Genomic DNA, 56302 nt, shown 5'->3' with positions numbered 1-56302 from the left:
GCTTGCCGTCTACAACGCAGCCTTCTGAGCAATAGACCAATGCAAAAAACAAAACCCCGGCGTCTGCCGGGGTTTTCGTTTTATCGATTACTTGGTCGCCTGGAACAGGCGTTCGCGGGATCCGGCAAGGTGGTCATGCATGAGTTGCCTCGCCTTTGCGCCTTCACGCGCGGCAATCGCTTCCGCGATCGCTTCGTGCTCACCGAAAACGCGCGTCAGCCCGGTCGTCTCCCGTTTGACCGAGGCGCCGTGAAACCGCATGCCGACGGCGATGTGGTCCTTGAGCGCTTCCATCGCCGTGAAGAAATAGCTGTTCTGGGCGGCGCGCGCGATCGCAAGATGGAACTGGAAGTCGGCATCCTCCCGGTGCGATTGCCGGTTGGTGGCGTCCCGCATCAGTTCCAGCGCCTGGCGGATGGCGGCCAAGCCGGCCGCGTCGTGACGCTCCGCGGCGGCGGCGGCCGCCGCCGGCTCGACCGTCAGACGGAACTCGTAGCAGTTCAGGAGATCGGCAACGTTCTCAAGCTGGCCGAAGCCCAGCGGCTCACGCATGCCGACGGCACGAACGAAGCTGCCGGCACCGCGGCGCGAATAGATGAAGCCCTGCTCGCGCAGTCGGCGCAGCGCTTCGCGGATGATCGGACGCGAAACCTCGAACTCGCTTGCCAGCTCGTGCTCGGTCGGCAAGCGCTCGTCCGGCTTGTAGGCGCCGGACTTGATCGCGCGGTGCATACGCTCAAAGACGAGATCGCCGAGGCTCTTGCGTGCTGTTCCGTTCTCCAGTCCCATCCGTCATCCCATCTTGCGGAGGACAGCCTCCGCGATTTCCTTAAGCGTGCCCGGCGCACCGAATCCGCCAGACTTGGCGATGATGCAACGTCCGTCGACCTCAGCCAAGCCCAGGCCGGGCAGGCATTCGCCCAGCAGGCGAAAACGCTGGATGCCCATCCTCTTCAATACCGCCTCGGCGGTTGCGCCGCCGGACAGAAGCAGTGTGCCCGCCCGTTCGACAAGGCCCGGACAAACGCTTTCGGCCAGCGCCTCGGAAACGGCCTCCGGCGTCACCTCCCCGTCGCCCGGCACCGCCTGAACAAGCGTGATTGCGCCGCCGGTGTCGCCTGCGACCGAAAGCCGGCCGTTGGGCGCGGGCAAATAGGATAGGGCAAGGCCGTCGCGAAGCGTGTCGATCTGGGCAAGGGTAATCGGATCACGAGACCCGATGACGAACAAGGCCGGGCCGGCCGACACCTCGGCAGCCCGCCCTTGTTGACCGCCACTCATCCGCTCGGCAAGCGCCTCGGCCAGACCACGCGCACCAATCAGCAGATCCGTGCCGCTTCTTTCCGCATCCTGAAGTAGGGCGCGCATTTCCGCCTCGGTGGAGACATCCGGGATCACGGCCTTGGTCGCATGCGAGCCGAGCTTCTCGGCAATCGAAATGGGCGTATCGACCCCGAAGCCTTGTACGCTCCCAGACATGACGACCCGACCGAAGGCTGGAATGGCGGGCGCCACGAGCGCTGACCCGAAAGACATCGCGTCGAGTTCGGCAACGATGTTGCCCTTGAGACGGGAGTCGACCTTCTTGAAGATGCGCGAACCGGAAGGCAGCGCGGCGAGCGTGGCAACGGTTCGTTGCCTGGCCAATGCGGGGCTGAGCTCTCGCGATCCGAGATTGACCGAAACCACGTCCGGCCCCGTTTTCAGGACATCATCAATCGCCTCGGGTGCCAAGGCGACTTCGACATAAAAGCCCCTCGCGGCAAAGGGCGCTGCGGCATCCAGAGCGCCGGTCAGATCATCAGCGACAATGACGAGCATCTCAAAATCCAGACGATTTGTTGTTATCTTTAAATGTCCAGTTTATGTTGAAATGTCAATATTTTTCGAAATTAAATTACAAATCATGCGCGCTTTCCGCGGCGGGAGCGAGACACCTGTTTTCGTCCTCGGGCTCCCGCGTGCCGATCGTCAGGAAGCGCGCCAGCAAGTTTCTCTTCGAAGAGGAAAAGGAACGGTCGAACAGGCGACGCCTGGATGCCCGTTCCTCAGACGTTTTCACCAGTCGCACGGCTAAGCGTGCCACGCAGGATGACCGTCAGGTTCGCCACATCATCGGGTCGAACAATATTGAGCCTCCCTGCGCCGACGCGAGCGCCGTTGGCTGAATGTCGCGCGCACTATCGCTGCGCGACCGGGCGCACCAGTGGCGTGACGCGGCGGATGGTCACCCGGCGGTTCTCTTCCTCAGGCTCCTGCGTGCCGATCTTCAGGAAGCGCTCGCCATAGCCTTGCGTCACCAGGTTTTCCGCCGGGATGCCGTAGACTTCCGTAAGGAGAACCGCGACAGATTCGGCGCGCTCGTCGGAGAGAACGAGGTTCGTCCGGTCAGAACCGACAGCGTCCGTGTGCCCTTCGATGAAGAAGGTTTCGCCGGGATCCTTGCCGAGCACCTTCTGCATGGCGTCCGCGACCGTTCGGAGCGTCTTTGCCTGTGACATCGACACTTCGGCGCTTCCCGTATCGAAATGGATCGTGTCGAGATCGATGCGCCGGACCTTGTCACGGAGGCGGGCCGAATTGCGGACCTCGTCGATCGTATAGACGCGCTCCACGCGCTCGACCGGCGGTTCGGACAGGAACGCGTAGTAGTCCCGATCCGGTTCCTGCGAATAGTCGACGACGTAGTCGTCGACCGGGATCGTCAGGCGCATCGGCGGCAGGTCATAACCGACGTCGACGATCGCCGGGCGCCGTTCGTCCTGGTAATCCGGCGCGTACATCAGCACATACTCGTTGCCGTCGCCGTCGACACGCGAGCGCTGCAAGACGTCACCATAGCGGTCATAGACGGTGACAATCCGGTAGCCTCCCGGGCGCACGATCGTTTCACGCACACGGCCGCGCGGAAGGTCGTCGTAGTACGCTTCCTGCGCATCGTGGCGCAGGCGCGGGCGATCGTCGCCACGCACGAAGATCTGGTCGCCAACGCCAAGGACGACACGATCGTCGAGCCTCTCGACCACGTGCACCTCGTTCACATCCTTGTTCCTGGTGTTGTTGACGGTCCTGTTGTTGATCACCGTATTGTTGATGACGGTGTTGTTGATGATGTTCGTCGTGTCCGGAACCGCAAAGGCAGGCGCCGCTTCGACGCGCCGGCCCTCCTCCTTGATCGCCGCCTCGATCCTCTGCGGGGCCGCCTGCCGAACCTCGGCCGGGATTTCGGCCTGGGCGGCGGCGTCATCCGTCGGCGGCGCTACGGTCTTTTGCTCGGTGCGCAGCTCTTCGCGCTGCTTGCGTCGAGCCTCGCGCGCCCGGTCGCCACCCGACTTGTCGGCATCCTTGTCGCTGTCAAGCACGGCGGCACCGTTATCGACCGGAAGCACGACGGTTTCGTCGGTCGCCGCCGGGTCCTCAGCGATCTTGCCCTTCTCAGCCTTCGTGCGCTTGTCGACGACGACAGGTGCAGGCTTGCCCTGAGGCTCCTCACCCTGACGCTGCTCGGCAGTCGCGGGCTGTTTAGACCCTGGAACCGGCTGCTGCTCACTCTCGCCGGTCTGTGGCGCCGGCTGTTCCGTGGACGGTGCGGCACGCTGTTCGAGCGCCTTCTGCTCGTCCGGCCGCTGACCTTCAGCTTGCTGCTTGCGTTTCTTGGGCACTGGGACCTGCTCCTCCCCAGTGTTCTGCGGAGTGCTCTCCTCCATGGCAGGCTGATGTCCTTCCGCCTGCTGCTTGCGCTTCTTGCGTTCAGGGGCCTGTTGCTCCTCAGCCTGCCGCGGTGCCACTTCCTCGGCGCCAGGCTGCTGCTCTCCGGCCTGTTGCTTGCGCTTCTTGCGCTCAGGTGCCTGTTGTTCCTCGGCCTGCCGCGGAGCGCCTTCCTCGATGGCGGGTTGCTGTTCTTCGGCCTGCTGCTTGCGCTTCTTTCGCTCGGGCGCCCGTTGCTCCTCGGCCTGCCGCGGTGCCACGTCCTCAGCGCCAGGCTGCTGCTCTTCGACCTGTTGCTTTCGCTTCTTGCGTTCAGGCGCCTGTTGCTGGTCCGCCTGTCGCGGTGCGCTTTCCTCGGCGCCGGGCTGCTGTTCTTCAGCCTGCTGTTTGCGCTTCTTGCGAGACGGCTCTTCTGTCTGGCGCTGCGGCTCCTCGGCCTGCGGTTGCTGCTGTTCTGCCTGCCCTTCCTCGGCGGCCTGCTGCTTCTTGCGCTTCTTGAGCAGCAGCAAGTCCTCGGGCGACTGCTGATCGACCCCTTCCTGCGCGACCTGGAACGGCGCCCTCAGGCTCTCGGCCAGCGCCGGCTGAATCACGAGTGATGCGGCGAAGACTGGAAGGGCGACCGTTGCGAAAAGTTTGGAAGGAATCGACATGACTTTCACTCCTCTACTGGGAGGCCCCGGCGCCCGTCGGCGCCGTACGAACGGCGCGCGTTACGTGGCAGCACAAGAGGGCCATCACCCACGCCTTCGACTTTTGTGTTCGTCAAAGGCTAGTCCCAACGCAGCAGCGCGCGAACGGTTCCGCGTGATAGACCCGTTGCGAAACTGCTGACTGCAGGTTCGGACGGTCATTCCCAGGGATCGAAGAGGCAAAAGTGAGGCGTTGTCGGCCAGGTGTGCGGGCGGCTGTCACCGATCATGCAGGCGGAGGTCGTGGCGATCCGCTTGAGCTGCCGCCCACCCAGAATATCATTGGGTCGGCCGTGTTGTCGCGCGCCGTCGTCCGGTGGCCGTTACAGTCGTAGGCATTTGGCGGGTGGCGAAACGTTCGCGCCACCCGCCAAACGAACATGTCTACCCGGCGAGCTTCGCCCGGAGCGCCGACCAGCCGGCTGCAAAGACATGCGTAGAGATGATCTCCACGTACTTTCCGGCATCCTCCGGTGCCTCGTCGAAAACGGCGGTCCATTCGACAAAGGTGCGGTTGCCGTCGGTGATCGGAAGCAGCCTGATCCCCGCAACATAGTTCGTCACCGGAAAGGCCGGTTTCACGAAGCTGTAGGAGAGCGAATGCTCGCTATCGCTGAGGGCAAGGAGCTGCTCGCGAACATGGGCTCCATCCTGAAGATAGAAGGAGCGCACGCAACCGACTTCGGCACTGCCTCGTCCCTCTTCGATTTCACTGCTGGCGATGGCCGGGTGCCAGGTCGCCAGGCCGTTGAAGTCGCGAACGATCTTCCAGACGGTTTCAATCGGCGCATCGATCACTGCGCTTGCATATGCCTTTGCCACATTTCCCTCCTAGTGCTGGATGACAAGTTTCTTGAAGGCCTGCGTCTGGGCGACGAGGGCCTTTTCGACCGGAAGACGCTCCATGCTGGATGCGCCATAAAACCCGTGGCAACCCGGGCACCGCTCGAGGATGTAGCGGGCATCCTCCGGCTCGGCGATCGGGCCGCCATGGCACAGGACGATAATGTCGGGATTGACGCTTCGGGCCGCAGCCGCGATCGCGTTGACCTCATCGACACAGGCCTCAAGCGTCAGCGCGGTGTCAGCGCCAATCGCGCCGCCGGTCGTCAGCCCCATATGGGCGACGACGATGTCTGCCCCCGCCTCCGTCATGGCCCGGGCATCGTTGGCCGAAAACACATAGGGCGTGGTCAGCATGTCTTTGCTGCGCGCCAGGCGAACGAGGTCGACCTCCAGGGCGTAACCCATGCCCGTCTCTTCGAGATTGGCCCGGAAGGTGCCGTCGATGAGACCCACGGTCGGAAAATTCTGAATGCCGGCGAAACCGACGGCCTTCAGCTGGTCCAGGAAGAAATCGAAATTGCAGAACGGATCCGTGCCGTTCACGCCGGCAAGAACCGGCGTGTGCTTGACCACGGGCAACACCTCGCGTGCCATGTCGAGCACGATCTCGTTGGCGTTGCCATAGGCAAGGAGGCCGGCAAGCGACCCTCGTCCGGCCATGCGGTAGCGGCCGGAGTTGTAGATGACGATGAGGTCGATGCCGCCGGCTTCCTCGCATTTGGCCGAAAGGCCGGTGCCAGCGCCGCCGCCGATGATCGGGATCTTCGCTTTGATCTGCTGGCGAAATTTGTCCAGCAACTGGCGTCTTTCAAACTTCATACTAACTGCCTCTACTGATTTCGTTGAAATGACGAAGGATTTCGGAACTGAATTCGGGCGCATTGATCGCGTACGGCACGCGCAGGACGCGACGCTCGTCGGTCTGCTCAACCGTATTTTCGATGGCGGTGAACAGGGCCTCGTCTGCCTCCGGGTCGTGGAAAGGCTGGCCCGGTGCATCGAGCAGCGACACCCCGCCCATCGGCAGAAGGAAGCGAACCGGACCGATGCTGCGGTTCAGGCGCTCGCCGATCCATTTGCCCATCGCGACATTATCGTCGACCGTCGTGCGCATCAGCGTGATCTGCGGGTTGTGCACATAGAGATTGCGGTGGCGATACTTCTCCGGAACCGTCTCGAGGCCGGCGAAGTTCACCATGTCGAGGGCGCCGCAGGATCCGACATAAGGAAGGTCCGATTGGGCAAGGAAGCCGAACCGCTCTTCGGTCGCCGGCAAGATGCCGTCAAACAGCAGATCGCACACCTCAGTGGTGGTGATGTCGAGAACGCCTGCGAGATAGCCGGACGAAGCAAGCTTCTCCATCGACTGCCCGCCGATGCCGGTCGCGTGGAACACCAGGCATTCGTACCGGTCGCGCAGCTGCTCGACGACCTGGGTGACGCAAGGGGTGGTGACGCCGAACATCGTCAGGCCAAGCGCCGGCCGGTCGTCCTGCTCGGCTTCCCGCCGGTTGCGCACCATTCCGGCGATGGAATTGGCGGCATTGGCAAGGACGGTTCGCGAGATCCGGTTGAGGCCGGCGATATCCGTGATCGAATTCACCATCGCGATGTCGTTCGGACCGACATAGGCGCTGACGTTTCCGGCCGCCACCGTCGAGACCATCACCCGCGGCGTTCCGACCGGCAGGGCGCGCATGGCCTGGGTGACGACCGCGGTTCCTCCGGATCCGCCAAGGCCTATGATGCCGCCGACGTCGTCACGCGACAGGATGAACCGTTCGAACGCCACCCCCATGGCGGAAACGGCGCTGCCGCGATCCCCGGTAAAGACGGCTGCGACACCGCCCGGATGGAAACCGGCTACCTCTCTCGCGTCGATATCGGCATCCGCCGAAGGCTTGGCGGTAGAAAGATCCACCAGAACCGCAGGCATCGATTGCGCCCTGATCAGCTCCGCCACGTAGCGCAGCTCGTCACCCTTGGTGTCGAAAGTGCCCGCTACATAAATCGTCTTGGCTATACTCATTCATTCCTCCTCAGGTATTTCTTATCTTTCTCATCGCCCCGCGCAGGCCGAGGCCGATCATCGCCAACAGGGTGATCGCGTAGGGCGCGATATCGGTGATCTGGTTCGGCAAGCCCTGGCCCTGCAGCCGGAGGCCGATCGCGTCTGCGAGACCGAAACCGAAACAGGCGAGCGCGATGCCGAGCGGATGGGCGCGCCCAAGCATGACGGCAACCACCGCGATCCAACCGCGACCGGCCGTCATGTTTTCGGCAAATAGGGCGACCGAGCCGAGCGCCAGCTGCGCACCCGCCAGACCGCACAGAGCGCCCGCGAGAAGCACGATCGCCGTCTGATAACGGTTCACATTCGCGCCCATCGCCGCTGCTGCAGACGGCACTTCACCGATCCCCCGCAAGCGCAGGCCCCATCGCGTGCGAAACAGGTAGACGTTGAGGACGAGCACGAGCAGCCATGAGAGATAGACCAGCAGATTGTGCCCATCGGCGATGGCGCCGAGGACGGGAATCCCGGCAAGAGCACCGATGCCGAAGCGCGGCAAGGCGATCACCGCGGGATCGACCAGTGTGCCGGTAACGCCGAAAAGCGCGCTCAGAAGATAGGTTGTCAGCCCTGCGGCAAGCAGGTTCAGCCCGATGCCGATTACGATCGGATCGCCGCCGAAGCGGGCGCCGCCGAGCGCAAGGGGGAACGCGAAGACCGCGGTGCAGACGACGGCGAACAGAACCGCAACCATCGGCGAGCCGAAGGCAACGCTCGCCGCGACCGCGGCGAAAGCGCCGACCAGCATCTTGCCCTCAAGCGCGATGTTGAAGACGCCTGCGCGCTCGCACAATGTTCCGGCCATCGCCGCCAGAAGCACCGGCGTCATCAGATCGAGGACCTGCGAAAGAAGCATGTTGAGCATGGTCTATCGCCTCTTGAAGAACACGGGACGTGCAGCGAGGCACAGAATGATCAGCGCCTGCAGAACCCATGTGAGGACAGCCGGAAGACCGAGCGCCCGTTCCATGGCGAAGCCCCCCACCTGCAGCGCCGCGAAGAACGCCGCGGTGACGACCGTCGCGATCGGGTTTGCCATCGCAAGAACCGCAGCCATCAGCCCCGACCAGGTATAGCCCGGCGCAAGCAAGGCCCCGTCGGTGAACCGGTACTGCTGCCCGAGGATCAACAGCGCCCCAACCAGACCGGCAAGAGCGCCGCTCAGGAAGGCCACCCGCTGCGTCTGCCGCGGCAGGTTCGTGCCCGAGTACCCGGCGAAACGCGGATTAAGCCCAGTCATTCGCCACTCGAAGCCGTTGACGCCATGTTTGTCGTTGACGATGACGGCAATCGCAACCGCGGCCATGATCAACATTCCGACGCTGACCGGCAGATCGAAAATGCTGCTTGGGAGGCGCGCCGCAGAGGCGACGCGATAGGTTTCCGGCATGCCCGTCGAGGGATCGCGCAACGGGTAGCGTACCAGATAGGATGTGACGCCGCGTGCGATGTAGCTGAGCAGCAGGCTCGTGATCAGAAACGGGATGGCGAGGCCAAGCTGAAGTACTGCCGCGATCCAGGCATAAAGCCCGCCCGCACAAATGGCGGCCGTCAAGGCGAGCACGGCCCGCACGGCCCCTGGTGCCGGAACATAGAGTGCAACGAACGCGGCCGCGAGCCCGCCCACCAGCATCTGCCCGTCGCCGCCAAGATTGATGAGGCCGGCGCGAAAGGCAATTGCGGCTGCAAGACCCATGCCGATCAACGGGACCGAGCGGCTGAGCGTCTCACCCAGGCCGCGCCCCAGAAGCGCACCCTGGACGATTTCCTGATAGACCGAGAGGGGATTGGCGCCGGTCGAAAGCACCACGAGCCCCCCAAGCACGACGGCGACCGCGATGGACAGCAAGATTGCCGTCAATCGAGATTTCGTCTCGAGACCAACTCCTGTCATGCCCCTGCCGCTCCCCCCATCATCCATCTCCCAATGGTGTCTTCGTTCATGTCTTTCCCACTGAGGCTGGCGTCGATACGGCCTTCAAACATCACGAGAATCCGGTCTGAGAGCGCCAGCAGCTCGGTGAGGTCGGACGAGACCACCAGAATGGCCCGGCCCTTGTCCCGTTCGGCGATCAGGGTCTTGTGGATGAATTCGATCGCCCCGACGTCCACGCCCCGTGTCGGCTCTTCGATGACGATCAGCGGCGACCCGTGCTCGATTTCGCGCGCGATGACGACCTTCTGCATGTTGCCGCCCGACAGCGATCCGATCGGCACGTCTTCCGAGGCTGCCTTCACCTTGAATTGTTCGATGAGCTTGCGGGCCTGCGCGCGGATCGCCTGCTTCTTCAAAAACCCGTAGCTCGACACCGCGGCCGTTCTATGCGTGCCGAAGGCAATGTTTTCGGCGATCGAAGCGGCCGGTGCCGTGCCCGTCAGGTGACGATCTTCCGGCACGTATGAAATGCCGACGGCGCGGCGTTCGGCGATCGAAAGCCCCGAAACGTTCCGCCCTGCGATGACGACCTCGCCGGTCGAATCCTCAAGCCCGGTTACGGCCGAAATCAACTGCGGCTGCCCGTTTCCCGAAACGCCGGCGATCCCGACGATTTCGCCCGGCCGCACATCGAATGTGACGTCGTTTACCACGGCTACGCCGCCCTTTCGCACCGACAGGTTCCGGACAGAGAGCATCGGCTGTGCGGTCGGCGTGACCTTGGCGGCGACCGTCGGTGGCACGTTGCGCCCCACCATCGCGCGGATGATCTCCGCCTCGTTGGTCTGCCGGGTCGTCAACGCGCCCGAGACCCTCCCGTCACGCATGACCGTGATCTCGTCGGTGACGGCAATGACCTCGGGGATCTTGTGCGTCACCAGGATGAGAGCCATGCCCTGGCTTGCCAGATGGCGCATCGCCACAAAGAGACTGTCGCGCTCCTGCGGCGTAAGCACCGCCGTCGGCTCGTCGAGTATCAGTACCTTTGCCTGGCGCGAAAGCGCCTTCAGGATCTCGAGACGCTGGCGAATGCCCACCGCCAGATCCCGCACGCGGCTGTCGGGATTAATCTCCAGGCCGTGTTTTTCCCCGAGCTGCCGCACGACATCGCGCGCGGCAGCTGCGGAAACAAACGGCCCCTGTCCCGGTTCGTTCTGGAACACCAGGTTCTCCCAGACGGTCAGGTCGGGAAACTGCCTGAACGTCTGGTGGACCATGCCGACACCGGCAGCGATGGCACCGAGCGGGCTTGCGAAGTCCATCGCCTTGCCATCGATCCGGATCTCGCCGGCATCCGGCTTGAGCAAACCATACAGGATATTCATCAGGGTCGATTTTCCGGCCCCGTTTTCTCCCATCAAGGCATGGATTTCACCGCTTTTGACCGAAAGGTCGATCCCGTCATTGGCAACGAGACTGCCAAATCGCTTCGAGATGCCCTTCATCTGGAGCAAGGTCATTGCTTCAGCTCCCGGACCGCTATTGGGCCATGGGGTCAGGCACGGTGATGGCGCCCGACACGATCTTTGCCTGGATCTCGGTCAGCTTGCCGATGACATCAGGCGCCTTGGCGATCATGCAGCCGGACGCGGCCAGGTCCTCGGACATGGCAACGAGTTCGAGCCCGCCTTCCGCCAGACCGAAGCTCTCGACAGGCTTAGCCGTGCCTTTCAGGATGCCGTCGATGGTTGCGGGAAGAACGACGTCCACGCGTTTGAGCGTGCTGTCGAGTATCGCGCCGGGCGCATCGCCGCATTGGTTGACGTCGAGGCCGATCGCCATCGCTCCCGGCTTTTCCGCCACCGCCTTGAACACGCCGCCGTTGCTGCCGGCCGCGACCGCGTAGATGCGGTCTGCTCCGTTAGAGAGCTGCAGGACCGCCTGGGTCTGTGCCCGCACCGGATCCTGGAAGGGATTGTCTCCGCCGATCCACGCCGTCGGCAGCACGTTGATGTCGGGGTTGGCAGCCTTAGCGCCGAGTTCGTAGGAATCCGTGTAGCGATGCAGGAACGGAATATCGAGCGCACCGATCACGGCCACCGTCTTGCTCTGTGACGTCAGGGCAGCTTCGGCCCCGGCGAGATAGGCGATTTCCTGTTCGCGGAACACCGCGCAATAGACATTCTCCGGTGCTTCCGGAATGCAGGTGTCGATGATTACGAACTTCGTTTCCGGGTTTTCCGGTGCCAGATCGGCAATGATGTCGCCGAACTCGAAGCCCATGACCGTGACGATCGGGGCGCCCATGTCTATGGCGGCCTGAACGTTCTGGCGGCGGGTCGACGGATCCGTGCCCTCGAATATGCGCGCTTTCGCCCCTTGAGCCTCGGCGGCCTTTTCGATCCCCGTCTTGCCGAGGCCGAGGAACTTGTTCACGCCGATGCGGCTCGGTGTCACCAGGACATAGGACGTGTCGTCGGCCCTGGCGGACGCTGTCGTCGCCGCAACGGCGAGCAAGGAACCGAGGCAGATATGCAGGAATTTGCTGGTAGTCGTCATCTTGGACTCCATGAGCAAGTGTGTCGCGATGGTGGAACGCTGCGGACGCCGGTTCGCCGACGCACCGATCAGTACGGCGTGTCGCCACCGTCGGCGTTGATCGCCTGACCGCGAATGATGATCGCGTCGTCGCTGAGCAGGAACGAAATCGTCCGCGCCACTTCCACCGGGTCGATATGACGACGCAACTGCGAGCTGACGAGCTGCTTGAAGACCTCGTCGGGCGCCTGCTTGACCAGGTCGCCATAGGCGACAGCAACCTCACGCAACATGTCCGTCGCCATACCGCCGGGGCAGACGCAGTTGACGTTGATGTCCTGCGGCGCAAGCACTTCGGACAGAACCCGGGTGAAATTGATCATGGCCGCCTTGCTGGCGCTGTAGGCCAGCGACTGCGTATGGCCTTTCTTGCCGGCCTCCGAAGCGACATTGACGATCGCGCCCTTGATGCCCTTGGCAATCATTGCCTTGGAAACGAGCCTGGCTGCCTCGAACGCGCCGTAGACGTTGATGGAGAAGATGCGCTCCCAATCGCTCCACGGCGTTTCGAGCGGATCGACATGGCAAACGATCGCCGCGCAGTTTACCAGCCCGTCGATTGCACCGAGGCGCGCTTCGGCTTCCTTGATCGCAGCTGCGATCGAGCCTGCATCGGCCAGGTCGACGACAACGCCGGACAGTGCCTTGCGGTCATGATCGAGGCTGGCAATCGCCTCTTCCAGCGCTTGCGCACGGACATCGCCGATGACGACCGAGGCACCCTCGGCAACGAGCAATCCTGCAGCCGCCTTGCCGGCGCCGCCGGCGCCGCCAAGCACCAGGTAGCGCTTGTTTGCATGCGAGCGCGTCGGTGCAACCTGCCTCACGGCCAACGGGGCATGCTCGCCCCTCGTGGCAAAGGAACCCATATATCCTCCCTTCGAGCCTCCGCTTGGAAACTCTTCCTCTCTGTTCTCCGGGAACCACGTTGCTCCAGTCACGGGGATCTGACAAAGTCCACTTGTCGAGAAGTGGATCACACATGAACAGGATTTCTCCCGCCCGCATCGGCCGGCTTATCGGCAACTGGCGAACCCCAGACGGCAAGGTCAGCGAGCAGCTCAGCCTTTCGATCGGCAGATTGATTACGGCAAGGGAGTTGCCCGTCGGCGGTGTCTTGCCGTCGGAACGGGCGCTGGCGACGGCGCTTGCGGTCAGCCGCGGGACGGTCGTGGCGGCCTACGGCTCGCTGCGGGACGCCGGGGTGCTGGACAGCCGCCATGGCAGCGGCCACCGCATCGTCGCGGCCGCGGCGCCGTCAGGAGCTGCGCACACGCGCCTGGCCGGCGAGATCCGGGCGCTGCCGCAGGACATCGACATGACGAGCGGCGCCCTGCAGCCGTCACCCATCCTGACCGAAATGCTGGCGGCGTTGAAAGGGGCGGACCTTGCCAGTGTGGCAGCAGGCCTCGGCTACGACGCCTCCGGCCTGCCGGCGCTGCGCTGGGCCATCGCGCGCTATTACGCGGACCTTGGGTTGCCGACGCATCCGGACAACATCCTGATTACCAGCGGCGCGCAGCAGGCCGTCTGGTTGCTCGCCAATGCAATGGTGGATGCGTCGGACGCGGTGGTGGTCGAAGACCCTGTCTATCGCGGTTCGCTCGAAGCCTTCCGCCGCCGCAACGCGCGGATCGTTCCGATCGCGGTGACCGACGAGGGCCTTGATATCGGCAAATTGGAGAAGGCGCTCAAGAACCGCCCGAGGCTGCTTTATCTCTTTCCCGAGGCGCACAATCCGACCGGTCGTTCGCTCAGCGATCAGAGCCGGCGTGAGCTCCTCGACCTCCTCGAGCGCTATCCGACGTTTCTGATCGAGGACGGCGCGCAGAACGAGCTTTCGACCATCGCCGGACGAACACCGCGCCCTGTGGCGGGACAAGCCAACCCGGAGCTTGTCGCAACCATCGGCACGCTTTCGAAGCTGTTCTGGGGCGGCCTGCGCATCGGCTGGATCCGTGCCGCGCCGCCGGTCGTGAAGCGTTTGGCGAGCTTCAAGGCGGTCAACGATCTCGGCTGCTCGATGTTCGATCAGCACCTGGCCGTCGGCCTGCTCGAAAACATTCGCGAGGCGCGGGTCTATCGTCACCGCGAGATTTCCGAGCATCTGGAGGCGGCGGAAAGGATCATCGCCGATCATGCGCCGGGCCACTGGCATTGGTCGCGTCCCTCGGGAGGGACTGCGATGTGGATCCACATGCCCGGCGTCGATGCGGTGGCCTTGTGCCAGGAAGCACAACGCCACCGCCTGTTCCTGTCTGCCGGACCCGGCTATTCCGCGCGGGAAAATTTCGGCGACGTCATACGCCTGCCCTTTGTCCGCCCGCTGCAAACCATGCAGTTCGCAATCGAAACCATCTGCAGCCTGGCAGGCGGAAAATCCGCCGGCTAGGCGCCGCAACGCTTCGTTATTGTTCCAGGTTCACGTAGGAATCCGGGAAAAAGCGCGGCGTGCACAGGCAATAGAACTCCAGGTCGACCGAGCCTGTGTTTTCGATACGTTGCGCCGCACCGGCCGGTATCACCGCCTGATCGCCGACGCGCAGCTTCTGCTTGACCCCATCGACCTCGAGAATGCCCTCGCCCTGGCGAAGAACGTAGCGCTCGATCACACCGGTGAGGCTGTGCAGTTGCGTGGTAACCCCGACCTCCACCCGGGCGACGGCAAGCGACGCCTCGGGCGACGCGTCGCAATTGTGCAGTTCGGTGATGTAGCACCGTTCATCCGTCCAGAATTCTCCCTGACCGTTTGCAAATACGATCCCGCCTTTGTCGACAACCACGGCATTCCTCCTTCTTGTTGCGGACTGAACAGAACGGGGAACACCTGGATCGACAAGGACCACTTTTTATAAAGTGGTCCAGGGGCCATATGGTGTCGCAAATTTCGGCGCAGACGGCCCTGCCGGACCCCTTTGGCCTCATGCGGCCAAAATGCGCTGGCGGACGATCGGTGTTCTTGGCCGATATCGTGTGCTGCGCCAGTTTAGTTCACACCATATCGCCCTGGTATCGGTTGAGCGGGAGATCCATCCCGGTCGCCATGCGATGGATTTGTGCCATGGCGGGTTCGAAGATCGCATTGCGGCGCTCAAGCTCGGCATGTTCGGCAAGATAGGCCGGTACGAGCTCGGAAATCTCATCGAGCACGGCCTGTTCATCCACCGTGGTCAAACGACCGTCCTGCATCACAACCCGTCCGGCAACCATGACCGTCTCGATCGAGGATCCATTTTCCGAATAGACAAGGTGCTTGGCGATATCATTGAGAGGCTGGAAGGGATAGTTGCGCGTGTTCAGGACCAGGAGATCAGCCGATTTGCCGACTTCGAGGGAGCCGGTCACCTGCTCCAGCATCGCCGTTTTCGCGCCGCCGATGGTCGCCATGGCGAGAATCTCGTCCGCCTTCAGCCATCTCTCATAGTCGGGACCGGCAGCACTATGTACGAGACCGGCGACGCGCATGACGTCGAAGATGCGCGATGTATCGTTCGACGAAACGCCATCGGTGCCGAGGCCAACAGTGACGCCGGCATCGAGCAGGCGGCGGATCGGCGCGATGCCGGCGCCAAGCTTCAGGTTCGAGACGGCATTATGAGCGATGGAGACGCCCGCCTGCCCCATGAGCTCGATGTCGTCGTCGCTCACCCATACCGAGTGTGCGATGGTCGTATTGCGCTTTAGAAGCCCAAGGTCGTGCATGTAGGCGATCAGCGACTTGCCGTGTCGAACGAGCCCCGTTACCGCCTGCGTCTTGGTCTCGAGGATATGCGTGTGGAACGGCACGTGTTTGTCCACCGCCAGGTCCATGCAGGCGGCCATGAGATCCGGTGTGCAGCGCTGCGGCGCCGACGGGGCGATCATGAACCGCAGGCGACCAGACATGCCATGCAGGCTGGAAAAGGCCGCTCGGCAATAATCCGCATAGGTTTCAGCCGACATCGGCGGGCCGAAATCAAGCAGCTCCTGCAGCGCCGAGGGCATGACCTCCCGCGCAAATGGCAGCGCATCGAGCGTATGCACATTCATCGCCGCGCTGGAGACATTGGCGCGGATGCCGGCATCGTCATAGGCGCGAAAGACGGTGGCGAGCCGGTCGAGGTCGTGACGCGGCGGATCGAAAAAGTCGTCGCAAAGCGTCGTGACGCCGTTGCGCAGAGATCCCATCGCCAAGAGCAGGCTGCGCAGGTACAGCAAGCGCTCGCCGATCGGGTCATTCATCAATAGGGGATAGGCATAGAGCAGCCAGACTTCGAGCGGCATGCGCTCATAGCGCCCCCGCAGGAATGTCTCGCTGGAATGCGTATGGGCATTGACCAGACCTGGCATTACTAGCCTGCCACGCCCATCGATGATTTGAGCGTCGGGCCTAGCTGCAAGCCCCGACCCGATGGATTTGATCTCGGAGCCTTCGATCAGGATGTCGGCGGCAAACGGGGTGGCGCCGCGAGCACCGTCCATTGCAACAAGTGTCGCATTGCGGATGAGAATTTCGCGCATGACTACGTCCCGGAAATGACTGAACGATCCGATGATGGCGCCCGCCGCCACATCGCGACTATTGATCCCTGAGCTCGGCAAAAGAGCTCGCACCCTTCGCTCCGCCGCGGAGCTTTCCGGACAGCCAGACCCCGAAGACCGTCGCCAGATACGGCAAGGCCTGCAAGAGGTCGTGGGGGATCCGGTCTCCGAACGTCAACTGCGCCCGGATGCCGATGGCGCCGACGATGGCGAAGAACAGGGCGGCGAAGGTGGCGCCAACCGGATGGGCCGCACCGAAGATGACCGCCGCAAACGCCATGAAGCCGCGACCGGCCGTCATGCCCTGGGCAAAGAATTGCAGGCTGCCCGCGGCAAGTTCCGCGCCGCCAATGGCGCACAGGACGCCGCCGATCGAAAGTGCTGCCAACCGCATGCGCGAAGGGTCGGCGCCGACACCGCGCGCAGCAAACGGATGCTCTCCGCAGGCGGCAAGCCGCAGGCCGAAACGCGTTCGCCGCAACAGCACCCACATGGCAAAGACGACGAAGGGCATGGCCGCGACCGCGACCGAAAGCACGCCATAGGAACCAAAGGCCGGCCCCAGTTTCGGAATGCCGAAGGGTGCCGTCACGGTTGCCTGGGTGCCAAAGATCGACTGGACAGCCAACGCCGTACCGCCGATGCCAAGACCCGTCAGCCCCAGACCGGCGATAATGGGATTGGCCTTCAGCCTGTCGATGACGAACCACAGAAGCACCGAGGCCAAGACGCAGGCGAGGATGGCTATCAGGATGGCAGCGCCAACGGACTTGGTGAGCATGATGCCGAGAATTGTTGCGCAGGCACCGATGATCATCAGTCCCTCGAGGCCGAGGTTCCAGACCCCTGCCCGTTGCGCGATAACGCCGGCGAGCGTGACATAGATCAGCGGCGTTCCGGAACGCAGAATGGAGATGATGATCTCGTTCATGTCTTGCGCCCTCCGAGACGCAGCACCCTATCGATGACGGTCGACCTTGCCGTTATGAACAGCGCGATCGCCGCATTGATGATGTCGATCGCCGCCGACGGCAGCCCGGCCATGATCGGCAGATAAAGCGCCGCCGACGCCAGCCCGCCGAAGAACACCGCGGCCACCGCCGTCCCGAGAACGGAGAGGTTGGCGACGAGCGCGATCAGGATCGCCGTAAACCCATGGGCTGGCAGGAAACCAGAGGCGATGCGGCCGTTCGGCCCCATGAACTCGATGGTACCGGCAAGACCCGCTAGCGCACCCGATATCAGGAAACTTGAGAGGCCGAGCTTCCAGAGACGTGCGCCCTGCCACTCCACCATGGTGCCGTTGCGACCGGCAAGGCTTGCCAGAACCCCGAAGGCGGTCCGGTTGACCAGCAGCCACATCAGGATGCCGACAGCGACCGCAATCGCGATGATCGTTGGCGAAAGACCGAGGGAATCCGAGATGCGGTAGGCCGGGTCCAGCGGACGGCTCGATGCCTGCTGACCGGAGCCCGAGGGATCCTTGAGCGGCCCCGAAGTGACATAGACGAGCAGCAGACCGGCCATGAAGTTGCCCATGAGCGTGGTGATGACCTCGTCGGTGCCGGAGCGAAGCCGCAGCAATCCCGGCCAGAGCGCCCAGAGTGCACCGCCGAGCATGCCGGCTAGAAGCAGGGTCGGGATCACGAGGAAGGCGGGCCCGCCTCTTACCGCTTCGGCTGCGAAGGCGGCGCAAATCGCACCGACATAGAACTGCCCCTGGGCACCGATGTTGAAGAATCCCGCGCGGAAGGAGATGCCGACACCGACGGCCGTTATGAACAGCGGCAGTGCCCATCGGAGACTTTGCTCGATCGCCCCGGTTCGGAGAAACGCCCCGTCGAGCACCGCCCAAAGTGTCACCGGCGCATTATAGCCGGCAAGCTGGAACACGAGCGCGCAAAGGATGAGCGCGAACGTCACGAAGATCAGGCTGCGAACGACGGTGATGAGACTGTCTTTCATGCGCTTGCCCCCGCAGCGGCACCGGTCATGGCCGCCCCCACAACGCTTATGTCGAAGGGCGCTTGGAACTCGCCATTCAGGCGTCCCGACAGCATCACCACGACGCGATCCGATATGTCGAAGAGCTCGTCGAGATCCGACGAGATCAAGAGTATGGCCGCGCCACCGTCGCGCGCTTGCCGCAGGGCCTGCCAGACGAAGGCGGTCGCCCCGATGTCGAGGCCGCGTGTCGGCTGGGCCGCAATAATCAGCTTGGCCTCAGGATCGATTTCCCGCGCAAGGATCACCTTTTGCGCGTTGCCGCCCGAAAGCGACCCGGCCCTCTGCCCGGAATTGTTATAGTGGACGCTCCACGCCTTTAGCGACCGATCGCAAGCTTCACGGATTGCAGCGGGCCGAATGCCCTTGAGCAAGCTCCCCTGCAACAGTTCGCGCGCGCTCCAGTTTTGCCAGAGGGAGCTCGTGAGGCTGAGGCCCTCCACATTGCGCTCGAAGGGAATGATCCGAAGGCCGATCTTGCGGCGTGCGGCAAGTGGCTGCCAGGTCACGTCGTGCCCAGTGAGATTGATCGTTCCGCCTTCGAGATCTGCGAGTGCGGAGATCGCCCGCACCAGGGTTTTCTGCCCATTGCCTTCCACCCCGGCGACACCGACGATCTCGCCCGGGCGGATCTCGAGGTCAACGGCATCGAGAGCGATGCCCCCGCTGTCCGGCCTCGTGGAGACGGCTTTCATCGAAAGGATGGCAGGCCCGACCGCATGCGTGTGCGGAACGGAGTTCCCATGCGCGGTTGGCTTCGTTCCGACCAATGCATCGCGGTCTTGGCCACCGAGCGTCTTGGCTATGGCCTCCCCGACGATGAGGTTGGCCAGCCGCTCACTTGAAACTTCCGCCACCGGCAGCGGCCCTTCAACCTTCCGGCCGCCCCGCAACACCGTGACTGTGTCCGCGATGCCCAGCACCTCGCGGATCTTGTGCAGGATAAGGATGACTGTGACCCCACGTTCCTTAAGGCGGCGAACGCGCGCGAACAGCATGTCGATGCCGGCCGGGGACAGGACCGCGGTCGGCTCGTCGAGAATGAGGACGCGCGCATCCGTGACCAGGGCGCGGGCAATCTCTATCCCCTGCTGTGTCTCGATCGGGAGGTCCCTGATCCGCCGGTTCAGATCGACCTGAACGTCGAGACCCGCAAGATGCGACCGCCATTTTTCAACGAGACCCCTGCGGCTGAAGACGCCGCCCCTGCCCGTTGCGCCAAACTCCATGGCTTCGGCAACCGTGAAGGACGGCGGCAAGGCAAAGCTCTGGTGGACGAGTTCCACCCCGGCGGCCCGGCTTTCGCTGACCTGCCCCGTCCGGATGTCGTGTCCCATCACATTGACGGCGCCAGAAGTGGGCTGGACCAGGCCGGCCGCCACGCGGGCAAAGGTGGTCTTGCCGGCGCCGTTCTGACCGACAACCGCATGGATTTGCCCCGGCGTGAACGAAGCTGAAACCGCCGACAACGCCGTCACGTCGCCGAATTTGACGGTGACGTTGCGGCACTCCAGGGCCGATTTCGCAGATTTGGACATTGTGGTTCCCATCGAGAGCAGGCGTTCGCGACCGTCAAAAGGGCTGGAGCCGGTCCGCGAACCCCAGCGACCTCCCCAAGGGGGAGGCCTTACCGACGTCTTTCGAACGATCGGCCTGGCTCGGCAGCCAGCACCTGGAGATCAAAGGGTGGTGTTGAAAGGTACCTTGATGGATCCATCGAGGATGCCGGCACGAACCTTGTCGACCTCGACCAACGCTTCCTTCGCCCTGGCGTTCAGGTCCGCCGGCCCCTGCTCGGCAAAGACCGGCGAGAGAATGAAGTCGATGACGCCCGTGCCAAGACCCGTATGCTCGTGCGCACCACCCTTCCATTCGGGCCCGACCGCCTTGCCGGTTTCGTTGTAGAGCGAAACGCCGAAGTCGAGGCTGACGATCGAGATCAGCGATTTCGGGCCGAGCTCATACTGTCCCGGCGCAAGGCAGCTCACCATGCGGCCTTCCTTCTCGTTCGCCGCAGCAATGATGCCGCCATCGGTGGCCGCCGCGTCGGTCTGAATGTAGTCGATGCCATCATTGTACATTTGGGTGGCGATTTCCTGGCCCTTTGCCGGGTCCTGGAACGAGCCTGCGAAGGCGGCGATAACCGTGGCATCCGGTCGAACGGAATGCACGCCGGCCTTGAACGCGTTGAAGTCTGCGTTGAGCGGAGGGATGGAAACCCCGCCGATGAAGCCGGTCTTGCCGGTCGACGTCATCCTGGCCGCAAAGACGCCCGAGAGATAGCAGCCAAGATAATAGTCGTAGGAGACGGTCACCACATTCGGGATTGCCGGCTCGAAGGGATCGGCGAACAGCTGGATCCACTTGGTATTCGGGTAGGAAGGTGCGAGCGCCTTGAATGGCTCGGCCACTTCGTTGAAGGTCGAGACGATGATCGCCGCTCCGGCGTCGCCGAGCGTGCGGTAGACAGTCTCGTAGGTTGCAGGGTCCTGCGCGTAGATGGCGCGGTACTCAAAACCCTTTTCTTCCGAAAGCTGCTTGAGCTTGGCGATCATCTGGTCCACCGGACCATTGTCGCCTGCAGCCTGCGTGTGCACCAGCGCGACCAGCCCTCCGGACGCGCGGGCGAATTCCGGGACGATGGTCGCCGCAAAGGCCAGCGCTGCGGCACCCGCGCTCGCCTGCAGGAATGCGCGGCGATGCATCATGTGCTGTGCGCCATTTCCAGTCTTGTCCGTCATAATTGTTCCCTCTTTTTGTCTTGTCGTTTCTCATGCGCATGCCAGGGCGCAGGCAATGCCCTGCGCCGCTTCCCGCCTCAAAGGGGCGGGGAATAGGGGGCCGGGTTCATGATCATCACCTCCTGCTTCTGAATTGCGTCCAGCGCCCAGACTTCGGAGATGAACTTCTGCCAGTCCGGGTCGGCATACATGGCCGTCCGGCGCGCTTCTCGGTCCGCGAGACTGTCGTAGGCCCACATCAAAACCGTGGTGTGGAGCGTGCCCAGTTCCGACACATAGAGACCAACGAACTTGTTCAGATGGCGCTTCTGCACAGGCAAGCCGTCCGCCTCGTACTTCTTCATCCACTTGTCGACCGTGCCGGGCTTGAAGGTGTAGGTGCGGTGTTCCAGGATCATCAGGTTACTCCCTATGCGTTCAGGATGAATTCGGCGCATTTCTCGCCGATCATGATGGCTGGCGCGTTGGTGTTGCCGCTTGAGATTACGGGCATGATCGAAGCGTCCGCGACCCGCAGCCCCTCGATGCCGCGCACCTTGAGCCGCGCGTCCACCACAGCCATGCGGTCGTTACCCATCTTGGCGGTCCCGACCGGATGAAACGTCGTCATCGCGGTCGCCCGCAGCCAGCGGGTCAAAGCGGCATCGTCAAGCGCTTCCGGCCCCGGAGCCAGCTCCTTGCCGCGATAGCGGTCGAAAGCCTTCTGGCCGACAATGTCGCGGGTCAGCCGGATGGCATCGATCATCGTGCGCACGTCGAAATCGTCGCGGAGGTAATTGGCCTGGATCTTCGGCTTGTCCGTCGCGTTCGCCGAGCGCAGCGTGATCTCGCCGCGGCTCACCGGATTGACGGGGCCGACGCGGATCGTGAACCCGTGGTTGGCTTCCACCGCCTGCTTCTTTCGGAACGGATTGGGGAAGTGCAGATTGGCTGTCTTTTCCAGCGCCGGCATGAAATGCAGCTGAATGTCGGGCGCAATCAGGCCATCGTTCGAACGGATGAAGGCACCGGCCTCATAAGGGAACGTCGTGGTGACGCCCTCGCCGAACAACATGCCCTGGGCAACAGCGGGGATGAGCTTGTCCGCCCGCAGGTCGCTGAACAGCGTGATCGGCTCGCGGCATTCCCAACTCATGACGCAGTCGACATGGTCCTGGAGGTTCTTGCCGACGCCCGGCAGGTCCAGCACCGGTGCGATGCCAAGCGCCCGAAGCTCGTCCGCCGGCCCGATGCCGGACAGAAGCAACGCCTTTGGCGAATTGACAACGCCGGAAGAGAGGATCACCTCCCGCGCCGCCCGGGCGCGTCCCAGGACGCCGTCCTTCAGATACTCGACGCCGCACGCCCGGTCGCCTTCGATGATCAGACGCGTGAGTTCCGCCCCCGTCAGCACAGTGAGGTTCTTACGGCCGAGCGCCGGGCGCAGGAACGCCCACGAGGTGGACCACCGTTTTCCCTTGCGGATGGTGAAGTCGTAGCGGCCAAAGCCTTCTTGCGTCTCTCCGTTGAAGTCGTCGTTGGCCGGGTAACCCGCCTGGATGCCCGCCTCGCAGAACACGTCCATCAGCGGATTGTTGCCGCGTGCCCGGCAGACGGTGAGCTCTCCGTCGCCGCTGTGGAAAGCGTCCTTGCGCTCGACATGGGTCTCGGAACGTCGGAATGCCGGAAGCACCTCGTCATAGGACCAGCCGGGCAGCCCGAGCTGCGACCACCGATCGTAATCATGGCGATTGCCGCGCACGTAGATCATGCCGTTGATGGTGGACGTCCCGCCCAGCACCTTGCCCCGAGGCCAATAGAGCGAGCGGCCGTTGAGATGGGGCTCGGGCTCTGTGTGATAATGCCAGTTGTAGACGCCCGAATGGAACAGCTTGCCCATCAGCATCGGCAACCGGAACAAGGGGTTGCGATCCTTGCCGCCAGCCTCGATCAAAAGCACGCGGTTTGCCGGATCCTTCGACAGGCGGTTGGCGAGAACACAACCGGCCGAACCCGCACCAACGATGATGAAATCATATTCCGGGTTACGCGCCATGGGTCACCATGCGATGGGCCGGTCGCCCATCGCCTCCAGATGAGAATTGCTGAGAAGGAAAGGATTTTCCCGGCCGAGCACCTTGTCGGCAAAGGCGGGATGCTCGCGCTGTATATAGGCGACATGATCCTTGCGCCCCTTGGCAACGCCGGCTTCTGCAAAGATGTCAGCAGCCGCGCCACCGAAGCCGAGGAAGACGATTGGCTTACCGCGCGCCAAAAGCGCGTCGACCACGCGCAGCATCAACGGCCGCCAGAAGGCAAGGTGACCGCGCGACTGGTGCGGATCGATATCGACACGAAAGCGAGAAAGCGTCAGCGACGCATTGAGCAGGAGTACCCCCTCCCTGACCCAACGATCTGCGATCAGGCTCGGCGGCTCGAACGACCCTGCGGGATCGCAAAGCAGATGCCGCACATCCGGCCACCGGCCGAAATCGCGCGCGAGATCCTCGTCGCCCAGCCGCGCAGCCGCGATCAGCTGCATATAGGCGCGGATGCTCTTTGAGAACATCTTGTCCAGCTCGCCCCACGCCGCCAGGTTGCCCGCCTCGAACGCCCGCCCCGTTGCAAAACCCGGCTCGGGATAAGGATCTTGCCCAAGCACGAGGCAGCGCACGCCATCGGGTGCAATGCCGTCAAACGCCGCGAGCGCATGTGCGCCCCGTGGCTGGCCGGGAAAAACCCGGCCGCGGCGCACCGGGAAGATCGGTTCCCACGGCTCGAGATCAAGGTCCGCATCGATACGGGAGAAATCGTCGCCGACGGCGCCGAGCGCATCGCGCCAAACAGGCGGAAGGTCGTTCTCCCAGCCCGCAAACGTTTCCGCCATTGCCTCCCTCAAGCGCATCGGCATCACGGCTCCTCTTCCGTTCGTTGAAGGTGAGACTAGACAAAAGCTGACCAAAGTGTCAACTTTCAAAAAGATAAAAAATGACGACTCGGTCAAGTTTTTCTGACCATATCGTCAACTTTCTGGCGAAGGTCGATACGCTTGCTTTTCGCTGGAAAACGCGGCAATTGCGATAGCAGTCCCGCCACCACGCACGATTGCCTGGTGCGAAGCGAAATGGAGGCGAAACCATATGGCAAGGGCAGTACGAGATCCCGAAGAGCGCATCCGCGAACGCAACATGCGGCTCATCATCAAGGCCGGGATCGAAATCTTCGCTCGCAAGGGCTTCGACGGCACGCGCATCGCCGAGATTGCCGAGGCTTCGGGGCTGCCCAAGGCAAATGTCTACTACTACTTCTCGTCCAAGGAGGAGATCTATACCGCCATCATCGCACATCTCATCGCCAGCTGGGACGATGCGCTGAAATACATCTCGCCCGAACGGGAGCCGGCCGAAGCGTTCAAGCTCTACATCAAGGCGAAGCTGGAATACACGCGCAAGAACATGGCCGAATCCCGGCTCTTTGCCAGCGAGATGATTCAGGGCGCGCGCTTCCTGTCCCGGAAGGATCGCGAGCATATCCGCCAGGTCACGGATACCCATGTGGCCGTTGTCGAGGGCTGGATCGCCGCCGGCAAGATGCTGCCGGTCGATCCGCGCCATCTTTTCATCATGCTCTGGGCGTCGACGCAGTTTTACTCGGACTTCGAACCGGTCGCCGTCGATGCGCTCAGAAAGCCCCGCTTGAAAGCCGACGATTATGAAAAGGCGGCCGCCACGATCACCGAGACGATCCTGAGAGGCATTCTCCGGCAGCCCTAGCCGACAAGCGAACAGAGCTTCTTCCGCCGGCATAACCTGCCGGTTTTCCACGGCCGGGCGATTACGCGCGTTTCACGGCTCGCGCTTGTGCTGCACTTCGCCTTGTCACGGGATCACCACGATAGAAGAGGCAGCGGTCGTTGCCTTTTTGGCAATCGACATTGCGAATATCTATGCTTCTTCGGCAAGGGAAACTCTGAATAATTGGCCTTGCAAGCAACTCTTCAGAGATCCGCAAGATGGCCTATGTCATTACCGAACCCTGCATCGACATAAAGGATGGCGACTGCACCGCCGCCTGTCCGGTGGACTGCATCTACGAGGGTGGCCGTACCTTCTACATCCACCCGGATGAGTGCATCAATTGCGGCCTCTGTCTTTCGATCTGTCCCGTCGATGCCATTGTCTGGGATCAGGAGATACCTGACAGCCAGCGCCATTTCATCGCTGTGAACAAGGAGTTCTTCGGGTCCGACGTCACGGGGATGGGGTCGCCCGGCGGCTGGAGCAAGGAGAGTTCCACGACGCAGGACCATCCGTTCGTTGCCGCCTTCGAGAAAACAGCCGCGATCGGCTAGCAAGTTCGCCCCTTGGGAGACCAGAGGGCGACGCCTACCGCCTCGTCGCCGCGCTCACCAGTCGGCGTAATAGGCCCTTGTTGCCGCGGCCAGCTTGGTCACGCGTCCGCGCTCGGCGGTCAGCCGCGGAAGGTCCGCGCGCGCCTGCTGCAGAAGCTCGGCCCGGGCAGCCTCGAAATCGACCCGGGTCAACCGTCCATCGCACATGATCTCCTGTCCGCCGACATAGAGCGCCTTTGCATGCGCGGCCGTCATCCGCGTGAGCAGCAGCTCCGCTTCATCCAGGTCGTCCATCAGGCTGTCGGCAATCAGCGCAGCATAATCCACGAGCACCAGGTCTTCGTTCGCCGGTGCATTCACCACCTTGGCGCCGACATGGATCGCGGCATCGAAGACACGTCCCGCCGTAAAGGCTCGCGTCAGGTCGCGGCCGCCATGCAAAAGATGGGCAAGGCGCAATTCGCGCCAGAGATCCTGGTCGTCGTCAAAGCCCGTTCCGTCGAGGCCGAACGCGAAGGCGGGACCGCTCGCCGGAAGCGTGGCGACCGGTGCCACACCTGACCGCAGGCGCAAGTTCGCCGACGGGTTCGAAACGAGCTGTGCGCCGCGCGCAGCCAGAAGTTCCAGCTCGTCCGATCTGAGCTGGACGCCGTGGGCGACGGCAAGGCGGGGCGAGAGGAAGCCGATCTCGTCGAGATATCGGACGATCCCTTGCGGGAAGCGCCGATCCAGCCATTGCCTCTGCCTCGGGCTTTCGAGCAGATGCATGTGAATGCGCCGGCCGGTTGCGTGAGAGGCCTCGGCGATCGCTTCGAGCAGTGCATTGGAACACCATTGCGGCCCGATCGGACCATACTGCACATCGATCAACGGACTTGTATTGGCCGCGGCGACCGCGTCGGCTGCCGAGATCTGCACCGATGGCGACGCATATTTCGGGATCGAGGCGCTGAGATCGTCCCAGTCTGCTGGAGCGAGATACGGCCGCAATCGCTCAGGCCCGCCGTCATAGGCCCACGGATCGTAGTCGAGAAGCGGACAGGAAAGCGCAAGTCTTATGCCGACCTCGCTCGCCGCCCGCATGACCGCACCGGCCTCGTCGACGAGACGGTCGATGTTCAGAGAATTATGGCAATGCATGGTCGCGCCGACGCCCGTTTGCGCCAACCTCGAGAAGGCCACCAGCGCTTCCAGATAGGGGTCGGTTCGCGGCCGGAGCCGCAGTCCCGGGATCCACACTTCCAGGGCATCGTCGACATTGCCAAAATCAAGTGTGCGGATGCCATAGCCATGGTCATGGGCATTGACGGGCGGCGGCATCAGCAGAGCATCGGCCGGGATCGCCGTCCATGAGGCGCCCTCAGGCAAATGGTCCAAGAGATTTTTCGCGCGCCCTGCAGCCTCGTGGCCAGGTTGCAGGAGAAGCCGCCCGGGAACGGATGCTGCACTCACGGATGAATCGCCTCCATGATCTGGTCGCTGAACTTCTGCAGTTCTGCGCCAACGAATTCGATGACGGCCTCGGCCGCGTGCGTGCGCTGCCGACGTCGCTGCACCAGAATCCCGATATGCAGGTTCTGAAGACGCGAGCCGGAAAGCGGTATGGCGACGAGATCGCCCGACCTGATCTCGGCAAGGAATCCGATCGGCGTGAAGAACGCCACACCCTGACCGGACAGGATGAATGGCTTGAGCATCATCTGGCTGTTAGAGAGGACAAACGGCCGCCCGGTCCGCTCGAAGACCGAGAGTTCGATTTCGATGAGCGAGCGGATCGGTTGCGTGTCGAGTTGCAGGAGAAGGTCGTACTGGGCGCATTCGGCAAGCGAGACCTGCCGCTGTTTGGCCAGCGGGTGTTCCCGACCAACGAAAGCCATCAGCGGCATCGGCACGCGAAAGAGCATCTCGGTATCGTCAGGCCGGGCGAGATCGAAGGTCATGCCCATATCGACATCGCCTTCGGCGACCAGGCTGCTGATATTGCCGTGACCGGCGGTATGGATGTGAAAGCTCACGCCGGGGTGGATGCTGTGGAACGCGTTGACCATGTCCGGCAGGAACTGGATGGCCAGGCTGTCGAGACAGGACATTTGCACGCGACCGGTCTTTTTCCCCTGCAGGGCGCCGAGGTCGCTGCGCAGCAGTTCGAAATTTTCCAGCGTCACCCTGGCGTGGCGCAACACGTTTTCCCCGGCAACTGTCAGCCGCAAGCCATTCGAGAGCCGCTCGAAGAGCGCTATCCCAAGCTCGTCCTCCAGTTTCTTGATCTGCCGGCTGACCGCCGAGGACGCGACATGAAGCTCCTCGGAGGCCTTGCGAATGGACCCGGATCGCGCGACCGAGACGAAGTATTTCAGGATGCTGGCGTGCATTCGATTGGACCCCTCCTCCCCTGGGCTCCGACCTATAACACGCTCATCGTCCCCTCCAAACGGGCGCGCGCTTCTCCTGAAAAGCGCTGACGCCTTCCATCGCGTCCTCGCTGTTCAGCGCCTTGACGAGCGCGGGCGTGCGCAGTCCCTGGGCCTCGGCCGGTGACAGATGTCCGGTGCGATTGACCGTCTGCTTGATGGCGCGCAGCGAGAGCGGCGCACAGGCGACGATTTCCTTCACCCAGCGGGCAACGGCCGCGTCAAGCGCACCCGGTTCGACCAGTTCGTTGACGATGCCGAAGGCATGCATCTCGGCTGCGGAGAAACGCCGGCCGGTCAACAGCACGCCCATGGCAAGATTGTGCGGGATCCGGCGCTGGAGAAGTACCATGCCGCCGTCGAGCGGCAGGCGCCCGACGCGGGCTTCGGGCAGGCCGAACGCCGCCTCCGTGGAAGCGATGACGATATCGCAGCCGAGAACCATCTCGAACCCGCCACCGAGTGCGTAGCCATTGACCCTGGCAATGACGGGCACGTCGAGCGAGCGGCGAAACGCCAGTCCCCCGAAGCCGTTCGGGCGGCTTTCGGTCCAGTATTCAAGACCGGTCTTTTCGGCACCCTTCAGATCAGCCCCGGCGCAAAATGCCCGCTCGCCGGCGCCCGTCAGCACGACGCAGCTGATGTCGTCGCGCGCTTCGATCTCTTGCCAGATCGCCTCCAGTTCGCGTTCGGTCGCGGCGTCCACCGCATTCATCCGTTCCGGGCGGTTCAGCGTGACGCTGGCGACGCGATCCTCTACGACGAAGGTGACGCTCATGCCGCATCTCCCCGACGAACGGAAAGTCCCGAAAGGACCTCGTCATTGTGCTCGCCGAGCTTCGGCGGGGCGATGCGCACCGTCACGGTCGCCGCCGACATGTCGATCGGCGAGCCGACCAGCCGGATCGGCCCGGCCTTCGTTTCGCCGGCCTCGAGGATCATGCGGTTGATCGTCGTCTGCTCGTCGTCAAGGGCTTCGGGAAGCGAGCGCACCGGTGCGCAGAGAATGTCCACCTGCTCCAGCCGGCCGAGCCAATGGGCGCTGCTGTTCTTTGCAAACGCCTCGCGGAAGACCTGCTGCAATTCCGGGCGGCGTTGCATCTGCGCGTCGAAGTCGGCAAATTGCGGTTGGAGGGACAGGTCTTCGATCTCGAGCGCAGTGCAGATGTCGCGCAGCGGATTCTGCTTGAAGGCGCCGACCATGACGATGGCGCCATCGGTGGTCTCGAACACGCCGGTCAGCGGGAAGGCGCCCCAGTTCAGGTCCTTTTCCCGCATCATGTGCGTGGTGCCTTCCTGCATCTGCATGGCGAGCATGGAGCTGTAGAGGCTGACCGCCACCTGCTGCCCGTGCCCGGTCTTTTCCCGATGCAGCAAGGCAAGCAGAATGCCCTGCACCAGGTGCATGCCGGCCGAGTAGTCGGCAAGCGGCGTCGCGTAGATCGACAGCGGATGGCTGGCATCGGACTTGCGCCGCATGACGCCCGAAAGCGCCTGCGCCAGGATGTCCTGCCCGCCCTTGTGCCGGTAGGGACCCTCAAGGCCGAAGCCGGTACCGACAGCGTAGATCAGTCGCGGGTTTGTCCGTTTGAGCTCCTCGTAGCCGAAGCCCATGCGCTCCATCACATCAGGGCGGAAATTGTTGACAACCACGTCGGCCGTGTCGATCAGCGCGCGCACGGCCGCCCGCGCCTCGTCCTGCTTGAGGTCAAGTGCAAGGCTCTTCTTGTTGCGGTTGAGCGAGGAGAAAACCGGATTGTTGAGGCCATCCGGGTCCGAACCCAGCGACCAGCGCGAGAGGTCGCCGATCTTGGCCTTTTCGACCTTGATGACCTCGGCGCCGTAGTCGGCCAGCATCTGCGTGCAGCACGGGCCAAGCATGACCTGGGTGAAATCGACGACGCGGATACCGTCGAGGGGAAGAGACGTCATTCTGCGGCCTCCAGATAGGTTGCGTTTTCAGATGGTATGTCGCCGGGATCGGCACCCTGCGCCCGCAGCTGCTTCTGGATCGCCTTGACATCGGCGTCTCGCACCTTGACGCCGGCATTGAGCGCGACAGTGGCGGCAACACCAGCCGCCTCGCCCATCGCCATGCAGGGCGGGATCTCGCGGCTCGACTTCTGCGCCTGAATGGTCGCGGAATAATGCCGGCCTGCGACGATCAACTGATCGACTTCCTTGGGCAGCATGGCCCTATAGGGCGTGTAGTAATCGCGGCCGCGGCACACCGTGTCGGTGAAGTGCTGGCGGTTCATCACGTCGTCCTTGGTGACGACATATTCGCCCTGGAGCAGCCGTGACTGGCGCACGCCCGTCTGCGGCGCGAAATCGATCACATGGGCATTTTCGAAGCCCGGCAGGTTGGCGCGGGCGAAGTCGAGCAGGCGGGCGATGCGGCCACGGCCCTCGAGTTCCGCATAGGTCAGGTCTTCGACACGGAGGCCGGAGAGCTTCGGCATGTGCGGGCAGTTGAGCCAGATGACGCCCGGCAGCGGGGTCTTCAGCCACCAGAACGACCAGCAACCACCGATCAGACGCTTGGCCTCGTGATCGATTGCCTTGAACTTTTCCGGCTCCTCGAACTCGAAGCGCTCGGCGGCTTCAGTGTCGATGCCGCCCCAGCGGGAAACCGTCGTCAGGATGAAATTGCCGTCCGTATGCTGGGCACCGGCATCGGCGGCAACGTCGAGGTCGCCCGAGGCGTCGATGACGACGTCGCCCATGATGGCCTCGCGGCCAGATTTCGTCTGGCAGACCACACCCTTGATCGTGCCGTTCTCGACGATTGCCGAGGAGAACCAGCTGTGCGTCCTGAGCTTCACGCCGGATTCGCGAAGGATATCATAGGAGACGCGCTTGAAGGCGTCCGGATCGAAGGCGGCCGCGTAGCAGATCGGGTGCGGCGCAGACGGCGTGTGGAAGTCGAACAGGCCCCAGCGCGCCCATCTTTGCCAGGCCTCCGGCGTATCGCGAATATCGAGCTGGCGGTCGCCATCGGTCGGCGTGACGCAAAGGCCAAGCGTCTTCATCCGTTCGATCATTTCCATGCAGATGCCGCGCACGGTGATTTCGACGCCGTTGACCATGTCGTCGAGCACCAGAACCATGCCGCCTGCCGCAAGGCCACCGACATAAGGATAGCGTTCGAGCAATGTGACGCTCGCTCCGGTGCGTGCCGCAGAAACCGCGGCGGAGATCCCAGCCGGGCCACCGCCCACGACGACGACGTCCGAGCGGTCGACGATCCGGGCATTGCGCAGGGGTTCTCTGATTGTTTCCATAGTCGTTTCCTCCATAGGGGAAGTGTCCGGCGAAATGTGAGGAGCTCACAGCCAGTAACTTCGTCGTTGACCGGACCTGGGTATCCAGGTCCGGCAGCAAAGGGTTTGAGGGGTCAGTGGTCCGTCGTCGGTTTCCAGCGGACGATCTTCGATTCCGCGTAGGAGACGGCGAAGAAGAGAACCACGGCAAGCGAGGCCGCAATCACCACCGTCGCATAGAGCAGCGGCGAACGGAAATTGTAGGTCGCCTCGATGATGAGCGCACCGAGACCGTAGCTGGAGCCGATCCATTCGGCGACGATGGCGCCCATCACGCTGCTGGTCGCCGCAATCTTAAGGGCCGCGAAAAGGAAAGGCAGCGAGCCCGGCAGGCGAACCTTCCAGAAGATCTCGGAATTGCTGGCAGACAGGATGCGCATCAGATCGAGCATTGCGGGGCTCGCCGACTTCAGTCCCTGCACCATGTTGACCAGCGTCGGGAAGAAGCAGATCAGGCCGGCGATGATGATCTTCGGCGCAATGCCGTTTCCGACGAGCAGCACCAGGATTGGGGCAAGCGCGATGATCGGGATCGACTTGATGATGACGGCGATCGGATAGAAGGCGCGTTCCGCGAGCGGGCTATATACGAACCAGACCGCCAGAAGGACGGCAATCACGTTGCCGAAGATGAAGCCGAGAACCGCCTCCATGAGCGTCGGCCAGAAGTTCGTCCAGAGCACGCCGGCGTTTTCGCCGAAGGCCTTGATGACGTCGACCGGCCCGGGCGCCATGAAGGTCGGCACCGAAAAACCCCAGACGACGAGTTGCCACAAAAGGATGCAGCCAAGGATCGCGAGTGTCGCCGGCAGATGCCGCAGGATCGCAGCGGCAAGACCGTCCAGGATCCGGAACCGGTTGCCGTCGGTCAAAGCGCGGCCTTCCGCCGGTGAAGGAAGGGCATTGGCCATCAGCATTCTCCCAAAAGTTTGCGCAGGTGGGCGGTCACCTGGATGAACTCGACCGTGTCGCGCATCGCCAGGGACCGCGGATAGGGCAGGTCGACTTTCATGAATTCTTTGACGCGGCCAGGATGGGCGGCGAGCATCAGCACATGTTGACCGAGGAAGACCGCCTCGGGGATCGAATGGGTGACGAAGAGGATCGTCGTGCCGGTTTCCTGCCAGAGGCGCAGCAGCTCTTCGTTGAGCTTGTCGCGCGTGATCTCGTCCAGCGCACCGAAGGGCTCGTCCATCAGGAGAATACGCGGGCGGGTCACCAGCGCGCGTGCTATCGCCACGCGCTGGCGCTGGCCGCCCGACAATTCGTGCGGCATCGACTTTTCACGCCCCTTGAGCCCCACGAGGGCGAGAAGCTCCTCCGGATCGGCATAGGTCGCGCCCGCCTCGCGTTTCCCCACCAGCAACGGGAGACGCACATTGTCGATCACATTGCGCCACGGCAGCAGCGTTGCTTCCTGGAAGACGAAGGCAAAATCGCGTCCCTCGCGCGCCTTGCGTGGCGTCTGGCCATGCACCGACACCGAACCGTCGGTGATGTGCACGAGATCCGCGACCGTACGCAGCAAGGTCGACTTGCCGCAGCCGGATGGGCCGAGCATGGTCACGAGCGAGCCGGCCGGTATCTCGACCGAGACATCCGAGAGTGCAGTGAAGCCTGAATCATCCGCGCCAAAGCGGATGTGAAGGTTCTTCACCGACACGGCGGCGTTGCCGACCGAAGCCTGGCCAGGTCTGATGAGCGTTTCCAGCATCGCCTTATCCTACGCTTTTGCGGACATCGGCGGTCGCATCCAGGATCGCCATTGTGTAGACGTCGTCGACGTTGGGAACCGGACCTGTGAACTGGCCGAGATCCGCATAGGTCTTGATCTGCTCCGCCCAGTTTGCCTGGTCCATGCCACCCCAGCCCTCGCTCGCGGTGGTTTCGTTGAACACGAACTTCATCAGCGGCCCGATGGCCTCCAGTTCGCTCGCCTTGTCGAGGTTGGGGTAGGATTCGAGCAGGATGTCGACGGCCTCTTCCTGATGGTCACGGGCATAACCCCAACCGCGGGCCGAACCGGATACGAAAGCTGCGAGCTGGTCCGCGTGATTTTGCAGCTGGTCGTCGGTGGTATAGTAGACGTTGGCATAGAGCCGGATACCGCCATCCCAGAGCGTCAGATCGACTCTGTCATCCCCGAGCACCTTCAGCGCGTTGACGTTCGTCAGCCATCCACAGACCGCATCGGCCTGGCCGGTCACCAGCTGGTTCATGTCCGAGCCCATGTTGACGATCTTGACCTGGTCTTCCGAGATCCCGTTCTTGGCGAGCAGCGCGCGCAGAAGGATGACCGAGGTCGGGATCGCGGCGATCGTCTTGCCGATCATGTCCTGAGGCTTGGCGATCGGATTTGCCTTGCGGGAGAAATAGGCGAAGGGATGTTTCTGGTAGCCGGCGGCGAATGCCTTGATCGGGGCGCCGGCCGAACGCGCCAGCATGACGGACGGGCTGGAGGAAATCTGGCCGATGGTCGACTGGCCAACGGCAACGCCCGCAACGCCATCGACATTCGGTCCGCCGGGCACGATTTCGAGCTCAATGTTCTGTTCGGCGTAGTAGCCCTTCTTGCGGGCCACGAGCTCTCCGAGAAGCCCGTTCGACGGCAGCCAACCGAGCTGCATGCGGATGGTGGCGGAATCGGCCGCAAGGCCGGGTGAAACATTGATGAGGTTATGGGTGGCGGCAATCGCGCCCATTGCGGCCGCACTAGAAAGGAAACCTCGGCGGTTCATCATTAAACGAGACATATCGTTCCCCTTGCTTGTTATGGGAGCGATGATGATGGAATTTGGCATCTCATAAAGCACAATTTTTAGCGGTTGGTATTGCCGATACGGCAACGCTCGGACCGACCTTCAGGTTTGCCGTTTCGGCAATGGCGGGGTCGAAAGATTGTTCTTTCTGCCGGCCCCATCGCGTCCGATAAGCAGAGACATAGTCAAAGTGTGAGCGCCGCGGAGGATAGATATGGTGCAGAAAAACCTGATCGATGGGGAATGGATCGCCGGTAGCGAAGCGTTCCGCAACATCAACCCGTCCGACACCAACGACGTGGTCGGCGAATATGCCCGCGCGTCAGCGGACGATGCGCGGGCGGCGATTGCCGCTGCGAAGGCGGCGTTTCCGGCCTGGTCGCGCTCCGGCATCCTCGAGCGCCATGCGATCCTGAGAAAAACCGCCGACGAGATCCTTGCCCGCAAGGACGAGCTCGGCAGGCTGTTGTCGCGCGAGGAAGGCAAGACATTGGCCGAAGGCATCGGCGAGACGGTGCGCGCCAGCCAGATCTTCGACTTCTTCGCCGGCGAATGCCTGCGGTTGGCGGGCGAAGTGCTGCCGTCGGCAAGGCCCAATATCGGCGTCGAGATCACCCGAGAACCGGTCGGCGTCGTCGGCATCATCACGCCCTGGAATTTCCCGATCGCCATTCCTGCCTGGAAGATCGCGCCGGCGCTTTGTTACGGCAACACCGTTGTCTTCAAGCCGGCCGAGCTGGTGCCCGGCAGTTCCTGGGCGATCGTCGATATCCTGCACCGCGCCGGCCTGCCGAAGGGCGTGTTGAACCTCGTCATGGGCAAGGGCTCGGTCGTCGGCCAGGCGATGCTCGACAGCCCCGACGTGCACGCCATCACCTTTACCGGCTCGACCGGTACCGGCAAACGCGTCGCCTTGGCTTCGGTCGAGCACAATCGCAAATACCAGCTGGAAATGGGTGGCAAGAACCCGTTCGTCGTGCTCGACGATGCCGACCTCGGTGTCGCGGTCGAGGCAGCGGTCAATTCCGCCTTCTTCTCGACCGGCCAGCGCTGCACCGCGTCGTCCCGCCTCATCGTCACCGAGGGCATTCATGATCGTTTCGTTGCCGCGATGGGCGAGCGCATGAAGGGGCTGACCATTGATGACGCGCTGAAGGCTGGCACCCAGATCGGCCCGGTGGTCGACCAGAGCCAGCTCAACCAGGACACCGACTATATCGCTATCGGAAAGCAGGAAGGCGCCAAGCTTGCCTTCGGCGGCGAACTCTTGAAGCGCGACACGCCCGGCTTCTACCTGCAGCCGGCGCTGTTTACCGAGGCGACAAACGCCATGCGCATTTCCCGCGAAGAGATCTTCGGGCCGGTCGCATCGGTCATCCGGGTCAGGGGCTACGACGAAGCGCTCTCTGTCGCCAACGACACACCCTTCGGCCTGTCGTCGGGCATCGCTACCACCAGCCTGAAGCACGCGACCCATTTCAAGCGCAATGCGGAGGCCGGCATGGTGATGGTCAACCTGCCGACGGCGGGTGTCGACTTCCACGTGCCGTTTGGCGGCCGCAAGGGCTCGTCGCACGGATCGCGCGAGCAGGGACGCTACGCCGCCGAGTTCTACACAACCGTCAAGACGGCCTACACGCTGGCGTAAGTCTCGGGCAAAGCCCTGCCACCCATCAAGCGATTGCTTGTTGGGTGGCAGGGCTATTTCACTCGTTGAAAGAGATGCGCGAGGAAAGCAGCCAAGCCCGCCAGCTTAAGGTGTGCGGGCGCGGCTTTCTCTCAAAGAGCCGGATAGAGAGATCGCGAGGAGACCACGTACTGGATCGTCGCAAGCAGGATCGCGACCGCAACGATCACACCGATCCGCAACGTCCGTTCAAGGAAATCTTCCTGGCCCTGCATCGTCAAGCCTCGTTCTTCAACCGCCATGTTCGACGATCGCCAAGATCGAAATCCCGTCCTCATGGCCCTCGGCTCAGGATGGTGGAGGATGGCCCCCTCTACGCCCGTCCGCGGCCTTTGATCGGCGGTGGACGGGCTTGGGACAGGCGGGTAATTAAAGGGCAGCGCGCTTGTCGTGTCGCGCGACGCGGGCAAGCAGGTAATCCACTTCTGCCCGCGCGGCCGACGTGAGCATCTGTGCCGGCTTGCGCTGCGCGTCGGTGGCGATGACGCCGCGACGCTTCAAAACGTGCTTGCGAATGGCAAGGCCGATCCCGAGCTGCTGCTCGTAACGGATTAGAGGCAGGTGCGCGTCGAAGAGATCGTGTGCTTCATCCCTCTTTCCGGCCGCAGAAAGCTTCATCAGTTCGGTAAGCATGTCCGGAAAGCCATAGCCGGTCATGGCTCCATCGGCACCGCGCTCCGGCTCGAAGTCGAGGAACAGGCCGCCGTTGCCGCAGAGGATGGAAAACTCGCGAAGGTCGCCTGCCTTCTGCATGGCGCGCAACTTCGAAATTTTCTCAAGACCGGGCCAGTCCTCGTGCTTCAGCATGAGGCAGGACGGGTGGTTGGTGATGATCTTCGCGATGACGCCTGGTGTCATGACAACCGTGAGGGTCAGCGGGTAATCCTGCAGAACCCACGGCACATCTTCGCCGACCGCTTCCACCGCCCCGGCGAAATAGTTGACGATCTGATCATCTGTGCGCAGCGCGGGTGGCGGAGCGATCATGACGCCGGCAGCACCCATCTCCATCGAGTCACGCGCCAGCGAGCGCATGCTGGCAAAGCCTGGAGCGGAGACCCCGACGATCACTGGAATCTTCGACCGGGAGACAACGCGCTTGACGATGGCTCGGCTTTCCTCCGGCTCGAGCTTCGGGGCCTCCCCCATGATCCCAAGGATCGTGACGCCGGTGCAACCGCTCTCCTCATAAAAGTCCGTCAACTTGTCGATCGAGTTGAAGTCGATCGAGCCGTCCTCGAAAAACGGTGTCGTCGCAATGGCGTAGACGCCCTTGGATTGCGTGCTGAACGTCATTTCTGCTTTTCCTTCCAGGCCTCGTAGCGGGCCTTCGTTTCAGCGTTCATCGGGTAAAGACCGGGAAGCGGTACGCCCCGATCCACTTCGCTCATGATCCAGCCTTCTATGCGTTCCTGTTCGGGTGCCTCAGCGAGCACCTCTTCGAGGAGCGCGGCCGGGATAAGGACTGCGCCGTCGTCGTCGACCACGACAACATCATCAGGCAGAACGGCAACGCCGCCGCAATTGATCGGCTCCTGCCACCCAACGAAGGTCAGGCCTGCGACGGAAGGCGGTGCTGCGATGCCATTGCACCACACCTTCATGCCGCTCGCCAGCACCCCCTCGCCGTCCCGCATCACGCCATCGGTGACGAGGCCGGCAACTTTGCGTTTCGCCATCCGGGCGCACAGGATATCGCCGAAGATGCCGGCGTCACTGACGCCCACCGCATCGGCGACGGCGATGCAGCCCTCCGGCATCGCTTCGATCGCCGCCCGGGTAGAGATTGGCGACGCCCAGCTTGCAGGCGTAGCGAGGTCCTCTCGGGCAGGAATGAAGCGCAGCGTAAATGCCTTGCCGACAACCCGTCCCTGGCCGGGCTTCAGCGGCTTCGTGCCGCGCATCCAGATGTTGCGAAGCCCTTTTTTGAGGAGAACCGTCGTAAGCGTCGCAGTGGAGACGCTCTTCAGGGTTTCAACGACGTGAGGTTCAAGTGTCATGGGAGACCCAAATCAAATGCTGTTGATCAGGCCGCCATCGACACGGATGACTGAGCCGGTGATGTAGGAGGCGCGGGGGCTGGCAAGGAAAGTGACGGTGTCGCCATATTCCTTCGGATCGCCGTAGCGCCCGACCGGGATCGACCCGGTGCTTTCGGCCGTGACATCGGCAACGGGCCGGTTCTCGCGCTTGGCTTTCTGCTCGTCCAGAAAGACGATCCGGCCGGTGGCGATGCGCCCCGGCAGCACGATGTTTGCGGTGATGCCGTCGCGGCCGACCTCGCGCGCCAGGGTCTTCGACCAGCCGACCAAGGCCAGCCGCAGGCTGTTCGATATGCCGAGATTTGCAATCGGCGCGACGACGCCGGAAGACGTCGAAGTAACGATGCGGCCCCATTTGCGCTCGCGCATGCCCGGAAGCACCGCATCGGTGACCGCAATCACCGAGCGAACCATGAGATCGAAATATTTCGACCAATCGTCGGGCGACTGTCCGGCGGCGGGCGTCGGCGGCGGCCCGCCGGTGTTGTTGACGAGGATGTCGACCGGCCCGAACGCAGCCTTGATGGCATCGAGCTTCTGACCGATCAGGGAAAGGTCGCCGATATCCCAAACGAGCGGAATGGCCTTGCCGCCTGTCTCCTTGATTGCTTGCGCGGTCGCCTTGGCGCTTTCCTCGTGGATGTCGGCCACGACGACGGAAACGCCTTCGGCCGCAAGCGACCTGGCGATCGCGCCACCAAGTCCGCCACCGGCGCCGAATACGAGCGCCGTCTTGCCATTCAACTGAAGATCCAACTCTTCCTCCTGTGTTTGGCGGCACTATGACAAGGCGAAAACGGAAGAAAAACCTTCCTTTTTATCCCTTCAGACGATAGAAAAACTAACGATGGAAACACGCTTTCTCGAAACCTTTCTGGCAGTGGTTCAGCATGGCTCTCTCGCCGAGGCGTCGCGCCGCATGGGCGTCACGCCGGCGGCGGTCGCGCAACGCATCCAGGCGCTGGAAGACGAGATCGGACTGCCTCTTCTTGCGCGTTCTGGCAGGCGGGTGAAGCCAACCGAAGCGGGCGTCGCAATCCTGGAAAAGAGCCGGCGCGTTCTGGCCGAAGTCAGGCAGCTGAAGGGCCTGGCGCGCGACGACCAGGCATTCGGAGAACTCCGGCTGGGCGCCATCTCGACGGTGCTGACCGGCCTGCTTCCGAACGCCTTGCGGCGGGTCTTCGACAGGATGCCGGGCGTCGACATCTTCCTGCTGCCGGGTACGTCGGCCGAACTCTATAACAGTGTCGCGGAGGAGAGGATCGACGCGGCGATCCTTGTCAAACCGCCCTTCCCCATCCCCAAAACGCTCAGCTGGGACCTCATCCGGTCGGAACGGTTCGTTCTCCTGGCCCCGTCGGACCTTGCAGACATTCCCGTCGATCGCCTGCTTCGCGAGCAACCGTTCATTCGTTACGACCGAAGCAACTGGGGCGGCCGGCTGGCCGATAGCTACCTTCAAACCCAGCGTATTCTTCCGCGTGAGTGGCTGGAGCTCGATTCACTGGAAGCCATATCGATGATGGTTGAAGCTGGGCTCGGGGTATCGCTGATGCCCGACTGGCGCTCGCCGCTCTTCGACAACCTGCGCGTGGCTCGTCTGCCGCTACCGAATGCGCCAAACCGTGAGATCGGCTTGCTCCGACCGCGCAACGTGCCGTCCGGCCGACTGATCCAGACCGTCCTCGACGCCATTCGATCATAGAAAAGCGCAGGTCGCGTCGGCGATTGCCTGGAGGTCGGCTTGGGCACTGGCCGACGGCCCCGAGCCGGAACCGACACACCGAGCCAAGATTATTCGGCAGTTCCGAAATAACATTTCTGTTCGTCACGGATTATCAGACCACGCCGCACGGTACTAACGTCTCTCGTAGTCGATCGGGGCTCCTTGATGAGGACGTGTCCTGATCGGCCCAAAGCATTTCAACCCGTTTGCACCAACCATCCGCAGAATCACAGACAGGGTCGTCGAGCGCCCGTGGGAAAGCTTCGGCTGGATGATCGCCAAGACAACGTCCGACGAAAGGAGCCGTCATGACCACAGAAAAGGTAATCTCCATCGCGATCTTGAAGGCCAAGCCGCACCAGCACGAGACCCTCCGGCAGGGCCTGCTCGGCCTCATCGCCCCAACGCGGGCAGAACCCGGCAACCTCGACTATGTCTTGTTCGAGCTGCGCGATGAGCCCGGAACCTTCTACATGCGCGAGGCTTTCGCCGACCAGGCTGCGCTCGACGCACATTTCGCGGCACCCCATTTTCAAGCCTTCGCCGCCGAAATCGATGCTCTCCTTGAAGAACCTCTGCGCCTGATTTTCTTGGATCAGGTCTCCCCCTGAGGCGCGGTGACGATCTCGAACGTGCGGGCCTTATCGCCGGAACTACTGGTTAAGAGGCGAAATTGCGCTTGTAGGTCGAAGCGATCAACGCTGCTGCGCGGTCGAACGCCTTGTCCTCGTCGCGGTCTTCGATCGCGATCAGGATCGCCTCGTGCTGGGCCAGGGATTGACCAAAACCGCCTGTCGCCGCCATCGTCTTCGGGATGCTGATGGAGAGCGCCGCCCGGATGACGGACGCAACCGGCAGGAGGAAACGGTTGTGCGCGGCCTGGAAGATGTTGAGATGGAAGGCGATATCGGCCTCGATCGCGTCTTCGACACGGGCGCCACCCTCTGCCATCCGCTCGAAGGCGGCGCGGATCTCGGCATGTTCGGCCGCAGATCCACGTCTGGCGGCAAGGCGTGCGGCAAGCGGCTCGATCGACAGGCGGAGTTCGAACAGTTCTTCGGCAAGCGTTGCCTGATCCTCCGCATCGCTTTGCCAAGACAGCACGACGGGATCGAGCGTGTTCCAGTGTTCGGCTGCCCGCACGCGCGTCCCGAGCCGTGGCTTTGCCTCGATGAAGCCCTTGGTCGACAGGATCTTCAGCGCTTCGCGCAGCGTCGTGCGGCTGACGCCGAGCGTCGCCAGCATGTCGGCCTCCTTCGGCAGCGTTTCGCCGACCTTGAGTTCGCCGAGCGTGATGCGACGGCCGATATCGCCTGCGATACGAGCCGGCAGGCCGCGATCCTCCCGAGCGATTGCCTTCATGCCCACACTCTCCATTGCATCTCAGCCACGTTCATAGCCGGTCGCCCCGATCAGGAAAAGCCACCCATCGCGGCCGCATAGCGGCGGGTCATTTTGATGCCAAGCGCAGTCGGTCGCATGGCCGGCGCACGGTCGTGGATCGTCATGCCCGCCCGCTCGCCGAAGAGGCGCTTGCCGTAACAAAGCAGCGTCTCGATGCCCTGCATGGTGAAGACCACACCGGGCAGCATCTGCCGATAGGCCTCCTCGGCGTGCTCGTCCCAGCCGTCTGAAAAGAACTCATAGGCGCGCACGGCGTAATCGATCGAGTCAGGCGCAAGGATCAGGCCGTGACAACCGATCCGCAGGTTCTCGAGCAGTTCGAGGCCCGCACGGCCATTGAACACCGGCAGTCGGCCCTCGGTGACCTCGATGAGATGGGCGATGTCGACGACGGGCCCCTCGCCCTTCACCAACCGGATGTTCGGGTGTTGGCGCACGAGCTCGCGAATATCCGCGGCCGTCAGCCCGCGCCCCATCAGGGCCGGGGCGTTCTGGATGGCAAGCGGCAGATCGGTCTGATCGGCGACGCGGCCGAAGAAGCGGATGTATTCGGCAGCCGAGAACTGGCCGACCATGGGAGGCTGGAGGATCAACCAGTCAGCGCCAGCCCGTGACGCATGCCGCGCCTGGCGCACCTGTTCCTCGACCGACGCGCCAAAGATCGTCAGGGCGACCGGTACCTGGCTTGCCGTATCCTCGATCAACCACTCCATGATGGCCACGCGCTCGGCCTCGTCGAGCTTTGAAGCCTCGGTCGCAAGGCCGAGCCCTGCCATGCCGTGCACGCCGCTTTCCAGGCAGATTTCCGTCTGGCGTCGCATGGCGGCGCGGTCGAGCTTTTCGTCCTTGTCGAAGAGCGCGTAGAGGATGGCGTGGATGCCGTGAAGGTTTTCGATGCGGAAGTCGTCCACCGTCGCCTCCTTAATGGCTTTCGCGCGGAACCGCGTGGCCGCGGCCGCCGACGAGAAAATCGAGATCCGCTCCGGTGTCGGCCTGCATCACGCGCTCGACATAGAGCCCTTGATAACCACCGACCATTTCCGGGATCGGTGCGGTCCAGGCGGCTTTTCGACGCGCCAGTTCCGCGTCGCTGACATCGAGGTGGAGGCGGCGGCCGGCAACGTCGAGCTCGATCCAGTCACCGTCCTTTACCAGGGCCAGTGGGCCGCCAACCGCAGCTTCCGGTGCGGTGTGCAGGACGACGGTGCCAAAGGCCGTCCCCGACATGCGGGCATCCGAGATCCTCACCATGTCGCGCACGCCCTTTTTCAGGAGCTTCTGCGGGAGAGCCATGTTGCCGACCTCGGCCATGCCCGGATAGCCCTTCGGGCCGCAGTTCTTCAGCACCATGATCGAGGTTTCGTCGATATCGAGATCCGGGTCATCGATCCGCGCCTTGTAGTGGTCGATGGTTTCGAACACGACGGCGCGGCCGCGGTGCTGCATCAGCGTCGGCATCGCTGCGGAAGGCTTGATGATCGCGCCATCAGGCGCAAGGTTGCCGCGCACTACGGCGATCCCGCCGCTTGCGGTGAGAGCCCGATCGAGCGGCAGGATGACGTCATCATTGTAGTTCTCGACGCCTTCGATGTTGGCGCCAACGCTCTGTCCCGTCACCGTCAATGCGCCGAGATCCAGGAGGTCGGCGATCTCCTTCATGACGGCCGGCAGCCCGCCGGCATAATGGAAATCTTCCATCAGATAGCGCCCCGAAGGCATGAGGTTGAGGATGGTCGGGATATCGCGGCCGAACCGATCCCAGTCGTCGAGCGAGAGTTTCGTGCCGATCCGCCCGGCGATTGCCAGGAGATGCACGACGGCGTTGGTGGAGCCGCCGATCGCGCCGTTGACGCGGATGGCATTGGCGAAGGCGTCACGGGTCAGGATCTTCGACAGACGGAGATCCTCCGCCACCATTTCGACGATCCGCCGCCCCGTCAGCCGCGCCAGCCGGGCACGGCCGGCGTCGACCGCCGGAAAGGTGGCATTGCCGGGCAGCGCAAGCCCGAGCGCTTCAACCATGGACGCCATGGTCGATGCGGTGCCCATCGTCATGCAATGGCCCGGCGAGCGCGACATGGCGCTTTCGGCGGCCATGAAATCCCGTTGCGACATGACGCCGGCACGCACGTCTTCGGAAAACTTCCACACGTCCGTCCCCGAGCCGATCGTCCGGCCCTTGAAGCGGCCGTTCAACATCGGTCCGCCGGAGATGACAATCGAAGGAAGATCACAGGAGGCCGCCCCCATTACCAGCGACGGCGTGGTCTTGTCGCAGCCCGCCATCAGCACGACGCCGTCGATGGGGTTGCCGCGGATCGCCTCCTCGACATCCATCGAGGCGAGGTTGCGGAAGAGCATGGCGGTCGGTCGCAGATTGGACTCGCCACAGGAAAACACCGGAAACTCCAGCGGCAGGCCACCGGCCTCGAGCACGCCCGCCTTGATGTGCTCCACCAGTCCTCGGAAATGCGCGTTGCACGGCGTCAGCTCCGAGAAGGTGTTGCAGATGCCGATCACCGGCCGACCGTCGAAGACATCGTCAGGCAAACCGTTGTTCTTCATCCAGCTGCGGTGAATGAAGGCGTCCTTGTCCAGTCCGCCAAACCAATTCTGTGATCTCAATTTTCTGGACATGTGCCCTCCCCGACGACGTTGAGCGCCTCCGCTCGTCACATTTCTCATATAATCAGAGTTATTCTCGGTCAAGCGGTGAACGGCCCGGACGTGAAGGCAAAGAAAAACCTCCGGCGGGAGACGCCGGAGGCTGCAAAGTCGAGGGAAGCTGTCGAAGTCGTCGTTCAGGGATGATGGAGCACACTCATGCCGCCATCGACCGTCAGGCAGGTGGCGTTCATGAACGGGCATTCGTCCGAGATCATGAAGAGCGCAGCCTTGGCGATCTCCCCCGGTGTTGCGATGCGGCCGCCGGGATGGAGCTTCATCGTCTCGGCCTCGGCTGCGACCGGATCGGGGAAGCTGTTCCAGTATTCCACGGCCTTTTGCGTGCGCACATAGCCCGGCGCCAGCGCATTCACGCGCACGCCCTGCCCGGCATATTCGAGGCCCAGCGCCTTGGTCATGCCGAGAAGCGCATGTTTGGCGACCGGATAGGGGAAGGTGTGGGGGATGATCGTGAAGGCGTGGGTCGAGGCGATATTGAGGATGACGCCGCCGCCCGCCTCGATCATGCCCGGCAGCACAGCCTTGCTGCAGTTCCACGCGCCCTTGAGATTGATGTCGAAGCAGCGCTGCCAGTCGGCGTCCGACAGTTTCAACGGCTCGAAGAACACGTTGACCCCGGCATTGTTGACGAGCGCATTCGGCTGGCCGATCTCACGCGCGGCGGCAGCAACGGTCTGCTCGATGGCATCCGCATCGGTGATGTCGGCCGTGGCGTAGCCGACCTTTCCGCCCGCCGCACGCAGCCGCTCGGCTTCGGTCGCCAAGAGATCGCCGTCACGGTCGATGAGGAAGAGGCTCGCCCCCTCCCCAAAGAAGGCTTCGGCGATCGCGAGGCCTATCCCTTGTGCCGCCCCGGTGACGACGACGCGTTTTCCCTCAAGACGACCCGCCATGTCCGCGCTCCCTACCACTCGGCGACGCTGCCATCGGCGTGGCGCCAGATCGGGTTGCGCCAGCGATGGCCTTCCTTTGCCCGCTCGATGACATATTGCTCGTCCACCTCGATGCCGAGGCCTGGGCCTTGCGGGATCGACACGAAGCCATCCGCGTAGTGGAAGACTTCCTTGTTGGAGATGTAGTCGAGAATGTCGTTACCTGTGTTGTAGTGGATGCCGAGGCTCTGTTCCTGGATGAAGGCGTTGTAGCTGACGGCATCGACCTGGAGGCAGGCGGCAAGCGCGATCGGTCCGAGTGGGCAATGCGGCGCCAGCGCCACGTCATAGGCTTCCGCCATCGCAGCAATCTTGCGGCATTCGGTGATGCCGCCGGCATGTGACAGGTCCGGCTGCAGGATATCGACATAGCCGTCGGAGAGCACCGACTTGAAGTCCCAGCGCGAATAAAGCCGCTCGCCGAGCGCGATCGGCGTCGAGCAATGGTTGGCGATTTCCTTGAGCGCTTCGCGGTTTTCCGAAAGCACCGGCTCTTCGATGAACATCAGGTTGAAGGGCTGAAGCTCCTTCGCCAAGACCTTCGCCATCGGCCGGTGCACGCGGCCGTGGAAATCGACGCCGATGCCGATATGCGGGCCGATCGCCTCACGGATTGTGGCAATGGTTTCGACCGCCTTTTCCACCTTCTCCCAGGTGTCGACGATCTGCATTTCTTCGCAGCCGTTGAGCTTGATCGCCTTGAAGCCGCGGGCGACCACGTCGCGGGCATTCTTGGCGACATCGGACGGACGGTCGCCGCCGATCCAGGAATAGACCTTGATGCGGTCGCGCACCTGGCCGCCGAGCAACGCATGCACCGGCTGGCCGTAGGCCTTGCCCTTGATGTCCCAAAGTGCCTGGTCGATGCCTGCGATCGCCGACATGTGGACGGCACCGCCGCGGTAGAAGCCGCCGCGATACATGACCTGCCAATGGTCCTCGATCAGCAGCGGATCCTTGCCGATCAGATAGTCCGCAAGCTCGTCGACGGCGGCTTCCACGGTCAGGGCGCGGCCTTCAACGACCGGCTCACCCCAGCCGACGATGCCTTCGTCGGTCTCGATCTTCAAAAACAGCCAACGCGGCGGAACGATATAGGTGGTGAGCTTGGTGATCTTCATGGTGCGATATCCGCTGGGTGGAACAGGGCGGCGAACACCGCCCGGGAAAGGGTTTCAGCGCGCCGACGGGGCGGGCCGGTGACGTTCGACGGCAAGCTTGAGGTCGCGGGCGGCGAGATCCAGCATGCGCGTGGAACAGTCGCGCGCCCGTGCCTTGTCGCGCAGACGCAGGGCCTCGACCAGTTCGCCATGGATATCGATTGCTTCGTCACGACGTTCGGCAACTTCGTTGGAGGCATACAGCGAGAACTTCAGCGCCGCCTGGATGATGCCGACGAGTTGCAGGAAGACCTGGTTATGGCTGGCCTTGAGCAGGCAGGTATGAAAGGCGACGTCGGCATCGGTGAAGCCGACCACATCGCGCTCGCCGTCACGCATCGCCTGCCAGGCGTGCTCGAGGTCGGCGATTTCCTGGACGGTCGCGCGCTCGGCTGCAAACTCAGCGGCCGCTGGCTCGATCGCCCGGCGCGCCTCCAGAACGCAGTTCAATAGGTCGAATTCGAAGATGCGCTCGCCGATCCATTCGAGCACCTGGGAATCGAGGATGTTCCACTCGTCCTTGTTGCAGACGATCGTGCCCACCCGGGAGCGGCCGCGGACCATACCCTTCGATTCCAGCACCTTCAAGGTTTCGCGGATGACGGTGCGGCTGACGCCATAGCGTTCGCAGAGATCGTTTTCACGTGGCAGGAAGGAACCGACCGGAAAGACGTCGGTGCAAATGTCCGAGGCGATGGCGCGCGTCACATTCTTCTGAACGCGAGGGCGACGCTGGCCGCGCTCCTCCGCGCCGTTGCTGTAGTTTTGCTCTTCCACCGCCATTTTCCTCCCGCTTCCGTCTCCCTGTCGCTCCATAGCGCAGACGCTTGAAGGCGACAACGCAGCGAAGCACGTTATCGTTATACATCACTATCGCATTCATCATACAAAGGCAATTGACGAATATGATGATTCATCATACACAAATGCTCACTGCAGGAGGCAGTTCACCAGGGAGAGACATCATGCGCTTTATCAAGGCAGCCATTCTGGCTGGTACCGTCGCCGTGTTTGCGGCAACCTCGGCGTTCGCTGCCGACGTCAAGATCGGCTTCATCGTCAAGCAGCCGGAAGAGCCGTGGTTCCAGGACGAATGGAAGTTCGCCGACGTCGCCGCCAAGGAAAAAGGCTTCACGCTGGTCAAGATCGGTGCGGAAGACGGCGAGAAGGTTCAGTCGGCGATCGACAATCTCGGTGCCCAGGGCGCGCAGGGCTTCATCGTCTGCACCCCTGACGTCAAGCTCGGCCCCGGCATCGTCGCCAAGGCGGCCGCCAACGACCTCAAGCTGATGACGGTCGACGACCGGCTGGTCAACGCCGACGGCAGCCCGATCGAAGACGTGCCTCACATGGGCATTTCGGCGACGAAAATCGGCGAAGCCGTCGGTCAGGCCCTGGTCGACGAAATCAAGAAGCGTGGCTGGGACATGAAGGACGTCGGCGCGATCCGCGTTTCCTACGACCAGCTCCCGACCGCGGTCGACCGCGTCGAGGGCGCACTCGCGGTTCTCAAGACCAACGGCTTCCCGGAAGCCAACATCTTCGATGCGCCGCAGGCCAAGACCGACACAGAGGCGGCACTCAACGCCTCGACGATCGTGCTCAACAAGAACGCCGGCATCAAGAAGTGGGTTGCGATCGGCCTCAATGACGAAGCGGTGCTCGGCGCCGTGCGCGCGACCGAGACGGTCGGCATTGCTCCCGACAGCATGATCGGCGTCGGCATCGGCGGCGCGGATTCGGCGATCAACGAGTTCAAGAAGCCTGCAGCCACCGGCTTCTTCGGCACCGTCATCATCTCGCCGAAGCGCCACGGCTACGAGACCGCACTCAACATGTATGAGTGGATCGCCAACGGCAAGGAACCGGAAAAGCTGACGCTGACCGCCGGCCAGCTCGCGCTTCGCGACAACTACGAGGCCGTGCGCAAGGATCTCGGCATCGAGTAATCGCGTTCCGCGACACCAGATCACGAGTGTCTGGGTCTGACCGACCCAAACAATAAACGTGATCGATTCTGGTAGTTTAGAGCGGGATGCGGGCGGAAGACCGCGCACACCTCATCCCGCTCTATCGGCCCGGCGGCCTCGACTGCCTGGCATTCCGCTTCGGAGCCGCGCATGCAAGATTTTCTCGAATTCCAATCGATCTCCAAGGGCTATCCCGGCGTCCAGGCGCTGTCGGATGTCTCGTTTTCCGTGCGCAAGGGTGCCGTCCATGGCCTCATGGGCGAGAACGGCGCCGGCAAGTCGACGCTCATCCGCCTGCTCTCCGGAGACCAGTCCGCCGATGAGGGAGATATCCGCATCGACGGCGAGACGCAGAGCTATCGCTCCGTGCGCGATGCCTTCCGCGCCGGCGTCATCGTCATACATCAGGAGCTGCAGCTCGTTCCGGAACTGACGGTGGCCGAAAACCTCTGGCTCGGCCACTTCCCCGGCAAGGCGGGCGTGATCGATCGCCGCCAGTTGCTTCGCGTCGTCGGCGAGAAGCTCGCGGAAATCGGCATCGACGTCGATCCGTCCGCCAAGATCGCCTCGCTCTCGATCGGCGAGCGCCAGATGGTCGAGATCGCCAAGGCGGTGATGCTCGATGCGCGCGTCATTGCGCTCGACGAGCCGACCTCGTCGCTGTCGTCCCGCGAGAGCGAAATCCTCTTTGCCCTGATCGATCGCCTGCGTTCGAACGGCACTGTGATCCTCTACGTGTCCCACCGGCTCGACGAGATCTTCCGGCTTTGCGACAGCCTGACGGTGCTGCGCGACGGCAAGCTTGCCGCCCATCACCCCGATATTTCCAAGGTCACGCGCGATCAGATCATCGCCGAGATGGTCGGACGCGAGATCTCCAACATCTGGGGCTGGCGGGGCCGCGATCTCGGTGCTGAACGTCTGCGCGTCGAAGCGATCTGCGGCCCGAAGCTGAAGACACCCTTGAGCTTCTCGGTTCGGCGCGGCGAGATCCTCGGCTTTTTCGGCCTGATCGGCGCTGGCCGTAGCGAGATGACCCGGCTGGTCTATGGCGCAGACAGACGCCACCAGGGAACCGTGACGATCGACGGCGCGATCGTTCCGGCCGACAATCCGCCACAATCGATCCGCGCCGGCATGGTGCTCTGCCCCGAGGACCGCAAGTTCGACGGCATCGTCCAGGGGCGCAGCATCGAGGAAAACATGGCGATCTCGTCGCGCCGGCACTTTTCTCCCCTCGGCATCCTCAACCTCAAGAAGGAAGCGGAACTGGCCGACCGCTTCATCGCCAAGCTTCGGGTGCGCACACCGTCCCGCAAGCAGGACATCATCAATCTCTCCGGCGGCAACCAGCAGAAGGTCATCCTTGGCCGCTGGCTTTCCGAACAGGGCGTGAAGGTTCTGATCATCGATGAGCCGACGCGCGGCATCGATGTCGGCGCCAAATCGGAGATCTACGAAATCCTCTACGAACTCGCCGGTCAGGGCATGGCGATCGTCGTCATCTCCAGCGAGTTGCCCGAGGTGATGGGCATTACCGACCGCATCCTCGTCATGTGCCAGGGCCGGATCGCCGCCGATTTCGCGCGCTCGGATTTCGACGAACGCCGCATCCTCGCCGCCGCCCTTCCCGATGTTCCAACCGAGCAGGTTCAGCCGTCATGACTTCCTTGAAAAAACTTCTACTCGGCGAACAGGGTCTGGTCGTCATCTTCGCCGTCGCCTTCGCCATCGTCGCGCTGACGGTTCCGAACTTCCTGACCGAGCGCAACATGCTCGGCCTGCTGCAATCGGTCGTCACCATCGGCATCGTCGCCTGCACGATGATGTTCTGCCTGGCCTCGCGCGACTTCGACCTTTCGGTCGGCTCCACCGTCGCCTTCTCGGGCATGGCCGCCGTCATGGCCTCCAACGCCTCCGGCTCGATCCTCGTTGGCCTGATAGCGGCACTCCTGTGCGGCGGCTTTGTCGGGCTCGTCAACGGCGTGGTGATTGCGCATTTCCGCATCAACGCGCTGATCACGACGCTTGCCACCATGCAGATCGTGCGCGGTTTCGCACTGATCGCGTCGGACGGCCGGGCCGTCGGCATCAACGATCCGAGCTTCTATCAGCTGGCGCTGTCGAAGTTCCTGGGCATCCCGACGCCGATCTGGGTGATGGGTTGCTTCTTCCTCGTGTTCGGCTTCGTCTTGAACCGCACCGTCTTCGGCAAAAACACGCTGGCGATCGGCGGCAACCCGGAAGCCTCGCGGCTGGCCGGCGTCAACGTTTCCAACATGCGCATCTGGATCTTCGCGCTGCAGGGCCTCGTCTGCGCCGTTGCCGGTGTCCTGCTCGCCTCGCGCATCACCTCGGGCCAGCCGAATGCCGCGACCGGTCTCGAGCTCTCGGTCATCTCGGCCTGTGTGCTCGGCGGCGTGTCGCTTGCCGGCGGCCGTGCGGCCATGACCGGCGTAATCGTCGGCGTTCTCATCATGGGCATCGCCGAAAACGTCATGAACCTCCTCAACATCCAGGCCTTCTACCAATATGTCGTGCGCGGCCTGATCCTCCTGCTCGCCGTGCTGCTCGACAATCTGCGTTCGGCCGCCGCCGGTCGTCGCAGCTAGAGTATGACGAAAGACATTGTTCTCCTCGAAAACGAAGAAGGGCTCACCGTCGAGGTGAGCCCGCTTGGCGGCGCGATCCTGTCGGCTCGCTGGCGCGGCATTCCTGTGTTCGCGCCGACGCCGGCACCGGGGCTTGCCTCGCAAGTGTTCGGCGCCGAGGCCAGCTTTCCGTTGGTGCCCTTCGGTAATCGCATCGAGGACAACAGCTTCCAATTCGAAGGGCGCGACTACAGGCTGGAAGAAAACACGACCGATCCGCTGGTCTTGCACGGAGACGGCTGGCTTGGGCGTTGGTCGATCCTGCAGCGCAACCGGCAATCGGTCACTCTTCGCTTTGACCAGGAGGCAAGCGTTGCCACCCCCTTTGCCTATGAAGCGGTACAGACGATCGCCATCGACGGAGCCCGCCTGATCCTCTCGCTCGCCATCACCAACCGCGCCGACCAGACCCTGCCCTATGGACTGGGCTTCCATCCATACTTTCCGCGCACGCCCGAAACGCGGCTCTTTGCTCATGCCGAACGATATTGGAGCGAACGGGAAGGTCATCTGCCAGGCCGCCCCGGCCCCATCCCTCAGGACATCAACTTTGCATCCGGCTCCCCCTTGCCCCCGAAATGGCTGAACAATGCCTTCGACGGCTGGGATGGACGAGCCCGTATCGAATGGCCGGAAACGGGGCTTGCCGCTTCGCTGGAAGCCGATGGGCATTTTCAGTTCTTCGTTCTCTATTCGCCGTCGGCGACAAGCAGCTTCTTTTGCTTCGAGCCGATGAGCCATCGGCCGAACGCGCACCGCGATCAACGAGACGGCGGCCTCGTCCGGCTTCAGCCTCTCCAAACCGTGACGGGAACGATCGCGCTCAGCGTCGAGGACCTGGCGAGCGGGTAGCGGTTCGCAAGGAGCGGTTTCGCATCCGGAACTCCGCAATCGTTTAAAGGCACCCCAGGCAATAGCTGCGATCGATCGTCCGGTCGCGGGGAAGATTGCGTATATCAATGATTCCGTGGAACTTTTTTGAGCAAGCTCCGTTTAGAAGCCGCCACGACCGTGCCGGTCGGTGGTGAGACTGAACAGGAGATATGCATGAATTATGTGACCGCCGCCGCGCTTTCCCTTGCCCTCGTTTCCAGCGCCGCCTTCGCGCAAGAACCCGCAGCAAACGGCGCAGATGCGATGCTGGTCGGCCCCGGCATCACGATGGGCACCGCCGCAACGATGCCGCTGAAATTTGTGGAAATCAAAGACACCGATATCGTCAATTCGCAGCTCATCGGCGTCGATATCTACAACAAGCAGGACGAGACGATCGGCGAGATCTCCGACGTCGTCATCGGCGACGGCAAGTCCGTCATCGGCATCGTCGCAAGCGTCGGCGGTTTCCTCGGCCTGGGCGAGAGCTATGTCGTCATCGACCCGGCGTCACTTGCCCTTGCCAACGACAACGGCACTTGGAAGGCCTATGTCGATACCAACAAGGATGACCTCTCCAAGGCACCCAAGTTCGATTACGGCAAGCTGAAGAAATAAAGACCGGCTGCCGCGCGCGTTCGCTTCTCCGGCGAACGCGTTTTTCGTCGCCGAGGCGCCCTGCACATCCGCCGCTGACGATCGCCTTCAGGAGCGCGAAAGCATTCCATTTTCAGCGATAATAATCGCCAAAACTTAGCTTTCTATTCTCCCAATGTGGACATTTCTGTATAGGCGTGCCAAAAGACAATCTGATTGCGACATGATGTCGTGTTTGCGCAGGCCTTTCTGGTCGGGCGCTTTTCCGTTTCGCTGATCGTTTCATCAGCCTTTCAAACACGAAGGAGAGTGCCCCGCTTCCGGAGCCGGGGCCCAGAACATATGGCACTTCAAACTGAGAGCGACCGCTCGGCCGACGAGCAACCGGTCAAGATCAGTATCAAGAACGTTTTCAAGGTTTTTGGCGAGCGGCCGGACGAGGCGCTGAGCCTGCTTAAGGCGGGTAGCACCAAAGCGGAGATCCACGCCGAGACAGGCTGCACCATCGGCGTCAACAACGCGACCTTCGACATTCGCGCCGGCGAGATCTTCGTCATCATGGGACTTTCGGGTTCCGGCAAATCGACGATGCTGCGCCTCCTCAACCGCCTGATCGAACCGACCTCCGGCTCCATCGAGATCGACGGCAAAGACGTGGCGCGCTTGCCGCGCAGCGAACTGATCGCCTTGCGCCGCCGCGACATCAGCATGGTCTTCCAGTCCTTCGCGCTGCTGCCGAACCGCAGCGTTATCGACAACGCGGCCTTCGGCCTCGAGGTCGCCGGCGTCGGCGAGGCCGAGCGCAAGGCGCGCGCCCGAACGGCTCTGCACGCTGTCGGGCTGGAAGGTTACGACGACAGCCGCCCCGACCAGCTCTCCGGCGGCATGAAGCAGCGCGTCGGCCTGGCGCGAGCGCTCGCCGCCGAGCCTTCGGTACTGCTCATGGACGAGGCTTTTTCCGCGCTTGACCCGCTGATCCGCACCGAGATGCAGGACGAACTCGTTCGCCTTCAGGCTGAACACAGTCGGACCATCGTCTTCGTCAGCCACGATCTCGACGAAGCCATGCGGATCGGCGACCGCATCTGCATCATGCAAAATGGTGAGGTCGTGCAGGTGGGCACCCCGGACGAGATCGTGTTGAAGCCCGCCAACGACTATGTGCGGTCTTTCTTCCGCAATGTCGATGTCTCGCAGGTGTTCCGCGCCGGCGACGTCGCCCGCAAGACGCAGGTGACGATCATCGAGCGACAGGGTGTTTCGGCCGCAGCTGCCCTTGAGCGCATGGAACACTACGATCGCGAGGTCGCCATCATTCTCGGCCGCGACAAGACCTATCACGGCATGATCAGCCGGTCCTCGTTGATCGCGACCGCCCGAGACGGCGCCGCCGATCCCTACCGGCGCGCCTTCCTGCCGGATATCGAGCCGATCCCCGCGTCGGAAAGCTTGTCCAACGTGCTCGGCAAGGTGGCTGCAAGCCCCTTCCCCATGCCCGTCATCGACGAAGCCAACCGCTACCTCGGCTCGATCAGCAAATCCGCGCTGCTCGAAACGCTCGATCGCACCGCCTGATCCAGCCCTTTCGGAGACAATCCATGACTTTCGATATCGGTGACGGCGTCGACAGCGCCGTCAACTACATCCTCGACAATTTCGCACCGCTGCTCGATCTGATCGCCGCCGCCATCGGCACCGTGACCAACAGCATCCAGGCCGCACTTCTCGCCGCCCCCTTGGCCCTCGGGCTCACGATCTTCGTGCTCTTGTCGCTGTGGCGGGTCGGCTTCGGCTTTGCGGTCTTTACCGCCCTTTCCCTGCTGCTGGTCGAACACATGGGCCTTTGGTCCGCAATGATGGAAACGCTGTCGCTGGTTATCGCATCAACGCTCGTCGCCATGCTCATCGGCCTGCCGCTCGGCATCGCCATGGCGCGCAGCGATCGCGTCGCGGCAGCCGTACGACCCATGCTCGACCTCATGCAAACGATGCCGGCCTTCGTCTATCTCATCCCGGCGGCGATGTTCTTCGGCCTTGGCGCCGTGCCCGGGACGATCGCGACGGTTATCTTCTCGATGCCGCCGGTCGTGCGGCTCACCAATCTCGGCATCCGTCAGGTGCATGTGGAGTTCATCGAGGCCGGCAACGCCTTCGGCTGCACCGCCTGGCAGCTGCTGGTAAAGGTACAACTGCCCAACGCCATGCCTTCGATCATGGCGGGCATCAACCAGACGATCATGCTTTCGCTCTCCATGGTGGTGATCGCCTCGATGATCGGTGCGGGTGGCATTGGCAACACGGTCCTGACCGGGATCCAGCGTCTCGACGTCGGAACCGGTTTCGAAGGCGGTCTCGCCGTCGTCATTCTCGCCGTCATTCTCGACCGGATCACCCAGAGCTTAGGCAAGGAGCGCGCCAGCCCATGGCGCGTCCTGTTCCGCCGGCGACAGGAACAACCTCAGACCTCCCCCGTCACGGCCTGACGCCGCGGACTTTCCTATCCATCTGGCGGCGTTCGCGTTGCCGACTGCAAACCTTCGTGAAAGGAGCACCCATGTTCAAGACCCTTGCAACCATCAGCCTTGCGGCCGGCATCGCCGCCGGTACGTTCGGCGCGGCTGCCGCAGAAGAAAAGCCACCTGTCAGGATCGGCTGGGCCGCCTGGTCGGACGCCGAGTTCGTCACCAAGCTCGCCGCAAAACTGATCAAGGACGAACTCGGCCAGGAGGTCGAACTGGTCCAGACGGACATCGCGCCGCTTTACCAGGGTGTCGGTCGCGGCGACCTCGATGCCATGATGATGGCTTGGCTGCCGGAAACCCACGCCGACTACTTCGCCAAGGTGAAGGACAAGGTAACGACGCTTGGGACCGTTTACGACGGTGCCAGGCTCGGCTGGGTGGTGCCGAAATACATTCCCGAAGACGCCATCGCCTCGATCGACGACCTGAAGAAGGACGACGTGAAGGAGAAGCTCAAGGGCCGGATCGAGGGCATCGATCCCGGCGCGGGCCTTACACGCCTGTCCGAGCAGGCAGTCAAGGACTACGCGCTGGACGGATACAAGCTGCAGATCTCCAGTGAGGCCGGCATGCTGACGACGGTTGACCGGGCGATGCGCAAGAAGGATTGGTTTGTCGCCACGGCCTGGAGCCCGCATTGGATGTTCGGCAAGTACGAGCTTCGCTATATCGCGGATCCGAAGAACGCACTCGGCAAGGCCGAACGGGTGGACGTGCTGGCACGCAAGGACATCGAGAAGGACAACCCTGAAGTTTCAGGCCTGCTGTCGCGCATGAAGCTGCCGATCGGCGATCTCGAAGCCGCGATGTTCAACGCCCAGCAGACCTCCTACGAAAAGGCAGTCGACAAGTACATTGCGGATCATCCGGACCAGATCAAAGCCTGGCTCGCCAAGGACGATGGCTGAGCTTGGCCGCCAATGCATGTCGCGCGAAAATGCACAGCGGTTTTGCGGCAACGACATGCATAAAAACAAGGGCTTAAAGCCTGGAATGTGAACCATTTTTCACGCGACGGGCCTTAGTCCGACCGACGCCCGCGCTCTCGTTGCGGGCGTTCCTCCCGACAGAAGGATCATCGACATCATGAACGACATGCTTGCACCCCGCGCCACCGCGGACGCCACAGACGACACGATCGGCGGCCGCATTTCGCTTGCCCGCGATGCAATCAACCTTTCGATCGAACAGATATCCGCGATCGCGGGTGTTACCGAGGAGACCTGGATCAGCTGGGAAAACGACCGCGCCGAGCCGAGGGCCAACCGCCTCGACATGATGGCCGGTATCCTGCAGGTCAACATCGCCTGGCTCCTCGATGGGCGGGGAACTGGACCAGTCGAGGCGAGGTAGTCCGCTGGGACTACCCGTTCGGCCGAACGCCGGAAGAACACCAAGGCCATCGTCGCTACGGCAGCCGCCGCCTTGCTTCCGCCGATCGGGGCCGAGCCCCCCGACGACGTTCCTTGGTCGCCCCTTAAACGGACGCCGCTTCCAGGCGGGCGCCTTCAAAACGCGCGTTCATCGCAAGGATCGATCCGGCATCCGGCATCAGGCATGCGGCCGTCGCCAGTGCGTCGGCGATGGCGGCGGATGGTGCCGAGACCGAGACAGAGCGCCAGTTTGCCGGCGCGGGCATTCCGGTCATGGGGTCGAGGATATGTCCGTCTCTGGCTGCCTGATCGAAGGTCGTGCCGAGAGGGGCGGAGGTCGCGACCGCCCGCTGGCGCAGAGGCAGGCGCTCGCCCGATTCCAGTCGGACCGGCCATCCGTCGCCGCCCGGTTGCCCCCCGAGCGCACGGAACTCGCCGGTATCGATCAGAATGTCCGTCAGTCCCTCAGCTTCAAGCATTGCTGCCACACGGTCGGCAACATACCCCTGCCCGATGCCGTTCAACGTCAGCGCCATGCCCGGATGCAGCGTGATTGCTGCTGCATCAAGCGTGACCTTGCCCCAGCCAACGTTGCCACGCACGCGATCGACGTCCGCCGGGTCGGGTCGCGTGCCGTTTGCAGCCGATTGAGCCCAGAGCGTCCAGAGCGGCTGCACCGTCGGATCGAAGCGCCCGCCGCTTGCCAGGTGGACTGCGTCGGCCAGTGACAGACATCCCAAAAGCTCGAATGGCGGATCTTGAAGATAACCGTCGCGGTTCAGTCGACAAAGCGCACTGTT

The 56302-nt window shown here is 62.9% G+C and carries 55 protein-coding genes (2 of these 55 running past the window's edge); 16 read left to right on the top strand and 39 right to left on the bottom strand.

What is annotated here, in order from left to right; all coding sequences use genetic code 11:
• Positions 1-28, top strand: the final stretch of a protein-coding gene (locus JVX98_RS29670) for an iron-containing alcohol dehydrogenase (RefSeq protein ID WP_205239979.1). It extends 1091 nt beyond the left edge of the window; 28 of the gene's 1119 nt are visible here — the last part of the coding sequence; its start codon lies beyond the left edge, outside the window; its stop codon occupies positions 26-28.
• Positions 29-87: 59 nt separating this feature from the next.
• On the opposite strand, the gene JVX98_RS29665 is transcribed toward JVX98_RS29670, so the two are convergent.
• The 11 genes from JVX98_RS29665 to JVX98_RS29615 all read right to left on the bottom strand — a co-directional run bounded on the left by JVX98_RS29665 (position 88) and on the right by JVX98_RS29615 (position 12660).
• Positions 88-789, bottom strand: a complete 702-nt coding sequence (locus JVX98_RS29665; RefSeq protein WP_043612357.1) for a FadR/GntR family transcriptional regulator — start codon at positions 787-789, stop codon at positions 88-90.
• A gap of 3 nt (positions 790-792) precedes the next feature.
• On the bottom strand, positions 793-1821 hold the full coding sequence (locus JVX98_RS29660; RefSeq protein ID WP_205239978.1) for a four-carbon acid sugar kinase family protein: 1029 nt from the start codon (positions 1819-1821) through the stop codon (positions 793-795).
• A gap of 359 nt (positions 1822-2180) precedes the next feature.
• Positions 2181-4361, bottom strand: coding sequence for an OmpA family protein (locus JVX98_RS29655; RefSeq protein WP_205239977.1), 2181 nt, complete (start codon positions 4359-4361; stop codon positions 2181-2183).
• Positions 4362-4784: 423 nt separating this feature from the next.
• On the bottom strand, positions 4785-5222 hold the full coding sequence (locus tag JVX98_RS29650) for an SRPBCC family protein (protein ID WP_043612350.1): 438 nt from the start codon (positions 5220-5222) through the stop codon (positions 4785-4787).
• 9 nt (positions 5223-5231) lie between these two features.
• Complete coding sequence (locus JVX98_RS29645; protein WP_192449150.1) at positions 5232-6065, bottom strand: phosphoenolpyruvate hydrolase family protein; 834 nt, start codon at positions 6063-6065, stop codon at positions 5232-5234.
• 1 nt (position 6066) lies between these two features.
• The gene (locus tag JVX98_RS29640) at positions 6067-7275 is read right to left on the bottom strand and encodes a Tm-1-like ATP-binding domain-containing protein (protein ID WP_205239976.1); all 1209 of its coding nucleotides are present in this window, start codon (positions 7273-7275) and stop codon (positions 6067-6069) included.
• Between the two features lie 10 nt (positions 7276-7285).
• On the bottom strand, positions 7286-8182 hold the full coding sequence (locus JVX98_RS29635) for an ABC transporter permease (RefSeq protein ID WP_192449148.1): 897 nt from the start codon (positions 8180-8182) through the stop codon (positions 7286-7288).
• A gap of 3 nt (positions 8183-8185) precedes the next feature.
• A complete protein-coding gene (locus JVX98_RS29630; protein WP_246765126.1) occupies positions 8186-9178 on the bottom strand; it encodes an ABC transporter permease in 993 nt (330 codons plus the stop codon).
• 29 nt (positions 9179-9207) lie between these two features.
• Positions 9208-10713: an ABC transporter ATP-binding protein gene (locus tag JVX98_RS29625; RefSeq protein ID WP_205239974.1), complete on the bottom strand. Its 1506-nt coding sequence runs from the start codon at positions 10711-10713 to the stop codon at positions 9208-9210.
• A gap of 19 nt (positions 10714-10732) precedes the next feature.
• Positions 10733-11752 (bottom strand): BMP family ABC transporter substrate-binding protein, encoded by a 1020-nt coding sequence (locus JVX98_RS29620; protein ID WP_192449145.1) that lies wholly within the window; start codon positions 11750-11752, stop codon positions 10733-10735.
• Positions 11753-11820: 68 nt separating this feature from the next.
• Positions 11821-12660, bottom strand: a complete 840-nt coding sequence (locus JVX98_RS29615) for an SDR family NAD(P)-dependent oxidoreductase (protein ID WP_205239973.1) — start codon at positions 12658-12660, stop codon at positions 11821-11823.
• A gap of 113 nt (positions 12661-12773) precedes the next feature.
• On the opposite strand from JVX98_RS29615, the gene JVX98_RS29610 reads away from it, so the two are divergent.
• Positions 12774-14183 carry a PLP-dependent aminotransferase family protein gene (locus JVX98_RS29610; protein WP_205239972.1) on the top strand — a complete coding sequence of 470 codons (1410 nt, stop codon included), beginning with the start codon at positions 12774-12776 and terminating at the stop codon, positions 14181-14183.
• A gap of 16 nt (positions 14184-14199) precedes the next feature.
• Here JVX98_RS29610 and JVX98_RS29605 read toward each other — a convergent pair whose 3' ends face one another.
• The 9 genes from JVX98_RS29605 to JVX98_RS29565 form a co-directional block, all read right to left on the bottom strand.
• Positions 14200-14574 carry a cupin domain-containing protein gene (locus tag JVX98_RS29605; RefSeq protein ID WP_245281576.1) on the bottom strand — a complete coding sequence of 125 codons (375 nt, stop codon included), beginning with the start codon at positions 14572-14574 and terminating at the stop codon, positions 14200-14202.
• Positions 14575-14782: 208 nt separating this feature from the next.
• On the bottom strand, positions 14783-16291 hold the full coding sequence (locus JVX98_RS29600; protein WP_205239971.1) for an amidohydrolase family protein: 1509 nt from the start codon (positions 16289-16291) through the stop codon (positions 14783-14785).
• A gap of 58 nt (positions 16292-16349) precedes the next feature.
• Positions 16350-17243, bottom strand: a complete 894-nt coding sequence (locus JVX98_RS29595; protein WP_192449142.1) for an ABC transporter permease — start codon at positions 17241-17243, stop codon at positions 16350-16352.
• Positions 17240-18277, bottom strand: a complete 1038-nt coding sequence (locus JVX98_RS29590; protein ID WP_205239970.1) for an ABC transporter permease — start codon at positions 18275-18277, stop codon at positions 17240-17242. The genes JVX98_RS29595 and JVX98_RS29590 overlap by 4 nt, the downstream gene beginning before the upstream one ends.
• Complete coding sequence (locus JVX98_RS29585; protein ID WP_205239969.1) at positions 18274-19854, bottom strand: ABC transporter ATP-binding protein; 1581 nt, start codon at positions 19852-19854, stop codon at positions 18274-18276. Before JVX98_RS29585 ends, JVX98_RS29590 begins: the two co-directional genes overlap by 4 nt.
• A 141-nt stretch (positions 19855-19995) precedes the next feature.
• On the bottom strand, positions 19996-21021 hold the full coding sequence (locus tag JVX98_RS29580; protein ID WP_205240073.1) for a BMP family ABC transporter substrate-binding protein: 1026 nt from the start codon (positions 21019-21021) through the stop codon (positions 19996-19998).
• 113 nt (positions 21022-21134) lie between these two features.
• On the bottom strand, positions 21135-21455 hold the full coding sequence (locus JVX98_RS29575) for an NIPSNAP family protein (protein ID WP_043612319.1): 321 nt from the start codon (positions 21453-21455) through the stop codon (positions 21135-21137).
• Positions 21456-21466: 11 nt separating this feature from the next.
• Positions 21467-23092 carry a GMC family oxidoreductase gene (locus JVX98_RS29570; RefSeq protein ID WP_205239968.1) on the bottom strand — a complete coding sequence of 542 codons (1626 nt, stop codon included), beginning with the start codon at positions 23090-23092 and terminating at the stop codon, positions 21467-21469.
• A gap of 3 nt (positions 23093-23095) precedes the next feature.
• Positions 23096-23923, bottom strand: a complete 828-nt coding sequence (locus tag JVX98_RS29565; protein WP_205240072.1) for a uracil-DNA glycosylase — start codon at positions 23921-23923, stop codon at positions 23096-23098.
• Positions 23924-24176: 253 nt separating this feature from the next.
• Here JVX98_RS29565 and JVX98_RS29560 point away from each other — a divergent pair, with 253 nt between their 5' ends.
• Complete coding sequence (locus JVX98_RS29560; RefSeq protein WP_205239967.1) at positions 24177-24809, top strand: TetR family transcriptional regulator C-terminal domain-containing protein; 633 nt, start codon at positions 24177-24179, stop codon at positions 24807-24809.
• Positions 24810-25048: 239 nt separating this feature from the next.
• Positions 25049-25387, top strand: coding sequence for a ferredoxin (gene fdxA, locus JVX98_RS29555; protein ID WP_205239966.1), 339 nt, complete (start codon positions 25049-25051; stop codon positions 25385-25387).
• 54 nt (positions 25388-25441) lie between these two features.
• Here the strand turns inward: fdxA and JVX98_RS29550 are convergent, their stop codons facing one another.
• From JVX98_RS29550 to JVX98_RS29515, 8 genes are all read right to left on the bottom strand, one after another.
• Entirely contained in the window at positions 25442-26707 is a 1266-nt protein-coding gene (locus tag JVX98_RS29550; protein ID WP_205240071.1) for an amidohydrolase family protein, read from the bottom strand.
• Between the two features lie 128 nt (positions 26708-26835).
• Positions 26836-27759, bottom strand: a complete 924-nt coding sequence (locus JVX98_RS29545) for a LysR family transcriptional regulator (protein ID WP_043612307.1) — start codon at positions 27757-27759, stop codon at positions 26836-26838.
• A gap of 43 nt (positions 27760-27802) precedes the next feature.
• A complete protein-coding gene (locus tag JVX98_RS29540; protein ID WP_205239965.1) occupies positions 27803-28576 on the bottom strand; it encodes an enoyl-CoA hydratase-related protein in 774 nt (257 codons plus the stop codon).
• Complete coding sequence (locus JVX98_RS29535; protein WP_043612303.1) at positions 28573-29730, bottom strand: CaiB/BaiF CoA-transferase family protein; 1158 nt, start codon at positions 29728-29730, stop codon at positions 28573-28575. Before JVX98_RS29535 ends, JVX98_RS29540 begins: the two co-directional genes overlap by 4 nt.
• Entirely contained in the window at positions 29727-31082 is a 1356-nt protein-coding gene (locus tag JVX98_RS29530; RefSeq protein ID WP_246765122.1) for an FAD-dependent oxidoreductase, read from the bottom strand. Before JVX98_RS29530 ends, JVX98_RS29535 begins: the two co-directional genes overlap by 4 nt.
• A gap of 113 nt (positions 31083-31195) precedes the next feature.
• A complete protein-coding gene (locus tag JVX98_RS29525; protein WP_371742573.1) occupies positions 31196-32032 on the bottom strand; it encodes an ABC transporter permease in 837 nt (278 codons plus the stop codon).
• Entirely contained in the window at positions 32032-32835 is an 804-nt protein-coding gene (locus JVX98_RS29520) for an ABC transporter ATP-binding protein (RefSeq protein ID WP_043612297.1), read from the bottom strand. The genes JVX98_RS29525 and JVX98_RS29520 overlap by 1 nt, the downstream gene beginning before the upstream one ends.
• Before the next feature lie 4 nt (positions 32836-32839).
• Positions 32840-33874: an ABC transporter substrate-binding protein gene (locus JVX98_RS29515; RefSeq protein WP_192449131.1), complete on the bottom strand. Its 1035-nt coding sequence runs from the start codon at positions 33872-33874 to the stop codon at positions 32840-32842.
• Positions 33875-34094: 220 nt separating this feature from the next.
• On the opposite strand from JVX98_RS29515, the gene JVX98_RS29510 reads away from it, so the two are divergent.
• Positions 34095-35528, top strand: coding sequence for an aldehyde dehydrogenase family protein (locus tag JVX98_RS29510; RefSeq protein ID WP_205239964.1), 1434 nt, complete (start codon positions 34095-34097; stop codon positions 35526-35528).
• A gap of 131 nt (positions 35529-35659) precedes the next feature.
• Here JVX98_RS29510 and JVX98_RS32585 read toward each other — a convergent pair whose 3' ends face one another.
• From JVX98_RS32585 to JVX98_RS29495, 4 genes are all read right to left on the bottom strand, one after another.
• On the bottom strand, positions 35660-35782 hold the full coding sequence (locus JVX98_RS32585; protein WP_256442748.1) for a hypothetical protein: 123 nt from the start codon (positions 35780-35782) through the stop codon (positions 35660-35662).
• Between the two features lie 154 nt (positions 35783-35936).
• Positions 35937-36863 carry a dihydrodipicolinate synthase family protein gene (locus JVX98_RS29505; RefSeq protein ID WP_205239963.1) on the bottom strand — a complete coding sequence of 309 codons (927 nt, stop codon included), beginning with the start codon at positions 36861-36863 and terminating at the stop codon, positions 35937-35939.
• Positions 36860-37567, bottom strand: coding sequence for a ribonuclease activity regulator RraA (locus JVX98_RS29500; protein ID WP_043612598.1), 708 nt, complete (start codon positions 37565-37567; stop codon positions 36860-36862). The genes JVX98_RS29505 and JVX98_RS29500 overlap by 4 nt, the downstream gene beginning before the upstream one ends.
• A gap of 12 nt (positions 37568-37579) precedes the next feature.
• Positions 37580-38365 carry an SDR family oxidoreductase gene (locus JVX98_RS29495; RefSeq protein WP_192449127.1) on the bottom strand — a complete coding sequence of 262 codons (786 nt, stop codon included), beginning with the start codon at positions 38363-38365 and terminating at the stop codon, positions 37580-37582.
• Positions 38366-38528: 163 nt separating this feature from the next.
• Between JVX98_RS29495 and JVX98_RS29490 the strand changes: the two genes are divergently transcribed.
• Both JVX98_RS29490 and JVX98_RS29485 read left to right on the top strand, forming a co-directional pair.
• Positions 38529-39314: a LysR substrate-binding domain-containing protein gene (locus JVX98_RS29490; protein WP_371826593.1), complete on the top strand. Its 786-nt coding sequence runs from the start codon at positions 38529-38531 to the stop codon at positions 39312-39314.
• A 329-nt stretch (positions 39315-39643) separates the two neighbouring features.
• A complete protein-coding gene (locus tag JVX98_RS29485) occupies positions 39644-39946 on the top strand; it encodes a putative quinol monooxygenase (RefSeq protein ID WP_205239962.1) in 303 nt (100 codons plus the stop codon).
• Between the two features lie 49 nt (positions 39947-39995).
• On the opposite strand, the gene JVX98_RS29480 is transcribed toward JVX98_RS29485, so the two are convergent.
• From JVX98_RS29480 to JVX98_RS29455, 6 genes are all read right to left on the bottom strand, one after another.
• Positions 39996-40697 carry a FadR/GntR family transcriptional regulator gene (locus tag JVX98_RS29480; protein ID WP_192449124.1) on the bottom strand — a complete coding sequence of 234 codons (702 nt, stop codon included), beginning with the start codon at positions 40695-40697 and terminating at the stop codon, positions 39996-39998.
• Between the two features lie 50 nt (positions 40698-40747).
• Positions 40748-41650, bottom strand: coding sequence for a dihydrodipicolinate synthase family protein (locus JVX98_RS29475; protein ID WP_205239961.1), 903 nt, complete (start codon positions 41648-41650; stop codon positions 40748-40750).
• A gap of 10 nt (positions 41651-41660) precedes the next feature.
• The gene (araD, locus tag JVX98_RS29470) at positions 41661-43376 is read right to left on the bottom strand and encodes an L-arabinonate dehydratase (protein ID WP_205239960.1); all 1716 of its coding nucleotides are present in this window, start codon (positions 43374-43376) and stop codon (positions 41661-41663) included.
• A gap of 164 nt (positions 43377-43540) precedes the next feature.
• Entirely contained in the window at positions 43541-44317 is a 777-nt protein-coding gene (locus JVX98_RS29465; protein ID WP_205239959.1) for an SDR family oxidoreductase, read from the bottom strand.
• Positions 44318-44328: 11 nt separating this feature from the next.
• Entirely contained in the window at positions 44329-45477 is a 1149-nt protein-coding gene (gene dgoD, locus JVX98_RS29460; protein WP_205239958.1) for a galactonate dehydratase, read from the bottom strand.
• Between the two features lie 54 nt (positions 45478-45531).
• Entirely contained in the window at positions 45532-46299 is a 768-nt protein-coding gene (locus JVX98_RS29455; RefSeq protein WP_192449119.1) for a FadR/GntR family transcriptional regulator, read from the bottom strand.
• Positions 46300-46481: 182 nt separating this feature from the next.
• Here JVX98_RS29455 and JVX98_RS29450 point away from each other — a divergent pair, with 182 nt between their 5' ends.
• The 9 genes from JVX98_RS29450 to JVX98_RS29410 all read left to right on the top strand — a co-directional run bounded on the left by JVX98_RS29450 (position 46482) and on the right by JVX98_RS29410 (position 55482).
• Positions 46482-47465, top strand: a complete 984-nt coding sequence (locus JVX98_RS29450) for an arabinose ABC transporter substrate-binding protein (RefSeq protein WP_205239957.1) — start codon at positions 46482-46484, stop codon at positions 47463-47465.
• Positions 47466-47636: 171 nt separating this feature from the next.
• Positions 47637-49151 (top strand): L-arabinose ABC transporter ATP-binding protein AraG, encoded by a 1515-nt coding sequence (gene araG / locus JVX98_RS29445; RefSeq protein ID WP_205239956.1) that lies wholly within the window; start codon positions 47637-47639, stop codon positions 49149-49151.
• Entirely contained in the window at positions 49148-50098 is a 951-nt protein-coding gene (gene araH, locus JVX98_RS29440; RefSeq protein WP_029742703.1) for an L-arabinose ABC transporter permease AraH, read from the top strand. Before araG ends, araH begins: the two co-directional genes overlap by 4 nt.
• A 3-nt stretch (positions 50099-50101) precedes the next feature.
• Complete coding sequence (locus tag JVX98_RS29435) at positions 50102-50989, top strand: aldose 1-epimerase (RefSeq protein WP_205239955.1); 888 nt, start codon at positions 50102-50104, stop codon at positions 50987-50989.
• 195 nt (positions 50990-51184) lie between these two features.
• Entirely contained in the window at positions 51185-51628 is a 444-nt protein-coding gene (locus tag JVX98_RS29430) for a PRC-barrel domain-containing protein (RefSeq protein WP_246765120.1), read from the top strand.
• 321 nt (positions 51629-51949) lie between these two features.
• Positions 51950-53182: a glycine betaine/L-proline ABC transporter ATP-binding protein ProV gene (gene proV, locus JVX98_RS29425; RefSeq protein ID WP_205239954.1), complete on the top strand. Its 1233-nt coding sequence runs from the start codon at positions 51950-51952 to the stop codon at positions 53180-53182.
• A 23-nt stretch (positions 53183-53205) separates the two neighbouring features.
• Positions 53206-54090 (top strand): proline/glycine betaine ABC transporter permease, encoded by an 885-nt coding sequence (locus JVX98_RS29420; RefSeq protein ID WP_205239953.1) that lies wholly within the window; start codon positions 53206-53208, stop codon positions 54088-54090.
• A gap of 71 nt (positions 54091-54161) precedes the next feature.
• The gene (locus JVX98_RS29415; protein ID WP_205239952.1) at positions 54162-55037 is read left to right on the top strand and encodes a glycine betaine ABC transporter substrate-binding protein; all 876 of its coding nucleotides are present in this window, start codon (positions 54162-54164) and stop codon (positions 55035-55037) included.
• Positions 55038-55215: 178 nt separating this feature from the next.
• Complete coding sequence (locus tag JVX98_RS29410) at positions 55216-55482, top strand: helix-turn-helix domain-containing protein (RefSeq protein ID WP_246765119.1); 267 nt, start codon at positions 55216-55218, stop codon at positions 55480-55482.
• Between the two features lie 124 nt (positions 55483-55606).
• Here the strand turns inward: JVX98_RS29410 and JVX98_RS29405 are convergent, their stop codons facing one another.
• Positions 55607-56302 carry the 3' portion of an FAD:protein FMN transferase gene (locus tag JVX98_RS29405; protein ID WP_205239951.1) on the bottom strand. The gene runs 216 nt beyond the window's last position, so 696 of the gene's 912 nt are visible here — the last part of the coding sequence; its start codon lies beyond the right edge, outside the window; the stop codon is at positions 55607-55609.

The sequence above is a fragment of the Ensifer sp. PDNC004 genome, assembly GCF_016919405.1.
GTDB lineage: Bacteria > Pseudomonadota > Alphaproteobacteria > Rhizobiales > Rhizobiaceae > Ensifer.
The sequence above is the reverse complement of the archived record's forward strand: the minus strand, read 5'-3'. Positions and strand labels throughout refer to the sequence as shown.

Bases quoted from the DNA above. Each gene is read 5' to 3' on its own strand.
- JVX98_RS29665 (WP_043612357.1), bottom strand. From the start codon at position 789: ATGGGACTGGAGAACGGAACAGCACGCAAGAGCCTCGGCGATCTCGTC.
- JVX98_RS29660 (WP_205239978.1), bottom strand. From the start codon at position 1,821: ATGCTCGTCATTGTCGCTGATGATCTGACCGGCGCTCTGGATGCCGCA.
- JVX98_RS29655 (WP_205239977.1), bottom strand. From the start codon at position 4,361: ATGTCGATTCCTTCCAAACTTTTCGCAACGGTCGCCCTTCCAGTCTTC.
- JVX98_RS29645 (WP_192449150.1), bottom strand. From the start codon at position 6,065: ATGAAGTTTGAAAGACGCCAGTTGCTGGACAAATTTCGCCAGCAGATC.
- JVX98_RS29640 (WP_205239976.1), bottom strand. From the start codon at position 7,275: ATGAGTATAGCCAAGACGATTTATGTAGCGGGCACTTTCGACACCAAG.
- JVX98_RS29635 (WP_192449148.1), bottom strand. From the start codon at position 8,182: ATGCTCAACATGCTTCTTTCGCAGGTCCTCGATCTGATGACGCCGGTG.
- JVX98_RS29625 (WP_205239974.1), bottom strand. From the start codon at position 10,713: ATGACCTTGCTCCAGATGAAGGGCATCTCGAAGCGATTTGGCAGTCTC.
- JVX98_RS29620 (WP_192449145.1), bottom strand. From the start codon at position 11,752: ATGACGACTACCAGCAAATTCCTGCATATCTGCCTCGGTTCCTTGCTC.
- JVX98_RS29615 (WP_205239973.1), bottom strand. From the start codon at position 12,660: ATGGGTTCCTTTGCCACGAGGGGCGAGCATGCCCCGTTGGCCGTGAGG.
- JVX98_RS29610 (WP_205239972.1), top strand. From the start codon at position 12,774: ATGAACAGGATTTCTCCCGCCCGCATCGGCCGGCTTATCGGCAACTGG.
- JVX98_RS29600 (WP_205239971.1), bottom strand. From the start codon at position 16,291: ATGCGCGAAATTCTCATCCGCAATGCGACACTTGTTGCAATGGACGGT.
- JVX98_RS29595 (WP_192449142.1), bottom strand. From the start codon at position 17,243: ATGAACGAGATCATCATCTCCATTCTGCGTTCCGGAACGCCGCTGATC.
- JVX98_RS29590 (WP_205239970.1), bottom strand. From the start codon at position 18,277: ATGAAAGACAGTCTCATCACCGTCGTTCGCAGCCTGATCTTCGTGACG.
- JVX98_RS29585 (WP_205239969.1), bottom strand. From the start codon at position 19,854: ATGTCCAAATCTGCGAAATCGGCCCTGGAGTGCCGCAACGTCACCGTC.
- JVX98_RS29580 (WP_205240073.1), bottom strand. From the start codon at position 21,021: ATGCATCGCCGCGCATTCCTGCAGGCGAGCGCGGGTGCCGCAGCGCTG.
- JVX98_RS29575 (WP_043612319.1), bottom strand. From the start codon at position 21,455: ATGATCCTGGAACACCGCACCTACACCTTCAAGCCCGGCACGGTCGAC.
- JVX98_RS29570 (WP_205239968.1), bottom strand. From the start codon at position 23,092: ATGGCGCGTAACCCGGAATATGATTTCATCATCGTTGGTGCGGGTTCG.
- JVX98_RS29565 (WP_205240072.1), bottom strand. From the start codon at position 23,923: ATGGCGGAAACGTTTGCGGGCTGGGAGAACGACCTTCCGCCTGTTTGG.
- JVX98_RS29560 (WP_205239967.1), top strand. From the start codon at position 24,177: ATGGCAAGGGCAGTACGAGATCCCGAAGAGCGCATCCGCGAACGCAAC.
- fdxA (WP_205239966.1), top strand. From the start codon at position 25,049: ATGGCCTATGTCATTACCGAACCCTGCATCGACATAAAGGATGGCGAC.
- JVX98_RS29550 (WP_205240071.1), bottom strand. From the start codon at position 26,707: ATGCCGCCGCCCGTCAATGCCCATGACCATGGCTATGGCATCCGCACA.
- JVX98_RS29545 (WP_043612307.1), bottom strand. From the start codon at position 27,759: ATGCACGCCAGCATCCTGAAATACTTCGTCTCGGTCGCGCGATCCGGG.
- JVX98_RS29540 (WP_205239965.1), bottom strand. From the start codon at position 28,576: ATGAGCGTCACCTTCGTCGTAGAGGATCGCGTCGCCAGCGTCACGCTG.
- JVX98_RS29535 (WP_043612303.1), bottom strand. From the start codon at position 29,730: ATGACGTCTCTTCCCCTCGACGGTATCCGCGTCGTCGATTTCACCCAG.
- JVX98_RS29530 (WP_246765122.1), bottom strand. From the start codon at position 31,082: ATGGAAACAATCAGAGAACCCCTGCGCAATGCCCGGATCGTCGACCGC.
- JVX98_RS29525 (WP_371742573.1), bottom strand. From the start codon at position 32,032: ATGGCCAATGCCCTTCCTTCACCGGCGGAAGGCCGCGCTTTGACCGAC.
- JVX98_RS29520 (WP_043612297.1), bottom strand. From the start codon at position 32,835: ATGCTGGAAACGCTCATCAGACCTGGCCAGGCTTCGGTCGGCAACGCC.
- JVX98_RS29515 (WP_192449131.1), bottom strand. From the start codon at position 33,874: ATGTCTCGTTTAATGATGAACCGCCGAGGTTTCCTTTCTAGTGCGGCC.
- JVX98_RS29510 (WP_205239964.1), top strand. From the start codon at position 34,095: ATGGTGCAGAAAAACCTGATCGATGGGGAATGGATCGCCGGTAGCGAA.
- JVX98_RS32585 (WP_256442748.1), bottom strand. From the start codon at position 35,782: ATGCAGGGCCAGGAAGATTTCCTTGAACGGACGTTGCGGATCGGTGTG.
- JVX98_RS29505 (WP_205239963.1), bottom strand. From the start codon at position 36,863: ATGACGTTCAGCACGCAATCCAAGGGCGTCTACGCCATTGCGACGACA.
- JVX98_RS29500 (WP_043612598.1), bottom strand. From the start codon at position 37,567: ATGACACTTGAACCTCACGTCGTTGAAACCCTGAAGAGCGTCTCCACT.
- JVX98_RS29490 (WP_371826593.1), top strand. From the start codon at position 38,529: ATGGGCGTCACGCCGGCGGCGGTCGCGCAACGCATCCAGGCGCTGGAA.
- JVX98_RS29485 (WP_205239962.1), top strand. From the start codon at position 39,644: ATGACCACAGAAAAGGTAATCTCCATCGCGATCTTGAAGGCCAAGCCG.
- JVX98_RS29480 (WP_192449124.1), bottom strand. From the start codon at position 40,697: ATGAAGGCAATCGCTCGGGAGGATCGCGGCCTGCCGGCTCGTATCGCA.
- araD (WP_205239960.1), bottom strand. From the start codon at position 43,376: ATGTCCAGAAAATTGAGATCACAGAATTGGTTTGGCGGACTGGACAAG.
- JVX98_RS29465 (WP_205239959.1), bottom strand. From the start codon at position 44,317: ATGGCGGGTCGTCTTGAGGGAAAACGCGTCGTCGTCACCGGGGCGGCA.
- dgoD (WP_205239958.1), bottom strand. From the start codon at position 45,477: ATGAAGATCACCAAGCTCACCACCTATATCGTTCCGCCGCGTTGGCTG.
- JVX98_RS29455 (WP_192449119.1), bottom strand. From the start codon at position 46,299: ATGGCGGTGGAAGAGCAAAACTACAGCAACGGCGCGGAGGAGCGCGGC.
- JVX98_RS29450 (WP_205239957.1), top strand. From the start codon at position 46,482: ATGCGCTTTATCAAGGCAGCCATTCTGGCTGGTACCGTCGCCGTGTTT.
- araG (WP_205239956.1), top strand. From the start codon at position 47,637: ATGCAAGATTTTCTCGAATTCCAATCGATCTCCAAGGGCTATCCCGGC.
- araH (WP_029742703.1), top strand. From the start codon at position 49,148: ATGACTTCCTTGAAAAAACTTCTACTCGGCGAACAGGGTCTGGTCGTC.
- JVX98_RS29435 (WP_205239955.1), top strand. From the start codon at position 50,102: ATGACGAAAGACATTGTTCTCCTCGAAAACGAAGAAGGGCTCACCGTC.
- JVX98_RS29430 (WP_246765120.1), top strand. From the start codon at position 51,185: ATGAATTATGTGACCGCCGCCGCGCTTTCCCTTGCCCTCGTTTCCAGC.
- proV (WP_205239954.1), top strand. From the start codon at position 51,950: ATGGCACTTCAAACTGAGAGCGACCGCTCGGCCGACGAGCAACCGGTC.
- JVX98_RS29420 (WP_205239953.1), top strand. From the start codon at position 53,206: ATGACTTTCGATATCGGTGACGGCGTCGACAGCGCCGTCAACTACATC.
- JVX98_RS29415 (WP_205239952.1), top strand. From the start codon at position 54,162: ATGTTCAAGACCCTTGCAACCATCAGCCTTGCGGCCGGCATCGCCGCC.
- JVX98_RS29410 (WP_246765119.1), top strand. From the start codon at position 55,216: ATGAACGACATGCTTGCACCCCGCGCCACCGCGGACGCCACAGACGAC.